At 61.6% G+C, this 56,123-nt stretch carries 53 protein-coding genes (2 of these 53 only partly in view); 25 read left to right on the top strand and 28 right to left on the bottom strand.

What is annotated here, in order from left to right; all coding sequences use genetic code 11:
• The 7 genes from AKV04_RS14270 to AKV04_RS14300 all read right to left on the bottom strand — a co-directional run.
• On the bottom strand, window positions 1–709 hold the beginning of the coding sequence (locus AKV04_RS14270) for a dihydroxyacetone kinase subunit DhaK (protein ID WP_054007073.1). The gene continues 914 nt to the left of window position 1, outside the view; only the first 709 of its 1,623 coding nucleotides appear in the window; the start codon lies at window positions 707–709; the stop codon falls past the left edge of the window.
• Window positions 710–719: 10 nt separating this feature from the next.
• Window positions 720–1,724: an ABC transporter ATP-binding protein gene (locus AKV04_RS14275; protein ID WP_054007074.1), complete on the bottom strand. Its 1,005-nt coding sequence runs from the start codon at window positions 1,722–1,724 to the stop codon at window positions 720–722.
• Window positions 1,717–2,811, bottom strand: a complete 1,095-nt coding sequence (locus AKV04_RS14280) for an ABC transporter ATP-binding protein (protein WP_054007075.1) — start codon at window positions 2,809–2,811, stop codon at window positions 1,717–1,719. The genes AKV04_RS14275 and AKV04_RS14280 overlap by 8 nt, the downstream gene beginning before the upstream one ends.
• A gap of 3 nt (window positions 2,812–2,814) precedes the next feature.
• On the bottom strand, window positions 2,815–3,003 hold the full coding sequence (locus AKV04_RS14285) for a hypothetical protein (RefSeq protein ID WP_054007076.1): 189 nt from the start codon (window positions 3,001–3,003) through the stop codon (window positions 2,815–2,817).
• The gene (locus AKV04_RS14290; RefSeq protein WP_054007077.1) at window positions 3,000–3,938 is read right to left on the bottom strand and encodes a carbohydrate ABC transporter permease; all 939 of its coding nucleotides are present in this window, start codon (window positions 3,936–3,938) and stop codon (window positions 3,000–3,002) included. The genes AKV04_RS14285 and AKV04_RS14290 overlap by 4 nt, the downstream gene beginning before the upstream one ends.
• Window positions 3,935–4,879 carry a carbohydrate ABC transporter permease gene (locus tag AKV04_RS14295; RefSeq protein ID WP_054007078.1) on the bottom strand — a complete coding sequence of 315 codons (945 nt, stop codon included), beginning with the start codon at window positions 4,877–4,879 and terminating at the stop codon, window positions 3,935–3,937. The genes AKV04_RS14290 and AKV04_RS14295 overlap by 4 nt, the downstream gene beginning before the upstream one ends.
• A 96-nt stretch (window positions 4,880–4,975) precedes the next feature.
• Window positions 4,976–6,292: an ABC transporter substrate-binding protein gene (locus AKV04_RS14300; protein ID WP_054007079.1), complete on the bottom strand. Its 1,317-nt coding sequence runs from the start codon at window positions 6,290–6,292 to the stop codon at window positions 4,976–4,978.
• A gap of 170 nt (window positions 6,293–6,462) precedes the next feature.
• Between AKV04_RS14300 and AKV04_RS14305 the strand changes: the two genes are divergently transcribed.
• From AKV04_RS14305 to AKV04_RS14315, 3 genes are all read left to right on the top strand, one after another.
• Window positions 6,463–7,479 carry a LacI family DNA-binding transcriptional regulator gene (locus AKV04_RS14305; protein WP_054007080.1) on the top strand — a complete coding sequence of 339 codons (1,017 nt, stop codon included), beginning with the start codon at window positions 6,463–6,465 and terminating at the stop codon, window positions 7,477–7,479.
• A gap of 66 nt (window positions 7,480–7,545) precedes the next feature.
• Window positions 7,546–8,016: a hypothetical protein gene (locus AKV04_RS14310; RefSeq protein ID WP_156317549.1), complete on the top strand. Its 471-nt coding sequence runs from the start codon at window positions 7,546–7,548 to the stop codon at window positions 8,014–8,016.
• Between the two features lie 178 nt (window positions 8,017–8,194).
• Window positions 8,195–10,657 (top strand): M10 family metallopeptidase C-terminal domain-containing protein, encoded by a 2,463-nt coding sequence (locus AKV04_RS14315; RefSeq protein WP_054007082.1) that lies wholly within the window; start codon window positions 8,195–8,197, stop codon window positions 10,655–10,657.
• Between the two features lie 223 nt (window positions 10,658–10,880).
• Here the strand turns inward: AKV04_RS14315 and AKV04_RS14320 are convergent, their stop codons facing one another.
• Both AKV04_RS14320 and AKV04_RS14325 read right to left on the bottom strand, forming a co-directional pair.
• The gene (locus AKV04_RS14320) at window positions 10,881–12,272 is read right to left on the bottom strand and encodes an ROK family protein (protein ID WP_054007083.1); all 1,392 of its coding nucleotides are present in this window, start codon (window positions 12,270–12,272) and stop codon (window positions 10,881–10,883) included.
• A gap of 2 nt (window positions 12,273–12,274) precedes the next feature.
• Entirely contained in the window at window positions 12,275–13,186 is a 912-nt protein-coding gene (locus AKV04_RS14325) for a tagatose-bisphosphate aldolase (RefSeq protein ID WP_235815645.1), read from the bottom strand.
• Window positions 13,187–13,351: 165 nt separating this feature from the next.
• On the opposite strand from AKV04_RS14325, the gene AKV04_RS14330 reads away from it, so the two are divergent.
• From AKV04_RS14330 to AKV04_RS14370, 9 genes are all read left to right on the top strand, one after another.
• On the top strand, window positions 13,352–14,260 hold the full coding sequence (locus AKV04_RS14330) for a sugar-binding transcriptional regulator (RefSeq protein WP_054007084.1): 909 nt from the start codon (window positions 13,352–13,354) through the stop codon (window positions 14,258–14,260).
• 187 nt (window positions 14,261–14,447) lie between these two features.
• Window positions 14,448–15,431 (top strand): ABC transporter substrate-binding protein, encoded by a 984-nt coding sequence (locus tag AKV04_RS14335; protein WP_054007085.1) that lies wholly within the window; start codon window positions 14,448–14,450, stop codon window positions 15,429–15,431.
• Window positions 15,432–15,563: 132 nt separating this feature from the next.
• A complete protein-coding gene (locus tag AKV04_RS14340; protein ID WP_054007086.1) occupies window positions 15,564–16,616 on the top strand; it encodes an ABC transporter permease subunit in 1,053 nt (350 codons plus the stop codon).
• 1 nt (window position 16,617) lies between these two features.
• On the top strand, window positions 16,618–17,382 hold the full coding sequence (locus AKV04_RS14345) for an ATP-binding cassette domain-containing protein (protein ID WP_054007087.1): 765 nt from the start codon (window positions 16,618–16,620) through the stop codon (window positions 17,380–17,382).
• A gap of 3 nt (window positions 17,383–17,385) precedes the next feature.
• Window positions 17,386–18,351 (top strand): sugar kinase, encoded by a 966-nt coding sequence (locus tag AKV04_RS14350; RefSeq protein WP_054007088.1) that lies wholly within the window; start codon window positions 17,386–17,388, stop codon window positions 18,349–18,351.
• Between the two features lie 3 nt (window positions 18,352–18,354).
• Complete coding sequence (locus tag AKV04_RS14355; protein ID WP_054007089.1) at window positions 18,355–19,431, top strand: Gfo/Idh/MocA family protein; 1,077 nt, start codon at window positions 18,355–18,357, stop codon at window positions 19,429–19,431.
• Window positions 19,431–20,258, top strand: coding sequence for a sugar phosphate isomerase/epimerase family protein (locus tag AKV04_RS14360; RefSeq protein ID WP_054007090.1), 828 nt, complete (start codon window positions 19,431–19,433; stop codon window positions 20,256–20,258). The genes AKV04_RS14355 and AKV04_RS14360 overlap by 1 nt, the downstream gene beginning before the upstream one ends.
• Window positions 20,258–21,076 (top strand): alpha/beta fold hydrolase, encoded by an 819-nt coding sequence (locus AKV04_RS14365; RefSeq protein ID WP_054007091.1) that lies wholly within the window; start codon window positions 20,258–20,260, stop codon window positions 21,074–21,076. Before AKV04_RS14360 ends, AKV04_RS14365 begins: the two co-directional genes overlap by 1 nt.
• Window positions 21,057–21,749: a ribulose-phosphate 3-epimerase gene (locus AKV04_RS14370; RefSeq protein WP_054007092.1), complete on the top strand. Its 693-nt coding sequence runs from the start codon at window positions 21,057–21,059 to the stop codon at window positions 21,747–21,749. The genes AKV04_RS14365 and AKV04_RS14370 overlap by 20 nt, the downstream gene beginning before the upstream one ends.
• A gap of 56 nt (window positions 21,750–21,805) precedes the next feature.
• Here AKV04_RS14370 and AKV04_RS14375 read toward each other — a convergent pair whose 3' ends face one another.
• The 13 genes from AKV04_RS14375 to AKV04_RS14435 all read right to left on the bottom strand — a co-directional run bounded on the left by AKV04_RS14375 (window position 21,806) and on the right by AKV04_RS14435 (window position 35,043).
• Window positions 21,806–22,696 carry a bestrophin family protein gene (locus AKV04_RS14375; protein WP_054007093.1) on the bottom strand — a complete coding sequence of 297 codons (891 nt, stop codon included), beginning with the start codon at window positions 22,694–22,696 and terminating at the stop codon, window positions 21,806–21,808.
• Between the two features lie 12 nt (window positions 22,697–22,708).
• Window positions 22,709–23,806 (bottom strand): molybdenum ABC transporter ATP-binding protein, encoded by a 1,098-nt coding sequence (gene modC, locus AKV04_RS14380; RefSeq protein WP_054007094.1) that lies wholly within the window; start codon window positions 23,804–23,806, stop codon window positions 22,709–22,711.
• Complete coding sequence (modB, locus tag AKV04_RS14385; RefSeq protein WP_054007095.1) at window positions 23,803–24,519, bottom strand: molybdate ABC transporter permease subunit; 717 nt, start codon at window positions 24,517–24,519, stop codon at window positions 23,803–23,805. The genes modC and modB overlap by 4 nt, the downstream gene beginning before the upstream one ends.
• Before the next feature lie 6 nt (window positions 24,520–24,525).
• Window positions 24,526–25,308, bottom strand: coding sequence for a molybdate ABC transporter substrate-binding protein (gene modA, locus AKV04_RS14390; RefSeq protein WP_054007190.1), 783 nt, complete (start codon window positions 25,306–25,308; stop codon window positions 24,526–24,528).
• Window positions 25,309–25,365: 57 nt separating this feature from the next.
• Entirely contained in the window at window positions 25,366–25,725 is a 360-nt protein-coding gene (locus AKV04_RS14395; RefSeq protein ID WP_054007191.1) for a winged helix-turn-helix domain-containing protein, read from the bottom strand.
• Between the two features lie 39 nt (window positions 25,726–25,764).
• Window positions 25,765–27,456: a glycerol-3-phosphate dehydrogenase/oxidase gene (locus AKV04_RS14400; protein WP_054007096.1), complete on the bottom strand. Its 1,692-nt coding sequence runs from the start codon at window positions 27,454–27,456 to the stop codon at window positions 25,765–25,767.
• Entirely contained in the window at window positions 27,453–28,226 is a 774-nt protein-coding gene (locus AKV04_RS14405; protein ID WP_054007097.1) for a DeoR/GlpR family DNA-binding transcription regulator, read from the bottom strand. Before AKV04_RS14405 ends, AKV04_RS14400 begins: the two co-directional genes overlap by 4 nt.
• A complete protein-coding gene (locus tag AKV04_RS14410; protein WP_054007098.1) occupies window positions 28,223–29,731 on the bottom strand; it encodes an FGGY-family carbohydrate kinase in 1,509 nt (502 codons plus the stop codon). Before AKV04_RS14410 ends, AKV04_RS14405 begins: the two co-directional genes overlap by 4 nt.
• A 77-nt stretch (window positions 29,732–29,808) precedes the next feature.
• Window positions 29,809–30,672, bottom strand: coding sequence for a DeoR/GlpR family DNA-binding transcription regulator (locus AKV04_RS14415; RefSeq protein ID WP_054007099.1), 864 nt, complete (start codon window positions 30,670–30,672; stop codon window positions 29,809–29,811).
• 85 nt (window positions 30,673–30,757) lie between these two features.
• The gene (locus AKV04_RS14420; protein ID WP_054007100.1) at window positions 30,758–31,705 is read right to left on the bottom strand and encodes a D-ribose ABC transporter substrate-binding protein; all 948 of its coding nucleotides are present in this window, start codon (window positions 31,703–31,705) and stop codon (window positions 30,758–30,760) included.
• 90 nt (window positions 31,706–31,795) lie between these two features.
• Window positions 31,796–32,845: an ABC transporter permease gene (locus AKV04_RS14425; RefSeq protein WP_054007101.1), complete on the bottom strand. Its 1,050-nt coding sequence runs from the start codon at window positions 32,843–32,845 to the stop codon at window positions 31,796–31,798.
• Window positions 32,846–32,854: 9 nt separating this feature from the next.
• The gene (locus AKV04_RS14430; protein WP_054007102.1) at window positions 32,855–34,399 is read right to left on the bottom strand and encodes a sugar ABC transporter ATP-binding protein; all 1,545 of its coding nucleotides are present in this window, start codon (window positions 34,397–34,399) and stop codon (window positions 32,855–32,857) included.
• On the bottom strand, window positions 34,396–35,043 hold the full coding sequence (locus AKV04_RS14435; protein ID WP_054007103.1) for a DUF2291 family protein: 648 nt from the start codon (window positions 35,041–35,043) through the stop codon (window positions 34,396–34,398). Before AKV04_RS14435 ends, AKV04_RS14430 begins: the two co-directional genes overlap by 4 nt.
• Before the next feature lie 671 nt (window positions 35,044–35,714).
• Between AKV04_RS14435 and AKV04_RS14440 the strand changes: the two genes are divergently transcribed.
• Genes AKV04_RS14440 through AKV04_RS14460 form a run of 5 tightly spaced genes read left to right on the top strand, consistent with a single transcriptional unit; the run spans window position 35,715 to window position 41,825 of the window.
• Entirely contained in the window at window positions 35,715–37,283 is a 1,569-nt protein-coding gene (locus tag AKV04_RS14440) for an FGGY-family carbohydrate kinase (protein ID WP_054007104.1), read from the top strand.
• Window positions 37,280–38,818: a glycerol-3-phosphate dehydrogenase gene (locus tag AKV04_RS14445; RefSeq protein ID WP_054007105.1), complete on the top strand. Its 1,539-nt coding sequence runs from the start codon at window positions 37,280–37,282 to the stop codon at window positions 38,816–38,818. The genes AKV04_RS14440 and AKV04_RS14445 overlap by 4 nt, the downstream gene beginning before the upstream one ends.
• A 1-nt stretch (window position 38,819) precedes the next feature.
• The gene (locus tag AKV04_RS14450; protein ID WP_054007106.1) at window positions 38,820–39,749 is read left to right on the top strand and encodes a TIM barrel protein; all 930 of its coding nucleotides are present in this window, start codon (window positions 38,820–38,822) and stop codon (window positions 39,747–39,749) included.
• Between the two features lie 10 nt (window positions 39,750–39,759).
• Complete coding sequence (locus tag AKV04_RS14455) at window positions 39,760–40,881, top strand: iron-containing alcohol dehydrogenase (protein WP_054007107.1); 1,122 nt, start codon at window positions 39,760–39,762, stop codon at window positions 40,879–40,881.
• Window positions 40,878–41,825: a sugar-binding transcriptional regulator gene (locus AKV04_RS14460; protein ID WP_054007108.1), complete on the top strand. Its 948-nt coding sequence runs from the start codon at window positions 40,878–40,880 to the stop codon at window positions 41,823–41,825. The genes AKV04_RS14455 and AKV04_RS14460 overlap by 4 nt, the downstream gene beginning before the upstream one ends.
• Before the next feature lie 68 nt (window positions 41,826–41,893).
• Here the strand turns inward: AKV04_RS14460 and fsa are convergent, their stop codons facing one another.
• Window positions 41,894–42,547, bottom strand: a complete 654-nt coding sequence (gene fsa / locus AKV04_RS14465) for a fructose-6-phosphate aldolase (protein WP_054007109.1) — start codon at window positions 42,545–42,547, stop codon at window positions 41,894–41,896.
• 152 nt (window positions 42,548–42,699) lie between these two features.
• Between fsa and AKV04_RS14470 the strand changes: the two genes are divergently transcribed.
• From AKV04_RS14470 to dhaL, 5 genes are all read left to right on the top strand, one after another.
• Window positions 42,700–43,470, top strand: a complete 771-nt coding sequence (locus AKV04_RS14470) for a DeoR/GlpR family DNA-binding transcription regulator (protein WP_054007192.1) — start codon at window positions 42,700–42,702, stop codon at window positions 43,468–43,470.
• Window positions 43,467–44,222 (top strand): triose-phosphate isomerase, encoded by a 756-nt coding sequence (locus AKV04_RS14475; protein ID WP_054007110.1) that lies wholly within the window; start codon window positions 43,467–43,469, stop codon window positions 44,220–44,222. The genes AKV04_RS14470 and AKV04_RS14475 overlap by 4 nt, the downstream gene beginning before the upstream one ends.
• A gap of 11 nt (window positions 44,223–44,233) precedes the next feature.
• Window positions 44,234–44,683 (top strand): D-erythrulose-4-phosphate isomerase, encoded by a 450-nt coding sequence (derI, locus tag AKV04_RS14480; protein ID WP_054007111.1) that lies wholly within the window; start codon window positions 44,234–44,236, stop codon window positions 44,681–44,683.
• A gap of 105 nt (window positions 44,684–44,788) precedes the next feature.
• On the top strand, window positions 44,789–45,787 hold the full coding sequence (locus tag AKV04_RS27185) for a dihydroxyacetone kinase subunit DhaK (protein WP_054007112.1): 999 nt from the start codon (window positions 44,789–44,791) through the stop codon (window positions 45,785–45,787).
• Window positions 45,788–45,790: 3 nt separating this feature from the next.
• Window positions 45,791–46,390: a dihydroxyacetone kinase subunit DhaL gene (gene dhaL / locus AKV04_RS27190; protein ID WP_054007113.1), complete on the top strand. Its 600-nt coding sequence runs from the start codon at window positions 45,791–45,793 to the stop codon at window positions 46,388–46,390.
• 127 nt (window positions 46,391–46,517) lie between these two features.
• Here dhaL and nanR read toward each other — a convergent pair whose 3' ends face one another.
• From nanR to AKV04_RS14505, 3 genes are read right to left on the bottom strand one after another with little or no spacing between them, the layout of a single operon-like run.
• Window positions 46,518–47,222 carry a transcriptional regulator NanR gene (nanR, locus tag AKV04_RS14495; protein ID WP_054007114.1) on the bottom strand — a complete coding sequence of 235 codons (705 nt, stop codon included), beginning with the start codon at window positions 47,220–47,222 and terminating at the stop codon, window positions 46,518–46,520.
• A gap of 54 nt (window positions 47,223–47,276) precedes the next feature.
• Window positions 47,277–48,914, bottom strand: a complete 1,638-nt coding sequence (locus tag AKV04_RS14500) for a hypothetical protein (RefSeq protein WP_054007115.1) — start codon at window positions 48,912–48,914, stop codon at window positions 47,277–47,279.
• The gene (locus AKV04_RS14505) at window positions 48,911–49,930 is read right to left on the bottom strand and encodes a Gfo/Idh/MocA family protein (protein ID WP_235815646.1); all 1,020 of its coding nucleotides are present in this window, start codon (window positions 49,928–49,930) and stop codon (window positions 48,911–48,913) included. Before AKV04_RS14505 ends, AKV04_RS14500 begins: the two co-directional genes overlap by 4 nt.
• A gap of 100 nt (window positions 49,931–50,030) precedes the next feature.
• Between AKV04_RS14505 and oiaX the strand changes: the two genes are divergently transcribed.
• Entirely contained in the window at window positions 50,031–51,278 is a 1,248-nt protein-coding gene (gene oiaX / locus AKV04_RS14510) for a 3-oxo-isoapionate-4-phosphate decarboxylase OiaX (RefSeq protein ID WP_156317551.1), read from the top strand.
• Window positions 51,279–51,327: 49 nt separating this feature from the next.
• On the opposite strand, the gene AKV04_RS14515 is transcribed toward oiaX, so the two are convergent.
• Window positions 51,328–52,155, bottom strand: coding sequence for a phosphogluconate dehydrogenase C-terminal domain-containing protein (locus tag AKV04_RS14515; RefSeq protein ID WP_054007194.1), 828 nt, complete (start codon window positions 52,153–52,155; stop codon window positions 51,328–51,330).
• Window positions 52,156–52,228: 73 nt separating this feature from the next.
• On the opposite strand from AKV04_RS14515, the gene AKV04_RS14520 reads away from it, so the two are divergent.
• Window positions 52,229–53,590, top strand: a complete 1,362-nt coding sequence (locus AKV04_RS14520) for a four-carbon acid sugar kinase family protein (protein ID WP_054007117.1) — start codon at window positions 52,229–52,231, stop codon at window positions 53,588–53,590.
• A gap of 72 nt (window positions 53,591–53,662) precedes the next feature.
• Complete coding sequence (locus AKV04_RS14525) at window positions 53,663–54,814, top strand: fumarylacetoacetate hydrolase family protein (RefSeq protein WP_054007118.1); 1,152 nt, start codon at window positions 53,663–53,665, stop codon at window positions 54,812–54,814.
• A 44-nt stretch (window positions 54,815–54,858) separates the two neighbouring features.
• Here AKV04_RS14525 and AKV04_RS14530 read toward each other — a convergent pair whose 3' ends face one another.
• A protein-coding gene (locus AKV04_RS14530; protein WP_054007119.1) for an aldehyde dehydrogenase (NADP(+)) crosses the window boundary here: on the bottom strand, window positions 54,859–56,123 show its 3' portion. The gene runs 241 nt beyond the window's last position; 1,265 of the gene's 1,506 nt are visible here — the last part of the coding sequence; its start codon lies off the right edge, out of view; the stop codon is at window positions 54,859–54,861.

The raw sequence follows: 56,123 nt of genomic DNA on the forward strand, positions 1-56,123 counted from the left end.
TCGCGGCCATCGCATGGGCGGCACTGTTGAAATCAACCTGTTCCACGCCCGGCTCGCCGTGGATGCCAAGACCAAGCTCGGCCATACCGGGGGCAATGCGGTTTTCCTTGTGCGAGCCGGGCACGGTGCAGGTATCCAGCGACATGCCGATGGATTTTGTCCCGGCGATCACCCGTTCTGCGGCTTCAGTGACGGCGGATAGGTCGTGACCATGCTCGGCAAGGTGCCCCGCGATTTTATGCACGAACAGGGTGCCCGCAAGGCCGCGCGACTGCGGCAGGTTGGGGAGGGCGATGTCATCATCGACGATCACCATGCTGACCTTCAGGCCAAAGGCGCGGGCGCGTTCGGCGGCGAGACCGAAGTTGAGGCGATCTCCGGTGTAGTTTTTGACGATCAGCAGGCAGCCCGCGGGGCCGGTGACGGCGAGGATGCCTGCCAGCACCGCATCAACCGAAGGGCTGGCGAACACATCGCCACAAACGGCGGCGGTCAGCATACCGGGGCCGACGAAACCCGCGTGCGCAGGCTCGTGGCCGGACCCGCCGCCCGAAACGAGGGCGACGCGGGTTTTATCCCAATCGGCGCGCAGCACGACGCGGATATGCGGGTAGCCATCGAGCCGCAAAAGCCGCCCGCCCGAGGCCATCAGCAAGCCGTCAATCGCCTCGGTCACGATGTTTTCGCGTTTGTTCATGAATTGGGTCATGGCGGGCTCCTTAAATGCGTGTGTCAATTCGAGCGCCTGTGGCGTCGAAATAGAACGGATTTTGCGGTTGGATTTTCAGGATATCACCGCTGCGCAGTTGGGTGTGGGCTTCGGTCACGGTGGTCAGGTCGTGGTTTTTGAACGACAGATGCAGGCGGGTTTGATCGCCCAAGTGCTCGATGCGTTTCACCAGCGCCTCCTGGCCGTCGCCTTGGTGGATGTGCTCGGGGCGCAGGCCGATATGGGTGGCGTTGGCGGGGGCAGGGCCGAAGATATCGGCGGGCAGGATGTTGATATGGGGTTGGCCGAGACGGCCTGCGGCGTAGATGCTGACGGGTAGTTCGTAGATTTCGCGCGGGGTGCCGAATTGCACGAGTTTGCCGTGATCCAGCACGCCAACATGGGTGGCCATCGTCATCGCTTCGATCTGGTCATGGGTGACATAGAGGAAGGTGGCGCCGAGGTTGGACTGGATATTCTTCAGTTCAACGCGAAGATCGGCGCGGAGTTTGGCGTCGAGGCTGCTGAGCGGTTCGTCCATCAGATAGACGGCGGGGTTTCTGACAAGGGCGCGACCGATGGAGACGCGCTGCATCTCGCCACCAGATAGGGCGGTCGCCTTGTTGTCGAGTTTGTGGGAGATTTGCAGGATCTCCGCGACTTCGGCGACTTTGCGGGTGATCTCGCTGCGCGGTGTGCGCAAAAGCGGCGATTTCAGCGGGAATTCCATGTTTTCGCGCACGGTCAGGTGCGGGTACAGCGAGTATTGTTGGAACACCATCGCCACATTGCGCTGGGCGGGGGTGAGGCCTTTGGTGGTCTGGCCGTTGATGAGGATGTCGCCAGAGGTCGGGGTGTCTAGGCCGGAGACGAGGCGCAGGGTGGTGGTTTTGCCTGCCCCGGTTGGGCCGAGGAGGACGACGAATGCGCCGTCGGGGATGGTCATGCTGACGCCGCTGAGGGCGGGCTGGGGGCCGTAGGATTTTGAGACGTTGTTCAGGATCACCTCAGCCATGGGACAGAACCTTTTGATTAGCCTCAGAGATCAGCGCGTGGCCGGTGGGGTCGAACAGAGTGATCGAGCGCGCATCGAAAGCCAGACCCGTGGTGTCGCCGATGGTGGCGGCTTGGGTTGAGGCGATGCGGGCTTTGACCGGGCCGTACGGGGTGTCGAGTGTGATGATCTGGGTGGTGCCGAGGTATTCGGCGGCGCGGATGCGGGCTTTGAGCGGGGCCGCGTCGTCTAGGCGGATGTGCTCGGGGCGCACGCCGAGGGTGAGGGGGCCGCTTGCGCCGCTGATCATCGGCGGGATTTTTATGGCGGCGTCGGAGAGCGTGACTTGGGTGGAGCCGTTGCCGACCATGCCGTCGAAATTCAGCAGGTTCATCGCGGGCGAGCCGATGAAGCGGGCGACGAAGGTGGTGGCGGGCCAGTCGTAGATCTCCTGCGGGCGACCGAATTGCTCGACAACGCCGTGGTTCATCACCACGATTTTGTCGCCCATCTGCATGGCTTCGAGTTGGTCATGCGTGACGTAAACCGTGGTGGCGCGCATCCGGTCGTGCAGGGCACGGAGTTCAAGGGCCATGTGTTCGCGGAATTCGGCGTCGAGTGCTCCGAGGGGTTCGTCCATCAGGAAGCAAGCCGGGTCGCGGACGATGGCGCGGCCAAGGGCGACGCGTTGGCGGTCGCCGCCCGAAAGGCCACCAACGGGTTTTTCGAGGATCGACGTGATGCCGAGGATTTCGGCGACTTCGTTGACTTTGGCGCGGACTTGGTCGCGCTTCATGCCTTGGCTGACGAGGGGGTAAGAGATGTTTTTGCGCACGTTCATATGCGGATAGAGCGCGAACATCTGGAACACGAAGGCAATGTCGCGCTGGCTGACGGGCTTTTGGGACACCTCTGCGCCGTCGATGAAAATCTCGCCTGCGGTGGGCAATTCCAACCCTGCAATCATCCGCAGGGTGGTGGTTTTGCCGCAACCCGAGGGGCCGAGCAGCATGAAAAATTCGCCGTCCTCGATGGTGAAGCTGGAGGATTGCACCGCCGTAAACGCACCGAATTCTTTGCGCAGGCTTTTGATGACGATCTGGGCCATCGGCTACTCCGGGAAATGGCTGGTGATGATGAACATCACCGTGCCGATAAGCGTCACCACGAAAGAATAGGTGAACAAGATCAAGGCGAAGGGCTGCATCAGCATGAAGACGCCAAGGGCGATCAAGATGGTGGCGAGCATCTCCCACGGGCCACGGCGGAAGCGGGTCAGGCCATTGAGAAAGTTTTTCATTTGCGTACTGCCCCGAATGTAATCCCGCGCAGCAGGTGTTTGCGGAGCAGGATGGTGAAGACCATGATCGGCAGCAGGAACAGGGTGGCCCCTGCGGCGACGGCGGGCCAGTCTTTGCCGCCCGCGCCGATGATGGTGGGGATGAAGGGCGGCGCGGTTTGGGCGGTGCCGGAGGTCAAAAGGACCGCGAAGGCGTATTCGTTCCAGGCGAAGATCAGGCAGAAAATCGCGGTGGAGGCGATGCCGGTGGCGGCTTGTGGGAGGACCACTTTGTAGAAGGCTTGGAAGCGGGTGTAGCCGTCGATCAGCGCGGCCTCCTCGTATTCGATGGGGATTTCGTCGATGAAGCCTTTGAGCAGCCAGACCGAAAGCGACAGGTTGACCGCCGTGTAGAGCAGGATCATGCCGAGGTGGGTGTCGGACAGGCCAAGCTGGCGATACATCAGGAAAATCGGGATGGCGACAGCGATGGGGGGCATCATCCTTGTGGAGAGGATGAAGAACAGCAGGTCATCTTTCAGCGGTACCTTGAATCGGCTGAACGCGTAAGCTGCAATGGTGCCAAGGAAAACCGACAGGAAGGTGGAACCGAAACCGATGATGATCGAGTTCAGGAACCTCTCGCCGTAGCGCGAGGCACCCGTGATCACCATGCCGTATTGCCGCACGATGCTGTCATACCAAGTGGAAGGTGGGCCGAGGGCGGCGAGGTCTTCTGGCGTGACGCGGGAGCGCGAGGTGAACAGGTTGACGTAGCCTTCCAGCGACGGCGTGAACAGCACTTTCGGCGGATAAGCGATGGCGTCGGCGGGGGTTTTGAACCCGGTGGCGATGATCCATGCGAGGGGCAGCAGGGTGAGGATGGCGTAGGCTATGACTAAGCCACCGGCGATCCACTTTTGGCGGGATGACGGCTCGGTGATGGAATAGCTCATCTGTCTTTCACCTTGTTCAGGGCTTTGACGTAGATCGAGGCGAGGCCGAAGACGGTGACAAACAGGATCACGGCATAGGCAGAGGCGTATCCGGTGCGCCATTTCTCGAAGGCTTCGCGCTTGAGGTCGATGGAGGTTAGCTGGGTTGTGGCACCGGGGCCGCCGCCTGTCAGTTGCACGACGAGATCGAACATTTTGAAGTTTTCGATGCCGCGGAACAGCACGGCGAGCATCAGGAAGGGCAGGGCCATCGGAAGGGTGATGGTCCAGAATTGCCGCCATTTCGAGGCGCGGTCGCACTCGGCGGCTTCGTAGATGCTTGGCGGGATCGAACGGAGACCAGCGAGGCAGATCAGCATGACGAAGGGCGTCCACATCCAAGTGTCGACGATGATGATGGCCCAAGGTGCGAGGGCGACTTCACCGATCATCGAAAAGCTGGCGGGGTCGGCACCTGTCAGGAAAGCAATGAAATAGTTGAACAATCCGATTTGCGGCTGATAGAGGAAGGTCCAGAAATTGCCGACCACGGCGGGGGACAGCATCATCGGCAGCACGATCAAAGTGGTCCACAGATCATTGCTGCGGAACTTTTTGTTGATCAGATAGGCGAGTGTAAAGCCGATCAGCACTTGCAGGGTGATGGTCCAGACGAGGAAATGCGCGGTGGCTTGCAGGGATGCCCAGGTGTCGGGGTTGGTCAGGATTTTGCGGTAGTTTTCGATGCCGACCCATTCCACCGCGTTGTTCGGGCGGTTGGTGCGGAAGTTGGTGAGCGACAGGCGGATGGTCCAGATCAGCGGGAAGATGTTGACGGCGAGTAGGAGGAAAATGGTGGGGGCGACGAACAGCCACGCGATTGTGCGGTCGGAGAGGCCGCGAATTTGGTGTGCAAGTTTGGGCGGCGTGGCGAGGGCGACGCGCTGGATTGGATCGGGCATGGGATGAGCTTTCCTGAGGGCCGCTTTAAGCATCATGCGCGAGGCTCTGTTGGCCCTCAAGAGCCTCGCGCGGACCTGCCTTTCAGCAGGGTTGGCTTAGTATTTGCCTTCTTCCTCGAAGGTCGCGTGCCAATCGGCGACGAGCCCGTCGAGCGCTTCCTTAGCCGTGCCGTTTCCGGCGACCACATAGCCGTGGAACCACTTTTGCGACGATTGCATCAGGGTGGCGTAGCTGGGTTCGGCCCAGAAATCCTTCACGATTGCCATGCTATCAAGGAAGGTCTGCGCATAGGGCTGGCTGGTGGCGAAACCGGGGTCTTCGACCACGGCGCGGAGCGCAGAATAGCCGCCGAGTTTCCACCATTTCGCCTGCACCTCGGGCTGGGCGAACCATTTGATATAGGTGAGGGCGGCGTCTTGCTTGTCGGAAGCGGCCACCACCGAGATACCCTGACCGCCAAGCTGGGCGAATTTATCGCCGTTCGGGCCGGCTGGGTTGGCGAAATAGCCGGTCTTGTCGCCGCCGACATTGGCATCGGTGTTAAAGCCGGGCCAGGTGAAGGCGAAGTTCATTTGCAGGGCGACTTGGCCGGATTTATAGGCATCGACGCCTTCGCCCATATAGCCGTTGGAAGACCCCGGCGGCACGCAGCAATCGTAGAGCGATTTGTAGAACTCCAGCCCCTTGACGGCGCTTTCCGAGTTCACAAAGCCTTCCATATCATAGGGTTTTTCCGGGTTGTCGTATTTGAAGCCAAAGGAATACAGCACATCCATCACGCCCATGGTGATGCCTTCGGACCCGCGCTCGGTGTAGATTGAGGCGCCGTAAACCTTTTTGCCGTCAACCTCGCGGTTCTGGAAGAATTCGGCGATCTGCTTCAGCTCGTCAAAGGTGGCGGGCGGGGCGAGGTCGTGGCCGTATTTCTCTTTGAACTCGGCTTGCAGTTCGGGCTTGGCGAACCAATCCTTGCGGTAGGTCCAGCCGACCACATCACCGAAAGCGGGTAGCGCCCAGTAGTTCGGCGTGCCTTTGGGCCATTCGGCATAGCCTGTGACGGTGGCGGGGATGAAATCATCCATCTTGATGCCATTGGCGTCGAAGAAATCGTTCAGCTTGATATATTGGCCGTTTTCAGCGGCACCACCGATCCATTGGCTGTCGCCGATCATCAGATCGCAGAGTTTGCCGCCTGAGTTCAGCTCATTCAGCATACGGTCGGCAAAGCTGGTCCACGGCACGAATTCAAAGTGCATGGTGTTGCCGGATTGGGCCTCATATTCCTTCGACAACTCGATCAGGGCGTTGGCGGGGTCCCATGCGGCCCAGCACAGGGTCAGGTCTTCGGCATGTGCGGCGCTCATGGCCATGATGGCGACGGACGCCGTGGAAAGCAGCAGCTTCGCGTTCATTTTATTCCTCCCGGTTGCAGGCCACGGCCTCCTCGCCACGACTCTTTGCTGAGGGAAGGCTAAATGAGGTGCGTGCCTCATGGCAAGTGTTTTTTGAGGTGCGTGCCTCAAATGCATTGCAAGCTGCGGGGATTTCAGGGAAAACAAATGCAAGAGGGGATGAAATAACGATGCGACCGACGACGAAAGATCTGGCGATTGCGGCGGGTGTCAGCCTTGCCACGGTGGATCGTGTGCTGAACGACCGTTCTGGCGTGCGCGAAGGCACGGTGAAGAAGGTCAATCAAGCCATTGAAAAGCTGGGGTTTATCCGCAACATGGTTGCGGCCAATCTGGCGCGGGGCAAGGATTATCGGTTTTTGTTTCTGTTGCCGCGCGGGGGTGATCAGTTTTTGGCCGAGGTGGTGGCACGAATCGAGGAAGCCAATCTGGCCTTTGCCGCCGAGATGATGCGGGCCGAGGTGCGCCACATCCATGACAGTGATCCGCATCAGATTGCCAACCTGCTCGGGGCGTTGGATGCCGATCAAGTGGATGGCGTGGCGATTATGGCCCCCGAATTTCCGCAGGTGCGCGATGCGATGGCGCGGCTGGCCGAGCGCAGCATTGCCACGGTCAGCTTTATCTCGGGCCAGATCGGCAGCGCGCCGGAGGATTTCGTTGGCATCGACAACCGGGCGGCGGGGGCGACGGCAGGGCGGTTGATGGGGCGGTTTGCACCCAGCGTTCCGGGGAAAATTCTGGTGGTGGCCGAAACCATGCACGCCCGCGACAGTCTGGAACGGCGTTTGGGCTTTGATGAGGTGATCCACGCCGATTATCCACATCTGACGGTGCTGCCGTCCTTGGAAACCTACGGCGACCCCGAGCGTTCTGCGCGCATCATCCGCGCCAGTTTTGCCAGCCATGCGGGGATTTCGGGCGTCTATGTGCTGGGGCCGGAAGCGCGGGTGCCGTTGGAGATTGTGACGGCGCAGCCAACCCGCGCCACCATTATCGCGCATGAGCGCACGCCGTTCACCGAGGCTGCCCTGCTGTCGGGTGAAATCGATGCGCTGATCACGCAAGACCCCGGCCATCTGGTGCGCTCGGCGATGCGGATTTTGCGGGCGCGCTGTGATCGGCGCGAGATTTTGGCCTCGCAGGAAAAGATCAGGATTGAGATTTTCATTAAGGAGAACCTGTAAGCTGGGGCTTGGCAGGCGGCGTTAAAGAGCGCTTTGTCTGGAGCCGAGTCCGGGTTGGAGGGTCTGATGCTTAAGCATGTATTGCAGATCGGGGGGATGCTGGCGCTGAGTGTCGCTTGGGGCTTGGCGTTTGGTGCGGCGACAGCGGAATCTGTGCCGGAGTGTGGAGAGCAGGGGGTTATCATGGTGAAGCAACAGGCCCCCGTCGGGCTGCAGTGTCAGTTTGAGGCTGCTCAACGCCTCGAAGTGCCGGGGTTTTGCGCGCGGCTGCGGGAGGATTTTGCCCGGCAGTCTGGCCGGGCGCTCAGCCCCGAGGCCGCAGCCCCAGAGGGCGCGCAGGTGCTGGTTGTCACCGTTGCGCCACGCGATGCGCATCGTGCCATGGTGACGCTGGCGGTCGGGCGGCAGGTGCAGGGGCAGTTCGTGGCCTTTGCGACGCAGCAAATGCGGTTGGGCAGCGTGGATGCGCCGCTGCAGGCCAGCTCGGCGGCGGCTTTGGTCTATCCGCTGGTCAGCCTGCTGGAAACACTGCGCTGAGTTTGTGCCGGATGGCGGCATAGACAGACTGTTTGCCGAATGTTAAAATTTCGAGAATGCCTAAGAAACCCCCGTTTGGGACCATGCTGCTGCTTGCAACCCAATCCAATCGACCGAGCATTCTGTTCACTGTCGCTCATTTTGCGGGACTTTTCGTGATTAAACGAAGGAGATTCATATGCCTGCCGCGTCCCCCCGTCCCTTTTCGATCAGAGATCTGACGACCGACGATGTGTCGATCCAAGCGCTGCCTTTACCGCTGGTGGATGTCGCTGGCAGCAGTGCGACAACCGCGCGCCTGACACTTGGCACCAGCACTTATGGCTCGGTGGATGCGGCGAATGATCATGACTGGTTTGCGATCACGCTGGTTGCGGGGCAAAGCTATGATTTCCGGCTGTTGGGGGTGGGGCGCACGCCGTTGCCGGATACCTTTCTGACGCTGCGCAATGCTGGCGGGGCGGCACTGGTGTCAAATGACGATGCCGGTGGCGAGTTGTCGCTGAACGCGCAGGTGACGTTTACTGCGACGACGACCGGGACGTATTATCTCGATGCCAGCGGTTTTGGCACGGGGTCAGGTGATTTCCTGATCTCGGCCGTGCGCCATGAGGCGGCGGGCATGGTGCTGACGGCGGATGAGGTAGCTTGGCAACTGACCAACAATTTTGAGCGGTTTTTTGGTTCAGACTCGTCAGAGAACGTCACCGCCACCGCCTATGATTTGTCTGGTGGGCGCACGATCACCTATAATGTCACCCAGTTGACGGCGGCTGGCGCGGCATTGGCGGTGCAGGCTTTGCAGATGTGGTCGGATGTCAGCGGCATCACCTTCGCTGCGACGGCGGGTGCGGCGCAGATGACGTTTGACGATAGCGATGCGGACATTACTGCTTACAACAACAATGTGACTCTGGCCGATGGCACGATCACCAGCTCGTCGCTGATGATCACCACGGGCTGGCTGACCGAGTTTGGCACCACGCTGGACAGTTACGCCTTTGAGACCACCATTCACGAATTGGGCCACGCGCTGGGCTTGGGGCATGGCGGCAATTACAATGGCTCGGCCACCTTTGGCACCTCCAATTACTATCTGAACGACTCGCAACATCTGTCGATCATGTCCTACATGCAGTCTGACCATGACGAGTTTGCCCGCGATTCGGTGGATTACAACACCTTCGTCAACGCGCAGTTCCGCTGGGTGCTGACGCCGATGATCGCGGATATTCTGGCGATCGGCAATCTTTATGGGCTGTCCACCACCACCCGCACCGGCAACACCACCTATGGCTATAATTCCAACATCGGCAATGCGGCGCTGGATGCGGCGGTGAGTTTGAATGATCCGGCGAATGACAATTATGTCGCCTTCACCATCTTCGACAATGGTGGCACCGATACCGTCGATATGTCGGGATTCGCCGACGCGCAGGTGATTGATCTGCGGCAGGGCGCTTCGTCAGACGTGCTAGGCGGGCGGCTGAATATGGGCATCGCCTATGGCACGGTGGTGGAGCGGGCGTTTGGTGGCAGCGGCAATGATGCGATTGTGGGCAATGCCAGCAACAACCTGCTGCGCGGCAATAATGGCAGCGATATATTGATCGGCGGCAGCGGCAATGACACGTTGGACGGCGGTGCGGGGGCGGATACGCTGAACGGTGGACTGGGCCGGGATGCGATGACGGGTGGCGCCGCCAACGACACCTATGTTGTCGACAATGCTTTGGACCGTATCAATGAGGTTGCTGGCGGCGGTACGGGCGATCGGGTGACCGCCTCGGTCAGCTTCAGCCTCGCTTTGGACGATGATATCGAGTTTCTCAGCACCACCAGCGCTGCCGGGACGCAGGCGCTGCATCTGACGGGCAATAATCTGGCGGGTTTGGGCGGAAATGATCATCTGTTCGGGCTTGGTGGGGCCGATCATCTCGACGGCGGTGCGGGCAATGATACGCTGAGCGGGGGGGCCGGAAACGACTGGTATTTTGTCAACACCCAGCAAGACAGCATCATTGAAACCGCCGGGCAGGGCACGGCGGACCGGGTCTGGGCCTCGGCCAGCTTTGCCTTGGCAGTGGATGATGACATCGAGATCCTCAGCACGGTCAACGCGGCGCTTTCCACGGTGATCCATCTGACCGGCAATGGTTTGGCGCAGACCATTATCGGCAATAAGGCGGCGAACCAGCTGATCGGGCTGGGCGGCAAAGACACGCTGAATGGGATGGAGGGGGCCGATACGCTGAACGGCGGCACCGGCAATGATGTGCTGAACGGCGGGTTGGACAAGGATCTGTTGATTGGCGGGGCGGATTTTGACACGTTCATCTTTAGTGCCGCCGCGGGGGTTGCGAATTCTGATACGATCAGCGGCTATGTTTCGGCGCAGGATCGGATTCAGTTGGATGATGCGGTGTTTGGGGTGCTGTCGGTGGGGGCGCTGGCGGCGGTGAATTTCGCGGCGAACCTGACGGGGCTGGCAGTGCGGGCTTCGGATCGGATCATTTATGAGACCGATACGGGGAATGTGTTTTATGATGCCGATGGATTTGGCGGCGCTGTGGGGTTGGTGTTTGCCAATGTCGGTGCGAATGTGCTGGGCTTTGGGGTGGGCGAGTTTTCGATTATTTGATCGGGGTTTGAAGGGGGCTGGCCTTTGGGGTCGGCCCTTTTTAGGTGGTCCCAACGCGGGACCATTTTTTTATTGAATTTTGTCAGTGGGTTGGAAGGCGGGTTTAAGGATTTCTTAATGTTTTGGCGCGGCGCGGGTGGCGGCTGCTGGATGCTCCGCAGGGAGTATTTTGAAAAGAGTAATTTGGGAGAGATGTCGCGGTCGGCTCGCGCTGGCTTTTGGGTCAACGCCAGAGATTGCCGAGCCAGTCCGTGAGCGGTTTGGCGTTGATGGGCTTTGTCGTGTCGACCTCGATGCGGGGGGCGAGGCCTGTGGGTTTGGCGCCTTGGGCGAGTGTGACCAGTTCGGGGACATAATCGCCGCCGGGATGACCTGCGGGGCGGCTGCCCAGACGGGCGGTGTAGCGCGCACCGATGGTCTCGGGCGGGGCGTGGCACCAGATCTCGGCGATCTCGGTGAGGCCTGCGCGTTGGATATGGGCTTGCAGAGTCTCGATGGGTTGGAAGCCGAACCACGCGTCGATGATTACGGTGGTGTTGGCGGGGGCGTCAGCGATCAGATCGAAGATGGCGGCGTAAGAGGCACGGCCCAGAGTGCGGTTGAACAGGCGATCGCCGGGCGGCAGGATGGTGAGGAACGGGTTCTTGACGGTGTCTAGCGCGAGGATTGGCCAGCCTGTGGCATCGGACAAAGCGCGGGCAACGCCGGATTTACCGGAAGCTGGAACGCCGTTGACGAAGACCGCGCGTTTGTGGGGGCGGTTTTTGAGCGCGGTGGTGGCCGCGCCGATCACGCCTGCATCGTCGCCTAAGCTGGCGGCGAGGACGGCGGCTTTGAACCATGAGTCGCGCGCCGGGAATTGCGCGAGGGCGGCGTGGGCGGGGGTCCCGGCACCGCCGCCGATCAACACGCAATCGGGGTTGAGGGTGGCGATGAGCGTGTCGATGGCGGCGCGCAGCGGTGCGGCCCAAGCGTGGATCACGGCGCGGGCGTTGGGGTCGGAGCGGGTGAGCAGATCTTCGGCGCGGGTGTCGGGTGGCAAGCCTGCTTCGGCCAGATGCACGCCGAAGGCGGTTCCGGAACTGGTGGTTTCCACGCAGCCGATCTTGCCGCAGACGCATTTGCGCCCTTGGGGATCAATGCCGATATGGCCGAGTTGGCCCGCCGCGCCGCGTCCGCGCAGAACTTGGCCTTGGTCGAGAATCGCGCCGCCGATGCCGGTGCCGATGGTCAGCATCACGACGTTTTGCTGGCCTTGCGCCGCGCCATAGGCGGCCTCACCGAGCAGGGCCATTGTGGCATCGTTTTCCAGCGCGACGGGCAGGGCAGTGGCGGATTCGATGTGGCCCACGAAGTCGAAACCCGAAAGGTCGACATAGCCGCCGGACAGCACGCGGCCAGTGGCGGCGTGGACTTGACCGGGGACGCCTATGCCGATGGCGGTGACGGCCTCGTTGCGCACCTTGGCCACCAACTCGAGTACGCGGGCGGTGACTTCAGCCGGGTCGCGGGCGCTGTCGGCGCTGGCGCGGGCCTCGATCACGCCGCCCGTCACACGGGCGGCGCGGAGGCGGGTGCCGCCAATGTCGATGCCAATGGCGGTTCCCGTTGTCATGTTTAGGCCTTGAAATGTTTCGCGATAACCGCTTGGATTTCGCGCAGGCGGGGGACGGCGATGGTTTCCAACCGGGTCTTGGTGACGGCGCGGTCCAGCGAAATGCAGTCTTTCCACAGCGAGCGGCCAGCGATCACGCCAGAGGCTCCGTTCGCCATCGAAATCTCGACTTGGCCGAGGAAGGTGGCGTGATCGACGCCTGCGGACAGCACGGCCCACGGCACAGTGCCGCACATTTTGGTGATGTTGGCGCAGGCTTCGGGGGTGCCCGGATAGGGGATTTTCAGTACTTTCGAGCCTGCATCAAGGCAGAGCTTTGAGCCGCCTTCGATCAGTTCGGGGATCTTGGCGGCGTAAGCCTCGGGCGATTCGCCGGGCAAAGCATAGGTCAGGAATTCGACCACCAACAGCAGGTCTTCGGCGGCGAAATCGGCGATGGATTCGCGCAGGGTTGCCATGTTGGTGGTGTTCGCCGCAGGGGTATCCGAGCGCAGGTAGATCATGATTTTCGCGCCAGTGCCGCCGAATTCGCGGACCCGGCGGGCATTGATGCCTTCGACCATGTTGGAGATCCGGTAGCCCTCGGGGGTGAGATCAAACCCCGACGCGTCTAGGCCGATCAAGAGGCCTGTCGAGCGGTGGATGGCGCCTTCATCGACCATTGCGGGCACCGCGCAAAGCGGATCGACCAGCACGCAGCCAGCTTGGCGGGCAAGATAGGCGGTGATGTCCATCTTGGTTTCGCCCAAGGTGGCGTTGGAAATCGCAGCCTGTTCCTCGGCGGTTTTCGCCAAAAGCGTGCGCATGCCGCCGCGTTGATCGCAGGCGATCACCATCATCGCGCCATCGTCGCCGCAGATTTGTTGATAGCCGCGGCGTTCGGCGGTTGTCATGCTAGACATCGGGGCAGCCATCGGGAGTCTCCAGATATTTGGCGCGGCGCGGCGGTGACGAAGATGCCAGTTGCCTGAACGCGGATATTGCGGGATAAGCTTGATCTGCGAAACGTGTAACACCTTGCAGAAAGGAATTGCAACCTGTCAATTTCCAGCGGAGCCGTCATCGGTGAAAACCGAGCCATGCTGCACACCGTCGCCAAGCTGCATTACGAGGGGGATCTGAGCCAAGTTCAGATCGCCAAGCAGTTGGGGCTGTCGACGGCCACGATCTCGCGCCTGCTGCAACGGGCGCGGGCCGAGGGAATCGTGCGCATTGAGGTGCGGGATATTCACGCGCCGGATGCGTTGGGCGGGATGCTGGCGGAACGCTTGGGGTTGCGCGCCGTGGTGGCGGTGGATGCGCCGGTGGCGGCGGGGGTGCAGGCTTTGGCCGGGCCATTGTCGCGGATGGTGGGAGCGCAGGGGCTGGGGCAAAGCTCGGTGCTGATGGTGGGCTGGGGGCGGACGGTCTCGGCGATCATCGACGGCGGGTTGCCCAGTTTGCCGGGGGTGGCGGTGGTGCCGTCGACAGGCGGGATGAGCCAGCACGCCCAGCATTTCCAGAGCAATGAGTTTTCGCGCCGGGCTGCCGAAGTGACGGGTGGCGTGCCGCATTTTATCCATGCGCCGTATTTGCCTGCGCCTGAGGCGTTGGATTTTTTCCTCGCCGAGCCTGCGGTGCAGACTGCGGTGGCGCTGTGGGACCGGATTGACGTGGCAGTGGTGGGGGTTGGTCTGCCTTACGGCTTGGATCGACCGACGCAAGGGGCGACCGATGTGGGCGACCCGGATCTGGCCGAGGCGGCGGGCGATGTGGTGCGGCATTATTTTGATGCGCAGGGCAAGGTCATTCAGTGGCGCGGCGAGGGTGCGATGATCGCGGTGTCTTGTGCGCAGTTGCGCCGTGCGCCTTTGGTGATTGGCGTGGCTGTGGGCGAGGCGAAAGTGCCTTCTATCATTGGGGCGGCACGGGCGGGGCTGATCTCGGGCTTGCTGACCGATACCCGGACAGCGGAGGCGGTTCTGGATGCTTTGGCGCGGCGGGATTAGGGCCGCGATTCTGGGTTTGGCTGGAGTCGGTAAAGCAAAGAAAATACTTGCAGCAAAATATTTCTCTTGACGAAGCCGGATGAACGACGTGTTATCCGGGGCATTGGCGGCGCTCGTGTTGCGTGAAACAGCCAACTGCTCTGCCACTTGAGGAGGTGGCCCGGCGGGTATTCAGGGAGGAATATGAATGAAACGTCGTAGTTTTCTGGGCGCGGCTTCGGCATTGGCGCTGACATTTTCGATCGCCAGTTCGGCGGTTGCGGAAGATAAGAAATACACCATCGCGCTGGTTCCGGGTCTGACCACCGATGCGTTCTATATTACCATGCAAAAGGGTGCGCAGGCGGCGGCGGATGCTTTGGGCGTCGAGCTGGTGTTCCAGGGTGCTCCGGACTTCAACCCGGTGACGCAGGTTCCTGTGCTGGACGCGGTGATTGCGCGTGGCCCCGATGCGATTCTGATCGCGCCGACCGACAAGGTGCAGCTGATTGAGCCGCTGAAAAAGGCCAATGACGCGGGGATTCCGGTGATCACGGTCGATACGTTCATCGGCACTGGCATTTATCAGACCGGGGCGGGCGATGGCGATTTCCCGCTGTCTTACATTGCTTCGGATAACGTGCTGGGTGGCCGGATGGCGGCGCGGGCCTTGGCCAATGCGATTGGCGGCGAGGGCAAGGTGTTCGTCTCTAACGTCAAGCCGGGGATTTCCACCACCGATCAGCGTGAAGAAGGTTTCAAGGCCGAAATGGCCGAGAATTTCCCGAAAGTCACCGTGCTGGAAACCCAGTTCAACGAGGATGACGCCAACAAAGCCGCCTCGCAGCTGCAAGGCGTGTTCGCGCGCGATCCGGATCTGAAGGGCGTGTTCGGGGCCAACCTGTTCTCGGCTTTGGGCGCAGGCACCGGGGTTCAGCAAGCGGGCCAGACCGGCAATATCAAGGTCGTGGCGTTTGACGCACCGGGCTCGATTGTCGACAACATCAAGTCGGGTCTGGTGGACGTGGCCATCGCGCAGCATCCGGCAGAGATCGGCTATTACGGCGTGGTTTCGGCCTATGCCCATCTGACCGGCCATTCGATCCCGGTGTCGATTGGCACTGGTTTCACCATCATGGACAAGTCGAACATCGACGACCCGGAAGTGGCGAAATACATCTACTCTGAGTGAGCGATTTTGGGGGAGGGCAGAACCCTCCCCCATTTTACCTGCCCAAGTTTACAGACCCAAGACGGCCCCTCAAGCTGGGTGCCTTGGTGTTGCGCGGGCCGCCATAGGTCTGCCCAAGTTTAGGAATTTCACATGACATCCCCCCCTGTTGCGGCACCGCATGTCGCCCCGCAAGCCGATCATGCCGACAAGGCGCGCACCCTGTTGCAGCGCGTCGCCGATCTGCGGGCTTGGCTGTTTCTGGCCTTTCTGATTTTGGGCTTTGAGCTGTGGTCGCGGCTGGATTTTGGCGGCACCTTCCTGTTCAACCCGTTTAACATCCAGTCGATTGCGGTGTTCGCGGTGGCACCGTTGTTGCTGGCGACTGGGCAGACGTTTGTGATCATCTCGGGCGGGATTGATCTGTCGATGGGCTTTATCATGGGGCTGGCGGCGGTGGTCGCGGCGCATGTGATCAACTGGCTGACGCCGGGTTTGGGGTTTTGGCCTGCGGTGCTGCTGGGGTCTTTGGTGGCGGTGGCGATCTCGGCCATTCCGGGGTTTATCAACGGCTTGCTGGTGGCGTTGCTGAAAGTGCCGCCGTTTATCGGCACGTTGGGGATGTTCGGCGTGGCGCGCGGCGTGGCGTTTTTGCTGGCGGGTGGCACCACGGTTCCGGTGAAGAACGAGGTGTTTGCGGCCCTTGGCAACGGCAAGATTTACGGCGTGCCCTATATCATTCTGGTGACGGCGGTGTTCGTGCTGGTGATGCATTACCTGCTGGGCCAGACCAAGTTCGGCCAGCATAACTATGCGATTGGCGCCAATGCCCAAGCCGCACGGCGGGCGGGGATTAACATCAAATGGCACTTGCTGCGGCTCTATATCCTGTCGGGAATGTGCGCGGGCTTGGCTGGGGTTTTGTATGCGGCGCGGTTCAGCGCGGGGGCGGCGCAGGCGGGCGAGCCTCTGTTGCTGGATTCGGTGGCGGCCGTGGTGATCGGCGGGGCGAGCCTGTTTGGTGGATCGGGCACGATTTTGGGCACGGTTGCCGGGGCGTTCGTGATCGCGGTTATTCAATATGGGCTGGTGTTCATCAATGTGGCGCCGTTCTGGCAGTTTATTTCGGTGGGCGTGGTGATCATCATTTCGGTGCTGATTGACCAAGCGCAACGGCGGTTCTCGGGAGGGCGGCAAAGTGAGTGAGATGACCCCAATCGGCCAAACCAAAATTGGCGAACCGCTGCTGGAAGTGCGCAACCTGTCGAAGAATTTCGGCCCGGTGCAGGCGCTGAATGATCTGACGATGATGGTGCGGGCGGGCGAAGTTGTGGCGCTGGCTGGCGACAATGGCGCGGGCAAAACCACGCTGATCAAGGCGATTTCGGGGGTGTATCAGCCTTCGTCTGGGGAGATTTTGCTGAAGGGCAAGCCGGTGAGTTTTGCCTCGCCACAAGAGGCGCGCGATATTGGGATTGAGACGATTTATCAGGATTTGGCTTTGGCTGATAACCTGACCATCGGCGCGAATATCTTTCTGGGCCGCGAGCCGATGCGCAAGGCGTTTGGCTTCTTGCCCGTGCTGGACCGCGCGAAAATGGCCGAGGCGGCGAAGTCCACCATGGCTTTGCTGGACTTTCATGTCTCGCGTCTGGATGCCCCGGTGTCGAATTTCTCGGGCGGGCAGCGGCAGGCAGTTGCGATTGGCCGCGCGGTGTATTGGAACGCGCAAATCCTGATCATGGACGAGCCGACGGCGGCTTTGGGCGTGCCAGAGCAGCGCAAGGTGATCCAGTTGATCCACCAGTTGAAGGCGCAGGGTAGGGGCGTGATTTTTATCTCGCATAACCTGCAAGACATCTTCGCGGTGGCGGATCGGATCGTGGTGTTGCGCCGTGGCGTGCAGGCCGGGGAGCGCAAGATTTCCGAGACCACGCATGATGAGGTCGTCAAACTGATGGTTGGCGGCTGAGTTATGGCTGCCCAGCGACGGCCCGTGGTGATCGGGTCCATCGGCGAGTTGCTGGTGGAATTTGTGTGTACGCAGAAGGACGGCCGCAACCTTGTGGCCGCCCCCTATGTCGGGCCGTTTCCGTCGGGGGCGCCGGGGATTTTCATTGACCAAGCGGCGCAGGTGGCGGCGGCTTTCGGCGGGCGGGCGGTGTTTGCCGGGGCGGTGGGGGATGATGCCTTTGGGCGGGTGATCTTGGATCGGCTGATGGCGGATGGCGTTGATCCGGGGCTGATCCGGGTTGTGCCGGGGGTGCCGACGGGTTCGGCCTTTGTCAGCTATAACTCCGATGGCAGCCGGGATTTCGTGTTCAACATCGCGCATTCGGCGGCTTCACATTTGCCGGGGTTGGAGGAGATTGCGGCGGGATTTTTGGCGGCAGGCATTTCGGTGCTGCATATCTCGGGCTCGATGCTTGGGGATGCTGCGATGCGGACGGTGGGGCTTTCGTTGTGTGAAAGGCTTGAGGATCAGGGGGTTGCGATCTCGATTGATCCGAATATCCGGGCGGAACTGATCTCGGATGCGGGGTATCTCGACGGCTTGCAGCGGATCATTGCGCTGGCGACTTATGTGCTGCCTTCGGATGCGGATGCCGAGGTTTTGTATCCGGGGCAGGATTTTGACACCTGGTCGGGGCGGTTGTTGGCCGGGGCTGCGAAGGTCGTGGTGCTGAAACGCGGCGATCAGGGCTGTATTGGGCGCGATGCGGCGGGCAGTTTTGCGTTGCCTGCGCACCCCGTGACGGTGGTCGATCCGACCGGGGCAGGTGATTGCTTTTGTGCGACCTTGGTGACTCTGCTGGCCGCTGGGCAGGATTTGCCGGGGGCTTTGGCGCGCGCCAATGCGGCTGGGGCACTGGCGGTGCAGAAACTGGGGCCGATGGAGGGGAATTCTTCCCTCGCTGAAATTGATGCTGTGAAAGGATAAGCGATGCCCACGAAACAGGATCGGTTGCTGCGGGTGGGTGTGCTGGGCTGTGGGCCGATTGCGCAAGCCGCGCATTTTGAGAGCTGCACCAAGGCGCGCAATGCCGAGCTTTATGCGATTTGCGATGTGGCGGATGATTTGCGAGATCGAATGGCGGCGACCCATGCGCCGACCCGCAGCTATAATGATTATGCGGCAATGCTGGCCGATCCCGCGTTGGAGGCGGTGGTGATTGCGACCTCGGACGCGTTCCATGTGCCAGCGGCCTTGATGGCGTTGCAGGCGGGCAAGCATGTTTTATGCGAAAAGCCCTTGGCGGTGAGCATTGAGGAAGCCGAGAGTTTGCGTTCTGCGGTGGCGGCTTCGGGGCTTACGCTACAGGTCGGGCATATGAAGCGCTACGACGCCGGTTTGCAGGCGGCGAAGGGCTTCATTGACGGTGAAATGGGCCAGATGGTGGCGTTGAAGGCGTGGTATTGCGACAACACGCACCGCTATGCGATGACGGATGCGGTGCAGCCGTTGATGGTGACCTCGAAGAACGCCCGCAAGCCTGCTGAGAACCCGAAGGCCGATCTTGACCGCTATTACATGCTGGCGCATGGCAGCCATCTGGTTGATACGGCGCGCTATTTCGCGGGCGAGATCGTTGCGGTCGATGCGCGGTTGTTGAACCGGGCGGGGATACGTTGCTGGTTTGTCGATGTGGAATTCGCCAGCGGGGTGCTGGGGCATCTGGATCTGACAGTGGCGGTGCGGATGGATTGGCACGAGGGGTTTCAGATCTACGGCGAACAAGGCTCGGTTTTGGGCAAGACCTATAACCCGTGGTATTATAAGTCGTCGGAGGTGGATATTTTCAAGGAATCAGATGGTGCGACGCATCGGGTTTTGGGCGCGGACGGCCATTTCTATCGCCGCCAGTTGGAGGGGTTTGCCGATACGATCCTGAATGGGGTGCCGCAATCGGGGGCTGATATTGAGGACGGTATTGCCTCGGTGCGCGCAATGGTGGCGATTGCGCAATCGGCGCGCGAGCGGCGTCCGGTGAAACTGGCGGATGTGGCGGGAGCGCTTTGATGCGGTTGGGGATTTTCGCCAAGACCTTTGCGGGGAGTGATCCGGGCACGGTGCTGGGCGCTTCAAAGGCAGCGGGCTTTGCTTGCGTGCAGTATAATATGGCCTGCTCGGGCTTGGCGGCGATGCCGGATGCGTTGAGCGCGCAGGATGTGGCGGCGGTTTCTGCGGCGAGCAGGGCTTCGGGCGTGGCGATTGCGGCGGTTTCTGGCACCTATAACATGATCCATCCTGACCCTGCAGTGCGGGCTAAAGGCTTGGCGCGGTTGGAGGTTTTGTTACGCCATGCGGCGGCGATGGGGACCGGGATGGTGACGCTGTGCACGGGCACCCGCGATGCCGAGGATCAGTGGCGGCATCACCCGGAGAATGGCTCGGCAGAGGCTTGGCGGGATTTACTGGCGGAAATGGGCAAGGCTTGTGCGCTGGCGGAACCACTTGGGATCAAGCTAGGGATAGAGCCGGAGCTGGCGAATGTGGTGGATACTGCGGCGCGGGCACGGGCTTTGATTGACACGCTGCAGAGTCCGGCCTTGGGAATCGTGCTGGACCCGGCGAACCTGTTTGAGGTGGCGACGCTGGCGGAGCAACGCGATCTGCTGAGCCGTTCGGTGGATTTGCTGGCGGATCGGATTGCGATGGCGCATGCCAAGGACCGCGATGCTTTGGGCGGCTTTGCCACGGCAGGCAAGGGCGTGGTGGATTTTCCGCATTTCCTTGGGGCGCTGAAAGCGGCGGGTTTTAATGGCGATCTGGTGACGCATGGCTTGGCGGCGAATGAGGCGGCGGGCGTGGCGCGCTATCTTTCCGGCGTGTTGGCGGGGCTGTGATGCAGATTTCGGCACTGCAGCGCGATGGCTTGGAACTGGCAGTTTATCGCGGTGGTGAGACGGGCCCGGCGCTGGTGTTTCAGCATGGGCTCTGCGGTGGGTCCGGGCAGATTGCTGAGGCGATGCAGGGGCTTGGCTTGCAGCGTTGGCAGGGGTTGGAGTGTCGCGGGCACGGGATGTCGCCGCTGGGGGATGAGGTTTCCATCGCCTGTTTCGCCGATGATGTGGCGGCGATGATTGAATCCATGTCGGGTCCGGTGGTCTTGGGTGGCATCTCAATGGGGGCGGCGATTGCCACACGGTTGGCGGTGACGCGGCCTGATCTGGTGCGGGCCTTGGTGCTGGTGCGACCCGCTTGGGTGGTGGAGGACGCGCCGGAAAACATGGCGCCGAACGCCGAGGTCGGGATGTTGTTGGAGGTGTTGCCGCTGGATCAGGCGCGGGCGTTTTTCGCCGAAGGTGAGACGGCGCGACGGCTGGAGATCGAGGCACCGGATAACCTTGCGTCGTTGAAAGGCTTTTTCAGTCGTAGGCCACAGGTGGAAACTGCGCGGCTGTTGGCCACGATTTCCGCCGATGGGCCGGGGATTACGGCGGATGATCTGCGCAGCCTTCGTATTCCGGCTCTGGTCTGTGGCTGCGGCGAGGACGCTATTCATCCGATGGCCCATGCGCAGGCTTTGGCTGATCTGATCCCGCAGGCGCGGCTGGTGGAACTGCCTGCGAAGGCACGCGATAAAGCAGCGCATCTGGCGGCGCTTGCCGATGCGATGACAGAATTTTTGAAGGAGATTGATGATGCCCCGCCCGCACCCTGACTGGATTTCGGCGCTGCCACGTAGCCGATTGCTCGCGGAATATTCGATGTGGTCGGCCAATTTGATCCGGCTGGCGGATGATCTGGAGCGGATCACGCCGCACGCCGATATTTTGCATATCGACGTGGCGGATGGGCATTTTGCCCCCGCTTTGCTGTTCTTTCCTGATCTTGTGGCGGGGCTGCGCGCGCTCACGGCGATCCCGATCCATGTGCATCTGATGGTGGATGCTGCGGTGCTGCTTTCGCAGATTGACCAGTTTGCCGAAGCCGGGGCCGATCTGATCTCGGTGCATGTCGAAAATGCCAATGCGGGCGACGGCTTGCAGCGGATCGCGGCGCATGGACTGAAGGCGGGGATGGTTTTGCGGGTGGAAACTCCGGTGGCAAAAGCGGCGGAATGGATCAGCCGCTTGGATATGCTGACGCTTTTGGGCACTGCGATTGGGGTGAAGGGGCAGGGGCTTGATGCGACGGCGGGGGCGCGGTTGGGGGAGGCTGCGGCATTGATTGCCGGTGCGGGTCGCCGGGTGATTTTGGCGGCGGATGGCGGGATCAGGGACACCACGGTGCCGCTGTTGCGCGGCGCGGGCGCAGAGACGGTGGTGATGGGCTCGCTGGCGTTTGGCGCGCCGGATTTGGCCGAGCGGATGCGCTGGCTGCATGGACTGTGACGAAAACCACGAGGCCTCGGCGCAGGGCCGGGGCGGCTTGGGGAATTGGATATGCGTTAGCTGAGATGGAAATCGGTTGGCTGTAGCGGTTTCGGGGCAGGCTCGCCCAGATGTGGCGCGAGGCTGATCTCGGCGGCGCGGCAGATTGCATCCAGCGGCAGGGCGTTCAGGGTGGTGCCGAAGGGATGGCTGAGTTCCTCGGTCACTTCCGCCAGCCCTAGGAAAACATAGGCTACGATGCCGACGAACAACGGTGTCAGCCAGCCGGAGGTGCCGATGAGGGCCATCGGCAGCAGCAGGCAAAACAGGTAGGTGGTGCGGTAGATCAACAGCGAATAGACGAAGGGCAGTGGGGTTCCGGCGATGCGCTCGCAGCCGGCTTGTTGCAGCGCGATGCTGCCCAAACGGGCGGTCAGAGTGCGCGCGCCGAAGCCGTCGATTTGGTTGTTCGCATAGGCTGCCGCGAGATCGGCATTGATCAGGTTCAGCGCCGAGCAGGGCGGATGTGGGTCGGCCAGCAGTTCGGGCGAGCGGGCTTGGGTTTCGGCATCATGTGTCAACCGGCGCAGTTGCGCGCGGTGCAGGTGCAAAAAGGCCAAGGATTGCCGCAGGATACGGTGGCGCAGGGTTTGCTCGGGCAGGAAGACTTCCAACTCACGCGCAAGGCTGCGCAGATCAGCCAGAAGGCCACCCCAGAGCTTACGGGCCTCCCACCAGCGATCATAGGCGGCGTTGTTGCGAAAGCTGAGGAACAGCGACAACGCGATGCCGAAGACGGTGAAGGGGATGCCCTCGATATGTGGCAGCACGCCGAATTGGTGGTCGAGCACCACCATAACGGCGGCGAGGGCGATCACGCCGAGCAGAGGTAGGGCGATATGCGGCAGCACGGAGCCGCGCATCGCAAAGGCCAGCTCCCAAGCGCGGGGTTTGTCGCGGATGATCATTTGCAGCCTTCCTTATCGAGTGCCCACATCTGTTTGAGCCGCCGCGACGGATTTCACAATCGCAAACACGGTTTGGCCGGGGGAGAGCGCAAGCGCCTCGGCAGAGCGGCGGGTGATGCGGGCGAGCAGATGCTCGGGGCCAAGGCCAAGTTGGATCAGCGCGCCGTTGTCGGAGAGGCGGATTTCGGTGATCGTGGCTTGCAGGATGTTGAGGGCGGAGAGACCCTCAGGGCGCTGGCGCGACAGGATCACGTCTTGGGCGGCGATACGGATGCGCAGTTTGGTGCCGGGGGCGGCGGCGATTTTGGGCAGCCAGATCGGCCCGCCATGGGTGTGCAATTGTGTCAGGCCGTCGGGGTTTTGCGCGGTGATGGTGGCGGTGAGGACGGCACCAGCGTCGCGGATGCCCAAGCTGGGGGCGAGGTCGGGGTCAGCCAGCAGATCGGTGGCGGGGCCTGCACGCAGGGTGCGGCCTTGGTCAAGCACGACAATGGTGGTGGCGAGACGGGCGACTTCGGCGAGGGCGTGGCTGACGTAGAGGATCGGGATCTGGGTCTGGTCGCGCAGGGCTTCGATATAGGGCAGCAGTTCGGCTTTGCGGGTCTCATCCAAGGCGGCGAAGGGTTCGTCCATCAACAGCAGGGCGGGGTTGGACAGCAACGCGCGCCCGATCGCCACGCGAGATTTCTCACCGCCAGAGAGCGCTGTGGGGCGGCGGTTGAGCAGGGCGTTCAGGCCCAAGAGGTCGATGATGTCGTCGAAATTGGGGCCGCCGTTTTTCAGATTGCGGGTTTTGCCGGCGAACCAGCGACCGTAGGCAAGGTTCTGGCGGACAGTCAGGTGCGGGAACAGGCGGGCGTCTTGGAAGACATAGCCGAGGCGGCGGCGGTGGGGGGGCAGGTTTATCGCCGCGCGGGTGTCCAGCAGGGTGGTGTTGTCTGCGGTGATGCGGCCTTGGTCCGGGTGCAAGAGGCCTGCCACCGCATTGATCACGCTGGTTTTTCCAGAGCCGGACTTGCCGAACAAAGCGGTGAGGCCGGGCGGGGCGGTGAAATTCACCTCCAGCGTAAAGCCGGGAAACTGGTGGCTGAGGGCGACGGAGAGGCTCATGTGCCTTTGATCCGGCGGGCGACGGCGCGGCTGAGGAATTCGGACAGGATCAGCGCGAGCATGGCGACGGCGATGGAAATTAACACCAATCGAAAAGCTTGGCTGTCGCCGCCGGGGACTTGCAGGAAGGTGTAGATCGCTGAGGGCAGGGTTTGGGTCTGGCCGGGTATGTTGGAGACAAAGGTGATGGTAGCACCAAACTCGCCCATGGCTTTGGCGAAGGCCAGCACCGCGCCTGCGATGATGCCGGGCAGGATCAGCGGCAAAGTGACGGTCAGGAAAATCCAGAGCGGCGATGCGCCCAGCGTGCCTGCGGCTTGTTCCAGTTTCGGGTCCACCGCCTCAAACGCCAGGCGGATGGCGCGGACCATCAGGGGGAAGGCCATGACGGCAGCGGCGAGCACCGCACCTGTCCATTTGAACGCCAGCACGAGGCCGAACCATTGGTCAAGGTATTGGCCGATAAAGCCTTTGCGCCCGAAGGCCAGCAGCAGCAGGTATCCGGTGACGACCGGGGGCAGGATCAACGGCAAATGCACGAGGCCATTCAGGATGTGCTTGCCCCAGAAATCGCGCCGCGCCAAGAGATGCGCGGTGTAGATGCCCAAGGGTAGGCTGAGCAAGGTTGCCCATACCGAAACACGCAGGGACAAAGCCACTGCGCGCCATTCATCGGGAGTGAACCAGTCGGCGGGGGTAAACCAGTCGGGCATCGGGCCTTATTTCAGAACGGTGAAGCCTTGGGCAGTGAACACGGCGGCGCTTGCATCGCTGGATAACGCCTCCAGAAAGCTCTGCGCTGCGGGCTTTGTGCTAGAGGCGAGAGTAGCGGCAGGGTAGACGATTGGTTTGTGGCTGTCGCTCGGGAAGGTGCCCACAACTGTCACCTTATCGCCGGATTCGTCGTCGGCGATGGCATCTGAGGCGTAGACGATGCCGTAGGGGGCTTCGCCTGCGGCGACCAGTGCGAGGGCGGCGCGGACGTTGTCGGATTGTGCGACATTGGCTTCGATGGAGGACCACAGGCCGAGGCTTTCCAAGGCTTCCTTGCCGTATTGGCCAGCGGGAACGGAATCTACCGTGGCCATCGACAGCTTGCCGTCGCCCAGAAGTGCTTTCAGATCAAGGTCTTTGGAGATTTCGACCGGGGCGGCTTTGCTAGCGGCGACCAGCACAAGGGTGTTGCCAAGGATGTCTTTGCGGCTGTCTTTGTTGATCAGGTTTTCGTCCGAAAGCGTGTCCATCCACTTCTTCGAGGCGGAGATGAACAGATCAGCGGGCGCCCCTTGCTCGATCTGCTTCGCCAGCTTGGCGGTGCTTTCATAGGAAATCACCACGGTATTGCCGGTTTGTTTTTGCCAATCGGCGGCGATGGTATCGAGGGCGTTCTTCAGAGATGCTGCGGCAAAGACGGTGATTTCTTCGGCAGAGGCGCTGACGGGCCACGCAAGGCTGGCGAGGAGGGCGGCGGTGAGGACGCTGCGGCGGGTGAAAAGGGTCATGAAGCCTCCGGTGATATGTTTCGACAAACATATCGCTGGGGCGGCGCGGTGCAAGCATTATTTCCGTTCGGGAATATCGCGGAGCAGGCCCTGCAGGTCTTGCAGGTGCGGGGCGGTGGCCAGTGCTGTGGCGGCCTCCGCCGCACGGTAATGACTGATCACCGCCAGCCCCGTTGCGGTGACCTGCGCGCCGCCGCCCTTTGCCCCGCCCCGCGCGCTTGTCACCAGTGGATCGCTGAAGGCGGCGTTCATTTCTTCAACCAGCATCCAAGCGCGCTTGTAGCTCATCTCCATCGCGCGGCCCGCGGCGGAGATGGAACCGGTGTCGCGGATATGCTCCAGCAGCGTAATCTTGCCGGGACCGAGTTTGGTGCCGCCGAAGTAGAAGCGCAGCAGGGTGTGGGGCGTGGGTTTCATCAGCGAAGACTCCCGCCAAACCGCGCGCAATGCAAGGGGCTATGGCGTGAGGGTCTGGCGGTTGGCGTGGGCAAGCTGGGCGGTGAGTTGGGCGATCTCCGTGCTGCGCCGCTCCGGCGACCAAGCTTTGGCGGTGGCGATGATGTCGGCGATTTGGGCGAGGTCGGCGGCGTTCAGCGCGCCGGTGACGGCGAGTGTGGTGCGGCGCAGCACGAGATCTGACAGGTGCTCGACGGCTTCGCTGCGGGCGATCCAGTCGATTTCGGCCGCGCTGTAGGCGGTTGCGTGCGGCAGGCGGTCCGCGTCGGCGTAGGGCGATTTGTGGGCGACAAGGCTGGTCAGGCTGGTGCCGTAGCGGGTGAATAGCTCTGCGGCGCGGGCAAGGGTAAGGCCCCCGGTGGCGGCCGCGCTGGCGATCAGGCGGGATTTGGCTGCGTTGTCAGCGGGATAGGCTTTGCCGCCGCCGATGCCAAGCGCGCGGGTGGAAATGCGGCGAGGGTGGTTCAGGCGGTTCAGGCAGGTGTCGGCGACCTCCTCGGCAAAGCCCCGGAAGGTGGTCCATTTGCCACCGACCAGCGAGATGATCGGGTAGGGGCGCTCGGCGGTAGCTTCCAGCGCCGGTGCGGAATGGTCGCGGCTGATCAAGCCGGGGGTGGCTGCATCTGAGGCGGGCAGCGGCCGGATACCGGAATAGGCGTAGATGATATGCTCATGATCAAACGGCAGACCGGGCAGCAAAGCGCGCAGAGCGGTGAGGAAATAGGCGATCTCGTCATCCTCACAGCGGACGTTTTCGGGGTCGGCGGCTTTGATATCGGTCGATCCCACCAGCGCCTTACCGAGGTAATCATAGACCAAAAGGATGCGGCCATCGTCGGCCTCAAAATAGATCATTTGGCCGTTCAGCATTTTCAGAAGCTGCGGGTGGTCGAGCAGGATATGCGAACCTTTGGTGCCGCCGATCAGCTTGGTCTGCGCGCCCAAAGCGGCGTTGACGCGGTCAATCCACGGGCCTGCGGCATTGATCACCAGTTTCGGGCGGATGGTGAAGGCGGCGCCATCCTCGCGGGTGAAGGTGAGCGCGGAGCCGTTGTGGGCGCTGATCTGGGTATAGTTCAGGGCTAAAGCAGTTTGGTTGGCCGCCATGCCATCGGCGAGAAGCTCCCAAACCAGCCGCTCGGGACCTGCGATTTTGGCGTCGTAATATAGACCCGAGGCGACGATGCGCGGGGTCATTTGCGGAAATTCGGCGAGGGTTTTGGCACGGGATTTCATCTTGTGGTGCGGCATGACGTTGGCGCGGCTGCCGTAGTAATCGTAGATCGTGAGGCCGACTTTCAGCAGTAGCGCGCCCCGGCTGCGGGCGGCGGTGGTCGATCCGAACAGGGTGCGCAGTGCCGCCCAAACCCCTTTGGTCCAAGAGAAAATCGGGATCAGCGTCGGCAGCGGGGTGACGGCGTGGGGGGCGTTTTTGAGCAGCAGATTGCGCTCTAGCGTGGATTGCGCGACGAGGCGGAACTCTCCGGTTTCCAGATATTTCAAACCACCGTGGATCATCCTTGAAGGGGCCGCAGAGGTGCCGCCGCCGAAATCACCCTTCTCGACGATCAGCACGCGCAGGCCTTGTTCGGCGAGGTCGCGAAACAGGCCCGCCCCATTGATACCTGCGCCGAGGATCAGCACATCGGTGCCGTTTTCCGACAGGTCTTGCAGGCGGGTGTCGTATGTCATGGGGTTTCCGTTTCGATCAGATGCAGCCGCACGCCGGCGGCTTTCAGGGCGCAGGCTTCAGCGGCAGGCAGGGCGGCGCCCGTCAGCACGGCGTCAAAGGCGGTGAGGGGGGCCAAGGCGTGTAGGGCGGAGCGGCCGAATTTCTCGTGGTTCAACAACAGGATACGGGCGTTGGCGGCGGCCATCATCGCTTGCTTTGCACGGGTGACTTGGGCGTCTTGGATGTAAGCCGTGCCGTTCTGCGCGGCCGAGGCCGAGCAGATCAGCACATTGGCGCGCAAGTTGGGCAAAGCGGTTTCGCAAAGATGGCCGATGAAGGCGTTGTAGGTGGCATGATACTGGCCGCCAAGGCAGATCAGGGTGATGTCGTCAGCCCCGGTCAGGGTCTGGATCGAGGCGACGCTGTTGGTGATTATCGTCAGCGGGACGATTTGCGGTAGTAACGGGGCGAGGGCGTGGCTGGTGCTGGAGTCGTCCAGCATCACCACTTGGCCGGGCGCGATATAGCGCAGCGCGGCACGGGCGAGGGCAGATTTCTCGGCGCTGGCGACGGTTTGGCGATAGCGGAACAGGCTTTCGTAGACGCCAGAGGGCAGGGCGCTGACAGCGCCATGCAGTTTGCGCAGCAGGCCCGCTTGCGCGAGTTGGTCGATATGGCGGTGGATGGTCATGCGCGAGACGCCAAAACGCTGCACCAGATCGTCGATTCGGGCCTCACCCTGTTGCAAGACATAGGCGGCGATTTCTTCGCGGCGGGTTTCGGGGGTCATGGCACGAGGGCTTCGATTTCGGGCCAGAGCGGGGCGATGGCGTCGGTGATTTTAGTGTAAAGCTGAAAGCGTTTTTCATACGCGGCGGCGCGGGTGGGATCTGGCGTGTAGGTTTGTCCCAACAGCGACATATCGCGCGGGTCAGAAAGAGGCGAGGCGTAGAGGCCGACGGCAGCCCCTGCGCAGAGGGCCGCGCCCCAAGCGGCGGCTTCTTCGGTTTGGCTGGTGGTGACGGGCATCCCCAGAATATCGGCGAACATCTGCGCGAAGGTGGGGTTGCGGGCGACGCCGCCGGTCAGGCGGGCCTCGCGTACCGGAAAGCTTGCGCGCAGGGCATCAACGTGGGTGCGGTGGTTGAAGATGATGCCTTCCAGCACCGCGCGCAGCATATCGCCGCGAACATGCCAGCCGCGCAAGCCGATAAAGCTGGCGCTGGCCTGCGGGCCGAAGGGCGATCCGTAGAGATAGGGGTGGAATATCAAGGTGTTGGGTTTAGTAAGTGTGGCATCAATCTCGCGCGCAAGTGTCGCGTGAATCGACTCGCCCGACACATCAGCTTCTACCAGTTCCGCTTCACACAAGGTCTCGATGAACCAGTCATAATTCGCCGCAGAGGCGGGCGACAGCGCCATGTTGTTCCATTGGCCGGGCAGAATGGCGTTGCGGCAGAGCCAGCGCGGGTCGGTGTTCGGGGCGTTTGAGACCACTTCGTTGATCGAATAAGTGCCCGCGACGATGGCCACCACGCCCTCGGCATGGCCGCCAATCCCCAAGGCAGAAGCCGTCACGTCATGCAGGCCAGCGGCAACCGGCGTGCCTGCGACAAGGCCGGTCAAGAGGGCGGCTTCGGCGGTGATATGGCCGATAATCTCGGCGGACTCGGCGATGTCAGGCAGGGCGTGAGCGACGTTTTCCAGATCAAAAAGCTGAAGCGCATCAAGGGTATAGTCTTGAGTTTGCACATCGGTGAAGGCGGTGGACGCTTCGGTGCGGTCAGTGCCAAGGCTGCCGGTCAGACAAAACCGCAACCAGTCCTTGCAGGCGAGGAATGTGCCAATTTGGGCGAAACGCTCGGGTTCATTATCCCGCACCCAAGCGAGCAGAGCTGCGGGGGAGCAGGCGGGGGGAATTTGGCCTGTCAGTTTCAAGGCGGCATCGGCGCGGTCGGCCCAGCTTTGGCAGATTGCGCCTGCGCGGCCATCCAGCGACAAAATTCCGTTGCCGAGCGGGCGCTTTTCACGGTCGAGCAGATACAACCCGTCGCCATGCGCGGTGGCGGCGACGGCGACTATATCGCTGGCGGGGCGTCCGGAAAGCTGGATCGCTTCCGCAATCGCCTCGGCCGTGGCGCGCCACAGGCCTTCCATATCGCGCTCGACATGATGCGGCTGGGGCAAAAGCTGCGGAATGCGGCGGCGGGCGACGGCGAGTTGCTGGCCCGAGGCATCAAAGATCACCGCTTTGGTGACGGTTAACCCGTTGTCGATACCAAGAATGCTGGTCATGCCTTAGCCTTTCGCAAGTGCGAATCTGATGAACTGAACATGACATTATGGGATTGTAACGGCAAGTCTCGTTACAATTATTCTACCTCTGCGCCTGCCGCGACCTGCTGCACAGCTTCGTCGGCGATCACCACGTTAATGCCTTTGGCGCGCATCCGGGCGATATGGGCGGCATCGGTCAGTTGATCGACGATCACCACGTCGAATTCGGTGAGGTCGGCAAAGGCATGTAAAGCGCGGCGGTCGAATTTGGTGTGATCGGCCAGAAGCACGCGTTTTGAGGCAGACTCAAACATCGCGCGCTTGGTTTCGACCATATCGGGGGATTGGTGAAACACCATGTCATCGGTGATTGCCGACATCGACATGAACAGCGTATCCGCCCGCAAACGTTTGATTTCGTTGATCGTCATCCGGCCCATGAAGGCGTTGCACCAGTTGTGCAACTGGCCGCCGAGACCCAGCAGGGTCAGGTCGCGGATGCCGTTCAGCTCGTTCATCAGGATCAGAGAATTGGTGATCGCGGTCAGCGGCACCTTGGCGGGCAGGTGGGTGACCATTTGCAACACGGTGGTGGAATCGTCGAAAAAGATCGCCTGACCGGGTTCGACAAACTGCATCGCAGCGCTGGCAATCGCCTTTTTCTCAGCCGATTGGCGGTTGAAACGGTAAACGTCGGAGGCTTCAATCAGACTGGTGGGGGCGGCTGATACAATCCCACGGGCTTTGCGCAAAAGGCCACGCGCGACCAATTCATCCAGATCGCGGTGCGCGGTCATCAGCGAGATGCCGAACCGCTCGGTCAGATCCTCGATCCGCATCGAGCCTTCGGCCATCACCGCCTCGGTGATCAACTGACGGCGGGCGAGTTGGCGGGCGTGGCGGCTGTCCGAGGGCAGTTGCGCGGGTGTGAGGCCAGAGGGCGGTTTCATATCGGTCATTCTCGCCTCCCTCTCCCGTGTAGCGATGCCCGCGCCGATGTTGAAAAGCAAGGGGGCGCCGTTGCCAGCGCCCCGCGAGGTCAGATTACTGCGACAAGGTGAACGGGCCGGTGTATTTGTCCACATTGTCTTTGGTGATCAGCAGGCAATCAAACAGCTGCTTTTCGGTCGCGGCACCCGTGGCGCCGGTTTTGATGAAGCTGTCAGCCTGCTTCACAGCCTCTGCCGAGAACACGGCGACGGGCTGCAACACGGTGTATTGCATCTCGCCTGCGGTGATCGCAGCGACCGCATCCGGCGAGCCGTCAAAGCCGCCGACTTTCACGCCATCGAGCTTGCCCGCTTCTTTCAAAGCCGCAATCGCGCCCAGTGCCATCTCGTCATTGCCAGCGATCACGCCGATGATGTCGGGATTGGCTTGCAGGATTGACTGCATCTTGTCGTGGCCCTTGGTGCGGTCCCAATCGGCAACTTCCTTGGCGGCTTTCACCAGATCAGGATACTGGGTCAGCACGGTTTCATAGCCGTTCGAGCGGGTGGCGGCGTTGTTGTCTGCCGGGTTGCCGAACAGTTCGGCGTATTTGCCGGTCTCGCCCACAGCGGTCACCCACTGTTGCGCGCCCAAAGCCGCACCTTGCGCGTTGTTGGACACGAGTTGCGCTTTGGCGAGGCCTTCTTTGTTGATCTCGGCGTTCACCAAGAACACCGGAATGCCTGCGTCGACAGCCTTCTGCACCGCGCCAACCGAGCCGTCAGCATTCGCCGGGTCAAGGATGATGGCGACGGATTTGTTGGTGATCGCGGTGTCGATCATCGTCGATTCCGCGTTGGTGTCGCCCTTGTGCGCCGAAACGGCAGCGGTGTAGCCAAGGCTTTCGGCGGTGGCAGCCGCGACATCGCCTTCGGTTTTCCAATAGGGGTTCGCCGGGTCGTTAACGATGATGGTGATCAGGCCATCGGCGAAGGATGCGCCTGCGAGCAGGGCGTTGATCGCAACAGCGGCGAGCAGCGCGCGCTTGGTCATGGTGAACATAGTCTCTCTCCCTTGGTTGATTTAGTCTTTGGTTGCCAATGGTTTGGCAGGGTCTTTCCGCAACGGATAGTGCCGTTGCGGCGAAGTTGGTTACGCCTTGGCTTTCGCCTTTGGCTTGTATTGGATCGAGTTCAGCAGCACCGCCAGAACGATCACCGCCCCGGTGAATACGGTCTGCCAGTAGGACGACACGCCGATGATCACGAGGCCATCTGACAGAAAGCCAATGACGAAAGCGCCCAGCATGGTGCCGCGAATGGTGCCTCTGCCGCCCGTCAGCGCCGCCCCGCCGATCACGACGGCTGCGATGGCGGTCAGCTCATAGGTGGTGCCAGCGGTGGGGCCAGCCGATGTGAGCTGCGACGACAGCACCAAACCCGCGATGGCGGCGCAGATGCCCGACAGCACATAGACCGTGATCTGCACCCGCTTCACTGGCACGCCGGAAAGCTCCGCCGCCCGCTCATTGCCGCCCGAGGCATAAAGCCAGCGGCCAAAGGCGGTGCGCGACAGCATCAGGCCCGCGAGGATGGCAAGGGTGGCCAGCACCACAACGCCGATTGGCACGCTCCATTCACGGGTAAACCCAAGGCGGTTGAAGCCCAGCCAGTTGAAGCCAGTGTTGCCGAGTTCCGGCTTGCCGCCGAGATTGTTGAACGTTAAACCATTTGTCATCAGCAACGCGACGCCGCGTGCCACATAGAGCACGCCGAGCGAAGCCACAAAGGCCGGAACCTTGAACCAAGCGATCAAAACGCCGTTCACCAGGCCCACAAACGCCCCCAAAACACAGGTCAACAGCGCCACCGCCCAGACTGGAGGATACAGGATCACGCCGAAGCTGTCGATCTGCACGCCCTGCATCAGAAAGCCCGCGACGCAGCCCGCAAGACCAAGGGTTGAGCCCACAGAAAGGTCAATGCCGCCGTTCAGGATCACCAGCAGCATCCCAATCGCAAGGATGCCATAGATCGCGACATGGCTCGCCATGATCAGGAAATTCGCCAGCGAGAAATAGTGGGGGCTTAGCAGCGAGAACACCAGGATAATCGCAATCAGCGCGAAGAAGGCACGGCCTTCCAGCAGCAAAGCAATCGGGTCAAACCCTTGTTTCGCGGCAGGTTTTGGGGTGGATGACATCGGTTGCTCCTAGTGAACCACGGCTTCGCCAGAGGCGGCCATGATCTTTTCTTTACTGACTCTGTGATCAAATTCGGCCGAAATCCGGCCCCGGTGCATCACGATGATGCGATGCGCGATTGACAGACATTCGCCGACTTCCGAAGTGGAATAAACCACGGCAAGCCCCTGTTTCGCGCCTTCCGCCAGCAGCCGAAACACCTCGGCCTTGGCGCCAATGTCGATGCCGCGTGAGGGTTCATCCAGCACGATCACCTTCGGATTGGTCGCCAGCATCTTGCCGATCACCACCTTTTGCTGATTACCGCCTGACAATGATCCAATCGGCGCTGTCCCCGAAGCATCGGTCTTCACCGTCACTTTGCGAATGGCATCGCTGACCACCGCCGCCTCGGCTTTCCGAGAGGTAAACAGCCCTTTGGTAAACGCGCCAATGCTGGCGAGCGACAGGTTTTGCCCGACCGACATGGTCTGCACCAAGCCGTCACGCTGGCGATCCTCGGGCACCAAAACCAACCCTTTAGCAATGCGCTGCGCGATGGTCAGGCCCGAAATGTCACGCCCCTGAAGCATTACACGGCCACCAGAAGGCGCCAGACGCCCCGCCACACATTCCAACAGTTCTGTGCGGCCCGCGCCCATAAGCCCATAGATACAAACGATTTCACCGGCGCGGACGGAAAGCGAAAGCCTGTCCACCACCGAAAATCCCACCCCTGCCGCATCCGGCACCGACAGGTTTTCAATGCTGAGCGCCGTCTCGCCCATTGCATAGCCTTCGGGCGGCGCGCCAAGGTCGAAATTCTCGCCGACCATGTTGCGTACGATCCATTCGAGATCAATCTGCGCCCGCTCGGCATAGGCGGTCATTGCGCCATCGCGCAGCACGACGGCATGGTTGGTGATCTGCAAGGCTTCCTCAAGATGGTGCGAGATATAGACAATCGACACCCCGCGCGCGGTCAGATCGCGGATCACCTTGAACAAAACCTCAACCTCGGTGGCACTCAGCGCCGAAGTTGGTTCATCCATGATCAGGATGCGGCTGTTCACCGACAAAGCCCGCGCGATTTCAACGATTTGCTGCTGACCTAAGCGTAGCTCTTCCACCGGGGTCAGCGGGTCGATATCTTCCTCGAGCTCTGCCATCAAGGCGCGGGTCTGGCGTTCTTCCTCGGCATAATCGACGCCAGAGCGGGTCATAATCTCGCGGCCCATGAAGATATTATCGCGCACGTTCATATTGGTGGCGAGGCTAAGCTCTTGGTGGATAATCGAAATCCCGCGATTGCGCGCATCGGTAGAATTGGCAAAGGTCACAGGTGCGCCATCGAGCACGATCTGCCCTGAGGTCGGCTTCACCACCCCCGATAAGATTTTCATCAGTGTCGATTTGCCCGCGCCATTCTCGCCGAACAACGTGGTGACCTGCCCGCGATGGATGTCGAAATTCACCCCTTTCAGGGCGTGAATATTGCCGTAAGTCTTGGCGATATTGCGTGCCGAAAGCACTGGTTCTGTTTGTGTAAGATTGGCGGAGGTGTCGAGGCTCATTTTACCTCCAAAGACACCGGGGTGATCATCCAGCTTTTCGGATTCACCAGTTTGAACGCCCCCACCACAGCCACGGTCTTGCCCGTCAAAGCCGTGTTATCTATGCCGTCCAGCACCAGCTTTTTCATCTCTTTGTTCAGCGCCGAGCCAGCATCCTGATATTCGATCTGATTGGTGAACTGGCTGAAGCTGATCTCGCCCGTGGCGTCGCGCAATTCGGTGCCGTTGATCGCGGGGCCGGTCTGGACGCGCAAGCGCAACGGGGCCGGAATCCCCGTAACATCAATGTAATAGATACCGGATTTTCCCTCACCCACCACGCCTTGCAGCTTCACCGAATAGACGCCACCGACAGAATATTTCGCCTCTGCCGCCTTTGGGTCTGCCGCAATCGCGGTGGCCAACTCCACCGCATCCACCGCGCGCGCCGTGACATTGGCCTGCACTTTCGGGAAGGTTTCCGCCCCAAACGCCTCGGGCGAAAACACCGCCGCGCGCACATCGGCATCCGAGCCGATCCGCACCACCGTGGTATCCAGCGCCATCGCGCCCAGCACCGCCACGACCACGGCGGCGGTGATCAGCAACGATCGATTGGCGCGGGGCTGATCGGAATGTGGCGCGGTGTCAGGCTGTTGGCTCATAGTGCTGCGACCTTGGATGTGACGGCGGAAGATGTATCGGCGTATGTGCTGCGCGGGGCGGATAGGAAAAACGCACCTCGTGACCAGCACAAACGGCCCGCCCAGCCGTGATGCGGCTGCAAATTTAGCATGACTCCCCCCTTTCTGCCGATCCGCAGGGCGATTTCCTCCCGCCGCGCCGATCTGGCCTGTCGCACATCGATAACCGTGATAGAGTTATGGTATCAACTCTTGGTACAATGTTATAAGTTATCGCATCTGTCAATCGAGTCTTTTTCGGGCGTGCTGCCTGTATTCTCAACATTCTGCCCGTGGTTTTCGCCTGCGTGGTCCGAGTCGCAGGCGATTTCTGCATCTGCGAAAAGTGCTGCGATGCGGCAAAAGCGTGTGAAAGGTCTGGCAGAAATTAGGCGTAAATTACTATAATATATAGATAATATGAAATTCTCACTGCTTCGGGCGCTCAAAGGGCGAGGTCCCTCGGCGGCACCCACCTCAAGCGGGCTGCGATCGCGCCGATCTGCCTTGGACTTTGGTTGACACAGAGCAGTTTATCTGAAAGGAATTGCGGTGTCCGTAAAATAATTCACTCACTGTGTTATCTCTCTGTGATAATGCGGCAAGGCCAGTCGGAGGGGCTGGGAATATGTGCGGGCTCAGGGGGAGGCGGTATGGCAGAGCTTTTGATCGGCATTGATTCGGGCACTTCGGTGGTCAAAGCGGTGGCGTTTACCCTGAATGGTGCGCAAATCGCGGCCTTTGCGGTGCCCAACGCCTATATGACGGGCACCGATGGCGCGGCGACGCAAAGCCTTGCGCAGACCTGGGCCGATTGTGCGACAGCCTTGCGTGGCCTTGCCGAAAAGGTGCCGAACTTGGCCGCGCGCACGGCGGCGGTGTCGGTTACGGCGCAGGGAGATGGCACTTGGCTGGCGGGTCCGGGCAACACACCCATCGGCGACGCGTGGCTGTGGCTGGATGCCCGCGCGGCACCTACCGTCGAACGTCTCGCCGAAAGCCCCGCCAATCGCGCCCGGTTTGAGGCGACGGGCACTGGGCTGAACACCTGCCAGCAAGGCACGCAAATGGCGCATATGGATCGGTTCCACCCCGAACTGCTGGATGCGGCTGAGGTGGTATTGCATTGTAAAGACTGGATTTATCTGAATCTCACCGGCGTGCGGGCGACCGATCCGTCTGAGGCCAGCTTTACCTTCGGCAACTTTCGCACGCGGCGCTATGACGATCAAGTGATTGAGGCTTTGGGCCTGAGTCATCGTCGCAACCTCATGCCCGAGATCATCGATGGCAGCCAAATCACGCATCCCCTTACGCCCGAGGCTGCCGCCCAAACTGGCCTGCGCGCGGGCACGCCGGTGAGCCTTGGCTTCGTCGATATGGTGATGACGGCGCTGGGGGCGGGCGTGCATACCGGGGCGGCGGGGGCGGCTTGTTCGACCGTGGGGTCGACGGGCGTGCATATGCGCTCGACCCCGGTGGGCGGCGTGCATCTGAACGCCGAGGGCACCGGCTATGTGATCTGCCTGCCGGTGCCGGGGATGGTGACGCAGGTGCAAACCAATATGGCGGCGACGCTGAACATCGACTGGCTGCTGCGGATGGCGGCGGATTTGATGTCAGATTTCGGGCGGCCCACCAAACACGCCGATCTGGTGCCGCTGATCGAAAGCTGGTTGGCCGCCAGCAAACCCGGTGCGTTGCTCTATCAACCCTATATCTCGGAAGCCGGAGAGCGCGGGCCTTTTGTCAACGCCGACGCCCGCGCGGGCTTTGTCGGCCTGAATTTCACCCACCGTTTCGCCGATTTGCTGCGCGCTGTGGTCGAAGGTTTGGGCATGGCAACCCGCGATTGCTATGCCGCAATGGGCGCTATGCCGTTGGAATTGCGGCTGACGGGCGGGGCTGCGCGCTCTAAAGGCCTGCGCGGGGTGTTGTCGGCGACGACGGGTGCGCCCGTGCGCGTGTCCGCGCGCGAAGAGGCCGGCGCTGCTGCTGCCGCGATGATGTCAGCGGTGGCGATTGGCGCATATTCTTCGATGGACGCCTGCATTGCTGAATGGGTAACGCCTTTGCTGGGCGCGGCAGAGGCCCCCGATCCGGCGCTGACCGCCACCTATGCCCAAATCTATCCCGCCTATAAATCCGCCCGCGAGGGGCTGACCACCGCATGGTCGCATCTTGCGGACAGCCGCCAAGCCAAAGACAGGACAGCCGAATGAGCCTTAGTACTTCTGACCATAGCAAAACTAACCATAGTTTTTCTGAGCCAAATTTGGTTGATCTGTTCGTCATTGGTGGTGGCATCAACGGCGCGGGTATCGCACGCGATGCGGCGGGGCGGGGGCTTTCGGTGGTGCTCTGTGAGAAGGACGATCTGGCGCAGGGCACCTCGTCGCGTTCGGGTAAGCTGGTGCATGGCGGCCTGCGCTATCTGGAATATTACGAATTTCGCCTTGTGCGTGAGGCACTTATCGAACGCGAGGTGCTGCTAAACGCAGCCCCGCATATCATCTGGCCGATGCGGTTTGTGCTGCCACATTCGCCCACCGATCGGCCTGCTTGGCTGGTGCGGCTGGGTCTGTTCCTGTACGACCACCTTGGCGGGCGCAAGAAACTCCCCGGCACCCGCACCTTGGATCTGCGCCGCGATCCGCAAGGCGCGCCGATTATGGACCAATATAAACGCGGCTTTGAATATTCGGATTGCTGGGTCGATGATGCGCGGCTGGTGGTGCTGAATGCTTTGGATGCGGCGGAAAAGGGCGCATTGGTGTTGACCCGCACCGCCTGCACCTCCGCCCGGCGCGAGAACGGCGCTTGGACGGTTGAGACCACCGATCAAAATGGCGAAACGAGGGCGTTTCGCGCGCGCTGTATCGTCAATGCGGCGGGGCCATGGGTGACGGATATCGTCACACGGGTGGCGGGGTCGAACTCGGCGCGCAATGTGCGGCTGGTCAAAGGCAGCCATATCATCGTGCCGAAATTCTGGGCCGGCGATCATGCTTACCTCGTGCAAAACCACGACAAACGGGTGATTTTCATCAACCCCTACGAGGGCGATAAGGCGCTGATCGGCACCACCGATGTCGCCTATGAGGGGCGTGCCGAGGAGGTGCAGGCGACCGAGGCCGAGATCGACTATCTGATTGCCGCCGTTAACCGGTATTTCAAGGAAAAGCTGCGGCGCTCGGATGTGGTGCACCATTTTTCAGGCGTGCGCCCGCTGTTTGACGATGGCAAAGGCAACCCCTCTGCGGTGACTCGCGACTATGTGTTTGATCTGGATGAGACCGGCGGTGTGCCTTTGCTGAACGTGTTTGGCGGCAAGATCACTACCTTCCGCGAACTGGCCGAGCGTGGCTTGCATCGTTTGAAAGCAGTCTTTCCGCAGATGGGGCCGGATTGGACCGCTACCGCCAAACTGCCGGGTGGTGAGATGCCGAATGCCGATTATGAAAGCTTTGCCAATGACTTGCGCATGGCCTATCCGTGGATGCCGCGCAGTCTGATCCGCCACTATGGCCGTCATTACGGCGCGCGCACCGGTGATCTGGTTGGGGGTGCCACGACGTTGGAGGGCTTGGGTCAGCACTTCGGGGGTGATCTTTATGAGGCCGAAGCCCGCTATCTGATTGCCCGCGAATGGGCACGGACGGCAGAGGATATTCTGACCCGGCGCACCAAGCATAACCTGCATCTGACTCCCGAGCAGCAAGCGGCTTTCACAACTTGGCTGGCGGAAGGGGCCTGAGATGTTAACGCTGTCACTCAACACCAACCCCCTCGTCAACCGCTTCGCCGACCCGGACGACCTGATCACCACGGTCGCGCGTGACCTGCGCATCCGCGATCTGCAACTTACGCATGAATTCATCAACCCATCTTGGCCCGCCCCGCTAATCCGCCGCCTGACCCGTCAGATGGATGCGGCTTTGCAGCGTACCGGCGTGCGTGTGACTTCGGGCATGACTGGCCCTTATGGGCGCCTGAACCATTTCGGCCACCCCGACCGCGATGTGCGTCGCTACTACATCGACTGGTTCAAAACCTTCGCCGATATTACCGCCGATCTGGGCGGCACCAGCGTTGGCACGCAGTTTGCGATCTTCACCTACGCTGATTTCGACGATCCCAACCGCCGGGAATCCTTGATAAATACCGCAATAGACTGTTGGGCCGAAGTCGCCGAACATGCCAAATCTGCGGGCCTTAGCTACGTTTTCTGGGAGCCGATGAGCGTCGGGCGTGAGTTTGGGGAGACCATCGCCTCGGCCCTCGCCTTGCAAAAACGCCTGACCGAGGCGAATACGGCGATCCCGATGTGGATGATGGCCGATATCGACCATGGCGATCTGACCAGCCCGAACCCGGATGACGTGGACCCCTACGCTTGGGCGCGCGCGGTGCCAAAGGTTTCACCGATTATCCATATCAAGCAAAGCCTTATGGACAAAGGCGGTCACCGCCCTTTCACCGCCGCCTTCAATGCCAAAGGCCGGATTCATCCCGAACCCTTACTTAAGGCTTTCGCCGAAGGCGGCGCGCGGGACAATGAAATCTGTCTGGAGCTGTCGTTCAAAGAGCGTGACCCGAATGACCGCGAGGTGATCGGTCAAATCGCTGAAAGCATTGCGTTTTGGGCGCCACATATTAACAGCGGCGTTAACGATCTTCACATCTGAGGAGGCTGCCATGTCTGTATTCGCGTTCCTAACCGCCACAGAAATCCTGTTCGGACGCGGGCAGGCAGGGCATGCGGCGGGCCGAATCAGGGCGCTTGGCACAGGGGTTTTCCTGCTGCACGGCAGCCCAGCCCGCGCCGATTGGCTGGTGAAAGCGCTGGTGGGGCAGGGCTGTGATGTCACCCGTTTTGTGGTGCGGGGTGAGCCTGACATTGCGCTGATTGAGGCCGCAACCATGGCCGCGCAGGGCGCGCAAGTGGTGGTCAGCCTCGGCGGCGGTGCGGTGATTGATGCGGGTAAAGCGGTCGCTGCGATGGTCCCGGCCACGCGATCCTTGATGGATCACCTTGAAGTCATTGGGAAATCTTTGCCGCTGGATCACGCGCCCTTGCCCTTCGTCGCGATCCCCACGACCGCAGGCACCGGCGCCGAAGTTACCCGCAACGCGGTGATCGGCTCGCCCGAACACAGCCGCAAAGTGTCCTTGCGCGACAAGCGGATGCTGCCTGCTTTGGCGATCATCGACCCCGCGCTTACGGACAATACGCCGAAAACCATCACCCTCGCCTCGGGCCTTGACGCCATCACGCAAGTGATCGAGCCCTATATCTGCACCCGCGCCAACCGTCTGACCGACGCGCTTTGCCACGATGCGATCCCGCAGGGTTTGCGCGCGTTGCGGCGGTTAATGGTGAACGAGGATGCGCAAGCCCGCGACGACATGGCTTGGGTCAGCCTCTGTGGTGGGCTGGCGCTGGCCAATGCGGGCCTTGGGGTGATCCATGGTCTTGCGGGGCCGTTGGGGGGGCTGCTGCCCGCCCCGCACGGCGCGATCTGTGGCACGCTATTGCCGCATGGGCTGGCGCTGAACGCCGCCCGCGCGATAGACCCTACGCGCATCCTGAAGGTGATCGGTTGGATCGCAGAAGCCTTTGAAACGCCTTATGAAAACGCCCTGCCAGCGCTCACCAAATGGTCGCGCCAAAACGGTCTGCCGAGCCTTGCGCAGATGGGTTTCACGCCGCACCATCTGCACCAAGCCGCCGAAGCTGCCGCTGCCTCGTCGTCGATGCAGGCTAACCCGGCGCGGCTTTCCGCCTCTGATCTGGTGATCCTGATGGCCAGCGCATGAGCCGAGCGCTTGATCCCGAACAATCGTTGGCGATCCGCGCGGCTTGGCTGCACTACGTCGGCGGGCTGACGCAAGCAGCTGTGGCGAAACGGTTGGGGATTACCTCGGTGAAAGCCCACCGTTTGATCGCCCGCGCGGTCGCCGAGGGTGCTGTGAAAGTCACCATCGACGGTGATATCGTTGAATGTGTTGAGCTGGAGACCGAACTCGCCGCCCGCTACGGCTTGGACTTTTGTGAAGTTGCGCCAGATTTGGATGAGGTGGGCCTGCCGATCCGCACCTTAGGTGTGGCCGGGGCGGGCTTTCTGCGCCGCCAGATCGAGCTTGGCACCACCCCGGTAATCGGGCTGGGCCATGGGCGCACTTTGGCCGCGATGGTGCAGCATTTGCCGCGCATCGAGGCCCCCGATCTGAATTTTGTCTCGCTGTTAGGCGGGCTTACCCGAAATTACGCGGCCAATCCGCATGACGTGATGCACCGCATTGCCGAGAAAACCGGCGCGCGCGCCTACGTCATGCCGGTTCCGTTTTTCGCCAACACCGCCGAAGATCGTGAGGTTTTGCTGGCACAGCGTGGTGTGGCCGAAGTGTTCGCGATGGCGCAAGGCGCGGGGCTGAAGCTGGTCGGCATTGGCACGGTCGAGGCTGACGCGCAGCTGGTGGCCTCTGGCATGATCGAACCGAAGGAAATCAAAGCGATACAGGCGGCAGGCGGGGTCGGCGAGTTGCTGGGCCATTTCTTTAACGCCGATGGACGCATCCTGCAAACCCAGCTGACGGCGCGGACTTTGGCGGTCAGTTTTGCCGAAGCGGGCGATCAAATCATCGCCATCGCGGGAGGGCCGGACAAGGTGCAGGCGATCCGTGCGGTGTTGTCTAGCCGCCGCATGAAGGGCCTGATCACCGATGAGGCCACCGCCCGCGCGCTGGTTTTGGGGAAATGAGGCCGGGCTGGCCCACCACGGTCGCCCGGCCTATCGCCAAGCGCTTTGAGGTGCTACCTCAAGGCGCCCTACAGGATCGTTTGGCCAGTGGCCGCCCAATCCTTGGCGAATTGCTCAAGGCCTTTGTCGGTCAGCACATGATTGGCCAAGCTTTTGATAACATTGGGCGGAATCGTCGCCACATCCGCGCCCGCAAGCGCTGCTTCCTTGACATGGTTGGCGCTGCGGATCGAGGCCGCAAGGATCTGCGTCTCAAAGCCGTAGTTGTCGTAAATCTCGCGGATGTCGCGGATCAGATCCATGCCGTCGATGTTGATATCGTCCAAGCGACCCAGAAACGGCGAGATGTAAGTCGCCCCGGCTTTCGCCGCCAACAGCGCCTGATTGGCACTGAAGCACAATGTCACATTGGTTTTGATACCTTTTTGCGCAAAATAGCGGCAGGCCTTCAAACCAGGCAGGGTCAGCGGCAGCTTGATCACCACATTTTTCGCGATCTTCGCCAGATGCTCGCCCTCAGCCACCATGCCATCGTAGTCCATCGAGGCGACTTCGGCCGAGACAGGGCCTTCGACCAAAGCGCAGATTTCTGCGATCACCTCTTTGAAATTACGGCCAGATTTCGCGATCAGGCTGGGGTTGGTGGTGACGCCATCCAACAAGCCATAATCGTTCAGCTCGGTAATATCTTTGATTTCGGCGGTATCGACGAAGAATTTCATCACGCTCTCCTCTGCGGGAATCGATGGGATATGCTTGCGCTAACAGATACAGGAAGTCGCCAATTATCACAAGTAAAAATCACAAAATCACATAAATCGCTTTCCATTGGTGGCCCCTGATGTTAAAAATTGCCAAAGCAGGGGGGAATCTGGTGAAACGCGAAGATCGCAAGCAGGCGATTATGGATTTGCTGGTGGAGCAGCGCGCGGTCGATCTGGATGATCTGGCCGAACGCTTTGCGGTGTCTAAAATGACCATCCACCGCGATCTCGATGATCTGGAGTCCGAGGGTCTGTTGCGCAAAATGCGCGGCGGGGCGACGATTGAATCCGGCACCCAGTTCGAATCCGACTTCCGCTTTCGCGCCCGCCAAGAGGGTGCGGCCAAGGCCCGCATGGCCCGCGGAGCACTGGAGCTGATCGAACCCGGCATGACGCTGATGATCAATGACGGCTCGATGGCGGCGGTCTTAGGTGCGATGCTGCCGGAAAAACGCCCGCTGACGGTGATCACCAACAATGCCGCGATCATGGATGCGCTTAGGGCCGAACATGGCATCGCCCTGATCGCCCTGGGCGGGGTTTACTCCTATAAATTCAACGGCTTCTTTGGTGTCGTCACTGAAGAAACCCTCACCCGTCTGCACGCCGATGTGGCCTTTATTTCCGCCCCCGCCGTGCAGGGCACGCGCGCGTTTCACATGGATGACAACGCGGTGCGCGCCAAGCGGGCGATGATCGCCAGCGCCGAAAAGACCTGTCTTCTGGTCAACCACCAACGCTTTGGCCGCCAAGCTTTGCATGTGCTGGCCGATCTGTCCGAATTCGACACAATCATCACCGATGCCCAGCCCGAACCCGAAGCCCGGGCGGCTTTGGACCGGGCCGGGATCAGCCTAAGCATCGCAGGAGACCGCGCATGAGCAAACACGTCTGGGTCGGCACCAGTTGGAAGATGAACAAAACTTTGGCCGAGGCGCAGGCCTTCGCCAAGGGCCTGCCGCCCGAGGGCGATCCGCGCATCCAGCGCTTCGTGATCCCGCCCTTTACCGCCGTGCGAGAGGTCAAGGCGATGCTCGCCAATACCTCGGTGAAGGTCGGCGCGCAGAATATGCACTGGGCGGATGACGGCGCGTGGACGGGCGAAATCTCGCCGCTGATGCTGAAGGATTGCGGCCTGGATATCGTCGAACTGGGCCATTCCGAGCGCCGCGAATTCTTCCATGAAACCGACGAAACCGTAGGTTTGAAGGTCGAAGCCGCCGTGCGTCATGGCCTTATCCCATTGATTTGCATCGGCGAAACCCTCGCCGAACGCGAGGCCGGTCGCGCCACCGAAACCCTTGCCGCCCAAGTCACTGGCGCTTTGGGCAAGTTGTCGGAAAGCCAGAAATCGGCGCAAATCCTGCTGGCCTATGAACCGGTCTGGGCCATTGGCGCCAATGGCATCCCCGCGACTTCGGACTATGCCGACGCCCGCCAAGCCGAAATCATCGCCACCGCCGAAGCTATCCTGAACCGCCGCATCCCCTGCCTTTACGGCGGATCGGTCAACCCCGGCAATGCCGCCGAACTCATCGCCTGCCCGCATATTGACGGGCTGTTCATTGGCCGCTCGGCCTGGAATGTCGCAGGCTACCTCGACATCCTCGCCCGCGTCGCCGCAACTTTGTGAAGGAGAATAGGATGAAACTTGCAATCGCTGGCGACAGTGCAGGCGAAGGCCTTGCCAAAATCCTCGCCGACCATCTGAAAGCCACGCATGAGGTGTCCGAGATTTCGCGCACCGAGGCAGGGCCGGATGCCTTCTATGCCAACCTGTCCGAGCGGGTGGCGAATGAAGTGCTGGCTGGCAAATACGACCGCGCCATTCTGGTCTGCGGCACCGGCATTGGCGTCTGCATTTCCGCCAACAAAGTGCCGGGCATCCGCGCGGCCTTGACGCATGACACCTATTCCGCCGAGCGCGCGGCCCTGTCGAACAACGCGCAAATCATCACCATGGGCGCGCGGGTGATCGGATCGGAACTGGCGAAGGCGATTGCCGATGCTTTCCTGAAAGAAACCTTCGATCCGCAAGGCCGCTCGGCCACGAATGTCGATGCGATCAACGCTTTGGATCAGAAATACTCCTAACCTGTGGCGGCGCTTTAGCCGCAGGTTGACAAGCCCGGCTTCCTCCTCAGCTGGGCTTGTCTCAATCCCGCAGAGCCGCCATTCTGGCGCAAACCGGAGGCGCAGATGGCACCCACACAAAAACTGATCAACGATGGCAACCGCGCGGTGGATGAGATGCTGGTGGGCGTTCTCGCCGCCCATCCCAACCATCTGACCCTCGCCGCCCCACGTGCTATTACGGCCAAACATGGCCCACGCCCCGGCAAAGTCGCGCTGGTGATCGGCGGCGGCTCGGGGCATGAGCCGACGTTTTTAGGATTTGTCGGCAAGGGCTTGGCCGATGCCGCGGCGGTCGGTAATGTCTTCGCCTCACCGCCGCCGCAGCCCGCTGTTGATGCCGCAATGGCCACCCACGGCGGGGCAGGGGTGCTGTTCATGTATGGCAACTACGCCGGTGATGTGATGAATTTCGACATGGCCAGCGAGTTGCTGGAGATGGAGGGCATCGAGGCCCGCACCGTGCTGACCACCGATGACATCGCGTCGTCACCCGACCGCTCGAAACGTCGGGGCGTCGCCGGAAACGTCTTTATCTTCAAATGCGCCGGGGCTGCCGCCGATCTAATGCTGCCCTTGGATCAGGTGGAACGCATCGCCCGCCACGCCAACGCCCGCACCTATACGATGGGCGTGGCCCTCAGCGCCTGCTCGCTGCCACAAACCCGCCGTCTGAATTTCGAGCTGCCAGAGGGTGAGATGGAAATCGGCATGGGCATCCACGGCGAACCCGGTATCCGGCGCGGGCCTCTGAAGCCAGCCAATGAGGTCGCAGATGAGATTATGGACGCGATCCTCACTGAGATGGCCGTACCTGCGGGCGCGAAAGTTGCGGTTCTGGTCAATTCGCTCGGCTCCACCCCGCTGATGGAGCTCTACATCCTCTATGCCCGCGTCGCCGAACGCCTTAGCCTCGCCAAACTCAGCGTCCACACCGCCCTTGTCGGCCCCTATTGCACCTCGATGGAAATGGCCGGAGCGTCGATCACGCTCATGCACCTTGACGATGAACTGACCGAAATGCTCGACCACCCCTGCGACTGCGCCATGTTCCGGGTGGGCTAAGTGATGGATTTCACAACCGAAACCTGCACCGCACTGTTCCAAGCCCTTGCCGCCCGCATGACTGCCGAGCGTGACGCCCTCTGCGCGCTTGACGGTCTGATCGGAGATGCCGATCACGGTATCGCGATGGAGCAGGGGATGCAGGCTGCAGCCGCAGCCGTCCCCGACTTGTCCACCCTACAAGACCAATTCAACGCCGCAGCCAAAGCCTTCCTGAACGCCGTCGGTGCCTCCTCTGGCCCGCTCTACGCCACCGCTTTGATGCGCGCCGCCAAAACCGCTGGCCCCCGCGCCGCCATGCCCGCCGCGGAAACCCCCAGCCTGATCGCCGCCATGGCCGAAGGCATCGCCCACCGCGGGAAAGCTGAACCCGGTCAAAAGACCATGATCGACGCCTGGCACCCTGCCGCCGAAGCCGCCAAATCTGGTGCAACTTGGCCCGAAATCGTGGCTGCTGCCCAAGCCGGAGCAGACGCCACAGCGCAAATGCAAGCCACTCTGGGCCGCGCCGCCCGGCTTGGCGCACGTAGCTTGGGCCACAAAGATCCCGGAGCCGTCAGCGCCTGCATGATCATTGAGGAATTCGCCAAAACCCTAGGATAATTCGCTAAAACTTATCTAAAATTTTTCATCTTGGCGAAAATATCCCCGCCGGAGGCATCCGGCATTGGCCAAAGCAGCCTCCGGCGGCAGTATTTCAAAAAGAGAAATTACGAGAGCCGCGCCCCTCTCAGCCGTGATGCCCAATCACATCTGCCGAGCGCGCAATATGCGCCTGCATCGCCGCCACCGCCCCCGGCGCATCATTGGCGGCGATGCGCGCGATGATCAGCGCATGTTCTTGCAAGGTCACAGCCTCTTTGCCCGACCAATGCAGCAGGGCTGAATGATAATGAAACAGCCATTTCAGCATCGCTTCGGACACCGCCAGCATGATCGGATTGCCGGTCATCGCCGCAATCCGGGTGTGGAAGGCGACATCGGCGGCGACAAACGCCTGCGCATCGCCGAGACAGTCGCGCTGATGCGCCAGAATTGCCTGCAGATCCGCCACGTCCACAGCACTTGCCTTCTCGGCCGCCAGCCGCACCATGCCCGCCTCAAACATCCGCCGGGCTTCTTTCAGATGCGCCAAAGCCCCCGGTTCTGCCGACAGCAGCAGCTGCGCCACCGCATCGACCTGTCCCAGCACCGCACTTGCGTTCAACGGCTTGACCCGGCTGCGCTCGCCATGCGCGATGGTGATCAGGCCCATGGTGTGCATCTGCTGCAAGGCCTCGCGCACCGCAGGACGCCCCACTCCAAACCGCTCCATCAGCGCGCGTTCCGACGGCACCACAGCACCTGCGGCCAATTCGCCGGTCAGGATCATCGCCCGCAGCCGGTCAAACACCTGATCCGAAAGCTTGCGCCGGGTGATCTTTTCCGAAACCATCACGCCCCCAATCTTACCACCGCACTCCGTTCCGCTTAGGCGCAAACCCTGCAGTCAGGCAAGCTCCGTCCGCACAAATCTCGCCAGATTTGTTGTCATCTCGGCCCCCGCAAACCGCAACCGCGTCGCGACATTCGGCAGCAATTCGGCCTCCACCGGTTCCCCCGCCCGCGCCGCAAGACCTGCCAGCACACGCGCGAGCGGGTAGCTGCGCCCATTCCAATCCATCACCCCGCGCGGCCCGTAAAGCGCCGCCGGAGTCCACACCTCTACCCCGGATCCGACCAGCGCCGCCGCCAATTCCATCGCATAAATCGCGCCAAACTCCGTGCGATGCCGGGGGTCATCGTCGGTCATACACACCAGCGCCAGCCTCGGATTGGGGATTACCCGTGCGCCGTAAGGATTCTGCCGCATCGCAATCGTGCTGGGCCCCAAGCGGTAAGCCTTCCCCCCGATGATCGCGCGGGCCGAGGCGGTGATATGTGGCACTGCCTCCAGCGTCTGCATCACGCCCGCGTCGCTGGCATCATGCACGATTGGGCAAAGGCCGTGGCTGACGAAATCCAGCATCGCGACGGGGGGGCGTTTGCGGTTCAATTCGGGGAAGAAACTGACCATGCCACCGCCCAAGCTTACAGCGGGAAAGGCTTTGCGGGCGGCAAGGTAGACCTCCGCCAAGGGCGGGCAGGGCGGCCATTCTGATCCCGGCGGAGTCGATTGTCGGTCCACTGCAGGGCAGACCATGATCGAGGCGACGCGCAGCCCCGATACGGCCAAGTCATGGGCATGGTTGGAAAATTCAAAATCCAGATCGCCGTCGCAACGTGCGATCAACTCCAGATCATAGGCCGCGTCATAAACCGACTGCAAGGCGGCGAAAGCCTGCAACTCTGCCAAGCCGTGCCGGGTTGCATCGAAATGGCAGAGCAGCCGCTGCGGCTTGACGACCGCCAAATCAGCAGGGCGCCGCGCCGCCAGCACAGCCTCCTCGGCGGTGATCACAAGCGCCGTTTGCGGAAAAATCCCGCTGGCCCGAGGATCGGGCAGGGCGGTTTCCGTCACCGTGGCCGCCTGCCAATGCAGCCGCACCGCCTGATCAAACCTGGCCTCATCCGCAATCTGATACGGCCAGAGCCGCGCCAAGGGTCGCACATAGGTCTTGTAACTGGCATCGCCCCATTGCCGTTGGTCCTCCATCTCAAACGCATCGCCCTCCATCCGGCACGCAATCTGCCAGCCGCCCAGCCAATGCGTTAGCACGCGCAGGTCTTGAAACGGCTGCCACGGTGCGATCAGCAAGGGAAACTGCGCATGGCGGCGCGTTCCATCGCAGTGCTCCACCAACACAGGCGCACCCGCCACCCCGGTGATCGGATGCAGCACGGTAAAGCCCGCGCGATTGGTCTCAAAATCGCCATCTGCTTGCGCATGGGCGGTAAAATTCAGCCCCTCGGCAAAGTCGATCACCACAGCCACCACCAGAGCGGCACCTTGGCTTTCAAACCGCGCGCGGTAGCAAATCCGTGTCCGTTCAATCACTTCCTCGCTGATCTGCGGCACCAAGGTGCCCCAATCGCGGTCCCTAACCAGATAGGCGATGCCCCGGATCACTTCGACCCCGCCCAAGCAGACCCGCCGCAGCGCGCCGTCCTCGTAGTCGAAACTCAGCGCGCCATGGGTGATCTTCATAGCTCTGCCAACTCCACCATCCGGCCTTCTGCCGCAGAAAGATAGGCGGCCTCCACCAGCGCCAAAGTCTGCAAATTATCCGCACCCGAGGTTTCCGGCTGAGTGCCCGCCGCGATACAGTCCAGAAAATGCCGCTGGATGATCAGCACGCTTTCCTGAATATTGTGCCAAGGTCGGCTCGCCCAAGCCAACACGGGTGGTGACAGATCCTCCACCCGATCCGCCATCACCAACCGATAGCCCGCCTCCAGCCGCAAGCTGCCCTTGGTGCCGTCAATGTCTATCAAACTTTCCGGGAAAGTCTCCGGGCGGCGCTGAGTGGCATAGGAACAATCGACCACGCTCGTCGCGCCCGAGCCATGCGTCAGCAGCATCGTCGCCACATCCTCGCCCTTGATGCCTGGGTTTATCCGCTTGGTCGTCGCCGCCATCCGCACCACGTCGCCAAACAAAGCCCGCGCAATATCAAGGGTGTGGATGCCCAGATCCTCAATGATAAACCGCTTGCCCTCGGCGAGATAGGGCTGGCCCGCGAACACATCAAAGCCAGACCGGAAACTGACCCGGCCAAAGAACACCTCGCCCAGTTCGCCCGACCGCACGATCTCAATCACCCGCCGCACCGCCGATTGCCAGCGGAAATTCTCATGCACCATCAGAGTCTTACCTGCAGCCTCCACCGACGCCACCATCGCCCGGGCATCCGCAAGGTTCGCGGCAAACGGCTTTTGGCAGATCACATGCACCCCGGCCCCCGCCGCCATCTCGACCAAGGGCCGATGCGAAGCAACCGTGGTCGCAATATCGACGAAATCCAGCCGCTCGGCGGCAAACATTTCGCCTGCATCGGTATAGGTCCGCGCAATGCCAAACCGCGCGGCGGTCTCCGCCAGCCGCACCGCATCGCGGTCGCACAAAGCCACAATCCGCGCGCCCGGCAGATCGGCCCAAGCATGTAGCTGATTTTGTGCGAAAAATCCGCAGCCGATCACGGCACCGATCAGGGGTTGTGGCAAAACAAGGCTCCTTCCAAACTGCATCCAACTTGCCACGCAGGGCGCTTGAATTCAACAGGTATGATGAGTATGCAAGCTACATGTATTCGAGAGGCAGCCGATGTCCGATGATCTGATCAAAGTCACCTACCGTCTGGAAACACCGGGCGATCCGGCTGCGCTGGCGGCAAAAATCGCATCGGATCAGTCGACCGGAACTTTCACCGACCTGCCGGGGGAAACGGCGGCGGTGAAAGCCCGCTGCGCCGCCCGTGTGCTGTCGATCACCGCTTTGCCCGATAGCAAAACCCCGTCCTTCCCCACCGAAGGCAGCACTTTCCACCGCGCCGATGTGGTGATCGGCTACCCCTTGGAAGCTGTCGGCACCGACATCGCTGCCTTGATGACCATCACCGTCGGCGGCGTCTATGCCATGCGCGGGTTGTCTGGGGTGCGGGTGATGGATTTCGACCTGCCTGCTGCTTTTGCCCGCCACCCCGGCCCGCAATTCGGCATTGACGGCTCACGCAAACTGACCAATGTCTACAACCGTCCGATCATAGGCTCGATCATCAAACCCGCCTTGGGCCTGACGCCTTCTGAAACCGCGCTGATGGTGAAAGAGCTGTGCGAGGCCGGCGTTGACTTCATCAAAGACGACGAAAAACTGATGAGCCCCGGCTATTCGCCCTTGGCGGACCGCATCGCCGCCGTGATGCCGGTGATTGATGCCCACGAACAGCGCACGGGCAAACGGGTGATGTATGCGTGGGGTATTTCCTCGGCTGATCCCGATCAAATGCTGGAAAATCATGATCTTGTGGTCAAAGCTGGTGGCAACGCGGCGGTGATCAACATCAACTCGGTCGGCTACGGCGGCATGACTTTCCTGCGCAAACGCTCTGCCTTGTGCCTGCACGCCCATCGCAACGGCTGGGATATCCTGACCCGCCATCCAGGTCTGGGGATGGAATTCACCGCCTATGGCAAAATCTGGCGGCTGCTGGGAGTAGATCAGTTTCAAATCAACGGCATAGCCGCAAAATATTGGGAGCCGGACGAGAGTTTCGTACGTTCGTTCCACTCTTGCCGCACCCCGATTTTCAGCCCTACCGACCGCCCCTTGCCGGTGGTGGGCTCCGGCCAATGGGGCGGTCAAGCCATTGAAACCTATGCCAGAACCGGGCAGACCACCGACCTGATGTATCTCGGCGGTGGCGGTATTCACGGCCATCCCGGCGGCGCGGCTTCCGGCGTCGCCGCGATCCGTCAGGCGTGGGAGGCGGCGGTGCAGGGCGTGGCCTTGGCCGATTATGCCAAAGATCACAAAGAGTTGGCGCAGGCACTTCAGAAATTCGGCCAGAAATAAAAAACGCCCCCAACCTTGCGGAAGGGGGCGTTCATTCACCTGAAGAACCTCAGGTAATTCGTTGAATAGATGCAGTAATCTCGTCCCACTCAAACACTTTCTTCCAGTCATCCCGCATCAGCATCGGCTTGCCGAACTCAATGGCCTTGTTGCAGGCATCCGAGAACACCCCCGGCTGTTCGTCAAAGATCACCGCCGCGAGGATGTTCATATGCCCCAGCAGGAAATCCCGCGCCGCCGCTTGCGGCACCCCGCGCGCCACACATTCGTCCATCGCCTCACGCATCACCACCAGAAGCGAGGCCACAACGGTTTCCGACAACCCCGGCTCCAGCATCGCCATCTGCTCGACCGTCACCCGATGCGAGCGGACCACCGGCGCGAAAATCGCCTGCGCCACTGCCTCCCCCACCGCATAATGCGCCTCTGGCCCCTGCATCAGCGCGTTAACAACGCCCTGCTTTGCCGCCACCCCGCCAAAGAAATCGCGCTTGGCCTTGGGGTCGGTTTCATCGTTGAAAATCGGCGGATGGCAGGGGTGGGTGACGAAATAAGTGATGTCCGCGCGCGGCGGCAAATGCCCGGCAAAGGGTGCGGCCGCATCCAGACAGATCACAACCGTCCCCGGCGCCACCAGCGGCACCACCATTCCAGCGACCTTGCCAATCGCGGTATCCGGCACCGCCAGTACCACCACGTCCGCGCCCAGAACCGCGACCGCAGGCGCCACACACTCCGCACCGATAGCGTCGCGCAAACGCGCCTGACCCGCCTCGGACACCTCCACATGCGCCACCGTATAATCGGTTTTCGCCAGATTGCGCGACAGCCGCACGCCCATCTTCCCGCCCGCACCAAACAGCGCAATCTTCGTCATAGCTTTCTCCATTCGCCTCTTGCCCAACTGGTATGATGAGGTAATATGCCGAGGTCAAGCCGAAGGAACCACAATGCGAGAAATCCTGCCGAACGGCCTGCTGATGACATGGTATGGCGATGATTTCACCGGATCAGCGGCGGTGATGGAGGCATTAACCTTCGCAGGCCTGCCCTCGATCCTGTTCTTCGACACACCGACGCCTGCGCAACTGGCCCGCTTTCCCGGAATGCGGGGTTTGGGAATCGCCTCCACCGCCCGCAGCCATAGCCCGGAATGGATGGCTGCGAACATGCCCGCACCTTTGGCGTTTCTGGCCGCGCTGGATGCCCCCTTCCTGCATTATAAAATTTGCTCCACCCTCGATTCCGCACGCCATGTCGGAAACATCGGCATCGCCATTAACCTTGCGCTGCAAGCCCGCCCGTCAAAGGGCATCCCCGTGCTGACCGCCGCTCCCCGGATGCGCCGCTACCAAGCCTTCGGCCATCTGTTCGCAGGCACCCCGCAGGGGGTGTTCCGTCTCGATCGCCACCCGGTGATGGCGCAGCACCCTGTGACGCCGATGGCGGAATCCGACGTGCTGCGCCACTTGGCGACGCAAACGGATCTGCCATCGGCGCTGCTGGATCTCGAGGCTTTGGCCGATCCGCAAACCGCCCAAACCGCTCTGAACAGCGCGCTGCAAACCGCCCGTCTGCTCAGCTTTGATACGATGACAGCCGAGACAGATGCCGCCGCAGGTCGCTTGATCTGGCAGAATCGCGATAATCTGCGGCTTCTGGTTGGCTCTCAAGGCGCAGAATATGTACTTATCGAACATTGGCAGCGCGAGGGCCTGATCCCCACCGCTCCCCCTACGCCCTCGGCTGGCGAGCTCGCGCAGATCGTCGCCGTCTCGGGTTCGGTCTCACCCACCACCGCCGCCCAGATCGAATGGTCCGCCGCAAACGGCTTCGGCCTTGTCCGCCTGAACGCCGCAACCCTGCTGACTACCCCTGAAGCCGCCGAAGCTGCAGCCACCCAAGCCGCCCTAAAGCTGATCGACCAAGGCCAAAGCCCGCTGATCCTCACCGCCGCTGGCCCTGCCGACCCCGCCGTCGCCGCCTTCCGCACAGCCCTGTCGCAAAGCCAAATCCCCTCCGAAACCGCCAACCAACGCATCGGTGAAAGCCTTGGCCGGGTGCTGGACGCCACCTTGAAAGCCTCCAAAATCCGCCGCGCCGTGATTTCTGGCGGGGACACCTCCGGCCACGGCGCGCGCCAGTTGGGGCTGTTCGCGCTCAGTGCCCTCGCCCCCACCATCCCCGGTGCTGCGCTGTTTACCGCCCATGGTGACGGCGTGCATGACGGGTTGCAACTGGCTCTGAAAGGCGGCCAAATGGGCAGCGCCGACTATTTCGGCTGGATCAGACAGGGCGGCGGACCGCGCTAAATCCCCGCGCTAAGCCATCGACACCACCGCCAAAATCCCCCACTCTCGCCACAACCCAACCAAGGCCGAACCATGTCGCAAACCGAAAATCTTACCCTGCCAAACGGCCTCTGGCTGGGCCGCATCTGGCGTGCAGGCATCGGCCCCAGCCTTGTAACCCTGCGCGAGGATCGCGTCATTGACATCACCAGCAAAGCCGCCCCGACGATGCGCGATGCGCTGGAACAGACTGATATCGCAAGATTTATCAGCAGTATCCAAGGCGAAGACATAGGCCCTCTGTCAGAAATCGCTGCAGCCTCCATCGAGCCCGACCAAAACCAAACCCACCTCCTCGCCCCAAACGACCTGCAAGCGGTCAAAGCCTGCGGCGTCACCTTCGCGCGCTCTATGGTCGAACGGGTGATCGAGGAACGCGCCGCCGGAAACCCGGCCCGCGCCACTGAAATCCGTGCCCGCGTGGCGGATGTGATCGGCAACAGCTTGCGCGATCTGATCCCCGGCTCGCCCAAAGCCGCCGAGGTCAAAGCCCTGCTGCAAGCCGAAAACCTCTGGAGCCAATATCTGGAAGTCGGCATCGGTCCCGATGCCGAGGTCTTTACCAAAGCCCAGCCGATGTCTGCGGTCGGCTACGGTGCATCGGTCGGTCTGCATCCGATCAGCAAATGGAACAACCCCGAGCCCGAGGTGGTACTGGCGGTCAATGCCACGGGCCAAATCGTCGGCGCGACGCTTGGCAATGATGTGAACCTGCGCGATGTCGAAGGCCGCTCGGCGCTGCTGCTGGGCAAGGCGAAAGACAACAACGCCGCCGCCAGCATCGGCCCATTCATCCGCATCTTCGACGGCGATTTCACCCTAGACATGGTCCGCAATCTCGATCTCACCCTGACCGTCACCGGCGAAGACGGCTTCCACCTGCAAGGCGCCTCCTCGATGCGCCAAATCAGCCGCGATCCCGCCGATCTGGTCGCGCAAACCCGGGGTCGCCATCACCAATACCCCGATGGCTTCATGCTCTACTGCGGCACGATGTTCTCACCGGTGCAAGACCGCGACGGGCCGGGGCAGGGCTTCACCCACCATATCGGCGACGTGGTGACCATCGCCACGCCAGAACTCGGAACCCTGCGCAACACCGTGCGGCTGTCTACCGAGGCCCCGGAATGGAGCTTTGGCACCAGCGCCCTGATGCGCAATCTGGCAGGAAGAGGCCTGCTCTAACCAGACACGGGGGGGGCTGGGGGGACGAGTCCCCCCGGCCTTTCTTAAACCAAATCCGCCGGAAACAACTCGGCTGGCAGGTTCTGGAACGCAACCGGACGCAACCAGCGCCGGATCGACAACGTCCCCACAGAAGTCGCGCCAAAATTGGTCGAGGCCGGATAAGGCCCGCCATGCACCTGCGCATCGACCACCTCAACGCCCGTCGGGAAGCCGTTGGCGAGAACCCGCCCTGCCTTGCGCTCCAACACCGGCAACAGCAGCCGCGCCTGCGGATAATCCGCCGGATCAATCTGCAATGTGCAGGTCAACTGCCCCTGCAACGCGCCCGCCACCGCCTGCATTTCCGCGAAATCGGCAACCCGCACCACCAGCCCCAAAGGCCCGAACACTTCCTCGCCCAAAGCATGGTTGGCCAGCCAATCCGCCCCCGAAACCTCAAACAGATAAGGCGTCGCCTGCCGCATATCGCAGACCGAGGTCAGCACTTCCTGCACGCCTGCCGATGCTGCGACACGGTCACGCCCGGCGCGATAGGCTTGCGCGATACCGTCCGTCAGCATGGTCTGCGCACCAACTTTAGCCAGCCCAGCCTTGGCGGCGTCGATAAACGCTTGCGTCTCGGCTCCGTCGATCACCACCGCAATGCCGGGATTGGTGCAGAACTGGCCAGCCCCCATCGTCAAAGAGCCGGCCCAACCCGCAGCCAGTGCCGCGCCGCGCGCTGCCACCGCAGCAGGCAGCAGGAACATCGGGTTGACCGAACCGAGTTCCCCAAAGAACGGGATCGGCTCGGGCCTGCGCGCGCAGAGATCAAACAAAGCCCGACCGCCGCCCAAAGACCCGGTGAACCCCACCGCCTTGATCAGCGGATGCTGCACCAAAGCCTCACCGACATCGCGGTTGCCGCCTTGCACCAACGAAAATACGCCGGGATGAATTCCACAGGCTTTCACAGCCGCATCAATGGCTTGGGCCACAATCTCACCGGTGCCCGGATGCGCGGAATGGCCCTTGACCACCACAGGGCAGCCCGCCGCCAAGGCGCTGGCGGTATCGCCGCCCGCTGTTGAGAACGCGAGCGGAAAGTTCGAGGCCCCAAACACTGCAACCGGCCCCACTGGCACCTGCATCATGCGGATTTCCGGGCGCGGAGCAGGCGCACGATCCGGCTGTGCCGCGTCAAAGCGACGATCCAGATATTCGCCCTTGCGGATATGGTTGGCAAACAGCCGCAACTGCCCGGTTGTGCGCCCTCGCTCCCCCTCCAGCCGCGCTGCGGGCAGCCCGGTTTCCGAAGTGCCAATCG

Source organism: Cypionkella psychrotolerans (assembly GCF_001294535.1).
Taxonomy (GTDB): domain Bacteria; phylum Pseudomonadota; class Alphaproteobacteria; order Rhodobacterales; family Rhodobacteraceae; genus Cypionkella; species Cypionkella psychrotolerans.

What these genes read in the sequence shown, in the direction of transcription:
- AKV04_RS14275 (WP_054007074.1), bottom strand. Translation starts at nt 1,724, where the DNA reads ATGGCTGAGGTGATCCTGAACAACGTCTCAAAATCCTACGGCCCCCAG.
- AKV04_RS14280 (WP_054007075.1), bottom strand. Translation starts at nt 2,811, where the DNA reads ATGGCCCAGATCGTCATCAAAAGCCTGCGCAAAGAATTCGGTGCGTTT.
- AKV04_RS14285 (WP_054007076.1), bottom strand. Translation starts at nt 3,003, where the DNA reads ATGAAAAACTTTCTCAATGGCCTGACCCGCTTCCGCCGTGGCCCGTGG.
- AKV04_RS14290 (WP_054007077.1), bottom strand. Translation starts at nt 3,938, where the DNA reads ATGAGCTATTCCATCACCGAGCCGTCATCCCGCCAAAAGTGGATCGCC.
- AKV04_RS14295 (WP_054007078.1), bottom strand. Translation starts at nt 4,879, where the DNA reads ATGCCCGATCCAATCCAGCGCGTCGCCCTCGCCACGCCGCCCAAACTT.
- AKV04_RS14300 (WP_054007079.1), bottom strand. Translation starts at nt 6,292, where the DNA reads ATGAACGCGAAGCTGCTGCTTTCCACGGCGTCCGTCGCCATCATGGCC.
- AKV04_RS14305 (WP_054007080.1), top strand. Translation starts at nt 6,463, where the DNA reads ATGCGACCGACGACGAAAGATCTGGCGATTGCGGCGGGTGTCAGCCTT.
- AKV04_RS14310 (WP_156317549.1), top strand. Translation starts at nt 7,546, where the DNA reads ATGCTTAAGCATGTATTGCAGATCGGGGGGATGCTGGCGCTGAGTGTC.
- AKV04_RS14315 (WP_054007082.1), top strand. Translation starts at nt 8,195, where the DNA reads ATGCCTGCCGCGTCCCCCCGTCCCTTTTCGATCAGAGATCTGACGACC.
- AKV04_RS14320 (WP_054007083.1), bottom strand. Translation starts at nt 12,272, where the DNA reads ATGACAACGGGAACCGCCATTGGCATCGACATTGGCGGCACCCGCCTC.
- AKV04_RS14325 (WP_235815645.1), bottom strand. Translation starts at nt 13,186, where the DNA reads ATGGCTGCCCCGATGTCTAGCATGACAACCGCCGAACGCCGCGGCTAT.
- AKV04_RS14330 (WP_054007084.1), top strand. Translation starts at nt 13,352, where the DNA reads ATGCTGCACACCGTCGCCAAGCTGCATTACGAGGGGGATCTGAGCCAA.
- AKV04_RS14335 (WP_054007085.1), top strand. Translation starts at nt 14,448, where the DNA reads ATGAAACGTCGTAGTTTTCTGGGCGCGGCTTCGGCATTGGCGCTGACA.
- AKV04_RS14340 (WP_054007086.1), top strand. Translation starts at nt 15,564, where the DNA reads ATGACATCCCCCCCTGTTGCGGCACCGCATGTCGCCCCGCAAGCCGAT.
- AKV04_RS14345 (WP_054007087.1), top strand. Translation starts at nt 16,618, where the DNA reads ATGACCCCAATCGGCCAAACCAAAATTGGCGAACCGCTGCTGGAAGTG.
- AKV04_RS14350 (WP_054007088.1), top strand. Translation starts at nt 17,386, where the DNA reads ATGGCTGCCCAGCGACGGCCCGTGGTGATCGGGTCCATCGGCGAGTTG.
- AKV04_RS14355 (WP_054007089.1), top strand. Translation starts at nt 18,355, where the DNA reads ATGCCCACGAAACAGGATCGGTTGCTGCGGGTGGGTGTGCTGGGCTGT.
- AKV04_RS14360 (WP_054007090.1), top strand. Translation starts at nt 19,431, where the DNA reads ATGCGGTTGGGGATTTTCGCCAAGACCTTTGCGGGGAGTGATCCGGGC.
- AKV04_RS14365 (WP_054007091.1), top strand. Translation starts at nt 20,258, where the DNA reads ATGCAGATTTCGGCACTGCAGCGCGATGGCTTGGAACTGGCAGTTTAT.
- AKV04_RS14370 (WP_054007092.1), top strand. Translation starts at nt 21,057, where the DNA reads ATGCCCCGCCCGCACCCTGACTGGATTTCGGCGCTGCCACGTAGCCGA.
- AKV04_RS14375 (WP_054007093.1), bottom strand. Translation starts at nt 22,696, where the DNA reads ATGATCATCCGCGACAAACCCCGCGCTTGGGAGCTGGCCTTTGCGATG.
- modC (WP_054007094.1), bottom strand. Translation starts at nt 23,806, where the DNA reads ATGAGCCTCTCCGTCGCCCTCAGCCACCAGTTTCCCGGCTTTACGCTG.
- modB (WP_054007095.1), bottom strand. Translation starts at nt 24,519, where the DNA reads ATGCCCGACTGGTTTACCCCCGCCGACTGGTTCACTCCCGATGAATGG.
- modA (WP_054007190.1), bottom strand. Translation starts at nt 25,308, where the DNA reads ATGACCCTTTTCACCCGCCGCAGCGTCCTCACCGCCGCCCTCCTCGCC.
- AKV04_RS14395 (WP_054007191.1), bottom strand. Translation starts at nt 25,725, where the DNA reads ATGAAACCCACGCCCCACACCCTGCTGCGCTTCTACTTCGGCGGCACC.
- AKV04_RS14400 (WP_054007096.1), bottom strand. Translation starts at nt 27,456, where the DNA reads ATGACATACGACACCCGCCTGCAAGACCTGTCGGAAAACGGCACCGAT.
- AKV04_RS14405 (WP_054007097.1), bottom strand. Translation starts at nt 28,226, where the DNA reads ATGACCCCCGAAACCCGCCGCGAAGAAATCGCCGCCTATGTCTTGCAA.
- AKV04_RS14410 (WP_054007098.1), bottom strand. Translation starts at nt 29,731, where the DNA reads ATGACCAGCATTCTTGGTATCGACAACGGGTTAACCGTCACCAAAGCG.
- AKV04_RS14415 (WP_054007099.1), bottom strand. Translation starts at nt 30,672, where the DNA reads ATGACCGATATGAAACCGCCCTCTGGCCTCACACCCGCGCAACTGCCC.
- AKV04_RS14420 (WP_054007100.1), bottom strand. Translation starts at nt 31,705, where the DNA reads ATGTTCACCATGACCAAGCGCGCGCTGCTCGCCGCTGTTGCGATCAAC.
- AKV04_RS14425 (WP_054007101.1), bottom strand. Translation starts at nt 32,845, where the DNA reads ATGTCATCCACCCCAAAACCTGCCGCGAAACAAGGGTTTGACCCGATT.
- AKV04_RS14430 (WP_054007102.1), bottom strand. Translation starts at nt 34,399, where the DNA reads ATGAGCCTCGACACCTCCGCCAATCTTACACAAACAGAACCAGTGCTT.
- AKV04_RS14435 (WP_054007103.1), bottom strand. Translation starts at nt 35,043, where the DNA reads ATGAGCCAACAGCCTGACACCGCGCCACATTCCGATCAGCCCCGCGCC.
- AKV04_RS14440 (WP_054007104.1), top strand. Translation starts at nt 35,715, where the DNA reads ATGGCAGAGCTTTTGATCGGCATTGATTCGGGCACTTCGGTGGTCAAA.
- AKV04_RS14445 (WP_054007105.1), top strand. Translation starts at nt 37,280, where the DNA reads ATGAGCCTTAGTACTTCTGACCATAGCAAAACTAACCATAGTTTTTCT.
- AKV04_RS14450 (WP_054007106.1), top strand. Translation starts at nt 38,820, where the DNA reads ATGTTAACGCTGTCACTCAACACCAACCCCCTCGTCAACCGCTTCGCC.
- AKV04_RS14455 (WP_054007107.1), top strand. Translation starts at nt 39,760, where the DNA reads ATGTCTGTATTCGCGTTCCTAACCGCCACAGAAATCCTGTTCGGACGC.
- AKV04_RS14460 (WP_054007108.1), top strand. Translation starts at nt 40,878, where the DNA reads ATGAGCCGAGCGCTTGATCCCGAACAATCGTTGGCGATCCGCGCGGCT.
- fsa (WP_054007109.1), bottom strand. Translation starts at nt 42,547, where the DNA reads ATGAAATTCTTCGTCGATACCGCCGAAATCAAAGATATTACCGAGCTG.
- AKV04_RS14475 (WP_054007110.1), top strand. Translation starts at nt 43,467, where the DNA reads ATGAGCAAACACGTCTGGGTCGGCACCAGTTGGAAGATGAACAAAACT.
- derI (WP_054007111.1), top strand. Translation starts at nt 44,234, where the DNA reads ATGAAACTTGCAATCGCTGGCGACAGTGCAGGCGAAGGCCTTGCCAAA.
- AKV04_RS27185 (WP_054007112.1), top strand. Translation starts at nt 44,789, where the DNA reads ATGGCACCCACACAAAAACTGATCAACGATGGCAACCGCGCGGTGGAT.
- dhaL (WP_054007113.1), top strand. Translation starts at nt 45,791, where the DNA reads ATGGATTTCACAACCGAAACCTGCACCGCACTGTTCCAAGCCCTTGCC.
- nanR (WP_054007114.1), bottom strand. Translation starts at nt 47,222, where the DNA reads ATGGTTTCGGAAAAGATCACCCGGCGCAAGCTTTCGGATCAGGTGTTT.
- AKV04_RS14500 (WP_054007115.1), bottom strand. Translation starts at nt 48,914, where the DNA reads ATGAAGATCACCCATGGCGCGCTGAGTTTCGACTACGAGGACGGCGCG.
- oiaX (WP_156317551.1), top strand. Translation starts at nt 50,031, where the DNA reads ATGTCCGATGATCTGATCAAAGTCACCTACCGTCTGGAAACACCGGGC.
- AKV04_RS14515 (WP_054007194.1), bottom strand. Translation starts at nt 52,155, where the DNA reads ATGACGAAGATTGCGCTGTTTGGTGCGGGCGGGAAGATGGGCGTGCGG.
- AKV04_RS14520 (WP_054007117.1), top strand. Translation starts at nt 52,229, where the DNA reads ATGCGAGAAATCCTGCCGAACGGCCTGCTGATGACATGGTATGGCGAT.
- AKV04_RS14525 (WP_054007118.1), top strand. Translation starts at nt 53,663, where the DNA reads ATGTCGCAAACCGAAAATCTTACCCTGCCAAACGGCCTCTGGCTGGGC.